Below are 56,347 nucleotides of genomic sequence, written 5' to 3'. Positions count from 1 at the left end.
ATGCCCGCCCGCGACTTCTTCCACTCCGTCATGCGGATCGGCCCCGTGCAGATCGGCACCCACCGAGACCGCCGGGGCCAGACCAAACACGCCGCCGTGTGCACCAACGACCGCTGCGGCTGGTCCGCCGACTACTCCAGCCAGTCCGCCGCCCAGCTCGCCGCCCGCACTCACCGCTGCCGCGTCAGCTAGGAGACCGACCGATGGACGTCCCGCTCTGGCTCGCGCTGCTCACCGTCGGCTACCTCGGCGTCAAGCTCATCCGCCCGCCCTGGTGGCTCATCGCCGTACTCCTCCTCGGCGGCTTCCTCATCGCCGACAGCGTGCTGGCCCCCGTCGTCAACGGCTTCGTCAAGTAACACGACCCGAAGGGAGAACACCGATGTTCCGTCCCAAGATCCCGGCCAACCCCACGCCCGCCGGCCACCTCATGCCGCCCGTGACCGTGGAGCCGACCACCGTCGTGCCGAGCGAGCAGGTTCCGCCCCCTGTTCCGGTCGCTCCCGCGCCGTCCCGGCCCACGGTGCAGCTCACCCCCGGCACCGCCCTCGCCCTCGTCGGCGGCGGAACGGCCGTCGTCCTGGTCGTCGGCGCCGTCCTGGTCTCGATGCTCCTGGCCGTCGCCATCACCGGCGCCTCGGTCGCCGTCTGCGCCCTGGTGATCCGCTCCCTCGTCCACGCCGACGCCAAACGACGCTGACCGGCCCCCGGGCGGCCTCGATACCGCCAAGCATCCGCCGCCCGGGCGCCGTCCCCAACCGATCTCACAACCGGAAGGAAGCACCCAGCATGGCGCATCGCGCCCTGTCCGCGCCTGAGCCTCTGCTCGACCCGATCACCCTCGGAGACCTCCTCCGCGTCGCCTCGTCCTCCGACTACACCCGATGGGAAGACCAGATCCGCCGCACCGGCGGCTGCTCCGACCCCATCCACCTCACCGGCTGGACCCTCCACAAGGACAAGACCACCGGCGAGACCCTGCACCACTACACCACCGCCGACGAGCCCGGCGGACGCCTCCGCGTCGCCTGCGGCAACCGCCGTGCCTCCCGCTGCCCGGCCTGCGCCTGGACCTACGCGGGCGACACCTATCACCTCATCCGCGCCGGCCTCGCCGGTGACGACCGCCGCGACATCCCCGCCACCGTCCGCGATCACCCGCGCGTCTTCGCCACCCTCACCGCGCCGTCGTTCGGCCCGGTCCACAACCGTCCCGACCATGGCGTCTGCCGCTGCGGCACCGGCCACGCTCTCGACGCGCCTGAACTGGGCACCGCCCTCGACCCGGCGACGTACGACTATGCGGGCGCAGTGCTGTTCAACAACCACGCTGGGCAACTCTGGCAGCGCTTCACCACCCGCCTGCGCCGCGAACTCGCCGCCCGCGCCGGCCTTCCCCGCCGGGAACTCGCCGACCACGTCCGCCTTTCGTACGGCAAGGTCGCTGAGTTCCAGAAGCGTGGTGCCCTGCACTTCCATGCGGTGATCCGGCTCGACGGACCGGAGGGTCCCGGAACGCCGCCGCCCGCGTGGGCCACGGTCGGTGTCCTCGCCGATGCGATCGGTGCGGCTGCGGCCCACTCCTACACCTCGGTCTCCGTACCGGCCGCCGGGGACCAGCCGGCCCGGTCGTTCCGCTGGGGCACACAGCTCGACGTCCGGCCGGTGAGGGCGTTCGGGGACGGCTCCGACATCACCGAACAGGCCGTCGCCTCGTACGTCGCCAAGTACTCCACGAAAGCCGCGGAGAACACCGGCACCCTTGACCGCCGCATCGGGGAACTCTCCGAACTCGACCGCCACCGGGTCCCGGACCACACCCGCCGACTGATCACCGCGTGCCGTGACCTGGACGGCCTGTACCCGGACCGGCGCCTCTGGGCCTGGGCGCACATGCTCGGCTTCCGTGGTCACTTCTCCTCCAAGTCCCGCCACTACTCCACCACCCTCGGCACCCTCCGCCAGGCGCGCGCCGACTACCGCGCCGCACAAGACGCCGGGGGTATCGGCCTGGACGACCGCGAGCCGGACACCGTCCTCGTCCTTACCGACTGGCAGTACGCCGGGCACGGCCACACTCCGGGTGAGTCCGCTCTCGCCGCCACCATCGCTCGGGACATCCGACTCAACCGGGAGACCGCCCGTGAGGCTCTGGCCGCGCTGTCTGCCGACGAGAAGGAGTGGTGACCGTGGACCGCCTCCTCACCGTGGACCAGGTCGCCGAGCGCCTCGGTACGGGCGTCCGCTTCCCCCGCCGCCTCATCGAGGAACGCCGCATCACCTTCGTGAAGGTCGGCCGGCACGTCCGCATCCCCGAGAGCGCCGTAGAGGCGTACGTGGACGCCCACACCGTGGAACCGGTGAGGCTCCGACGTGCCGGGCTGTGGAGGGCTGCCTGATGGCCAATAGGAAGGGAAGGCGTCGGCGCTTCGGTGCGGTGCGGCAGTACCGGTCCGGCCGGTGGACGGCTTCGTACCTCGGGCCCGACGGGGAGCGCAACCGTGCGGAAGAGACCTTCGAGACCAAGAAGGACGCCGAGATCTGGCTGTCCCAGGTAGAGGCAGACCTCAGCCGCGGGGACTGGCGCGCGCCCGACGCCGGTGCGGTCAACTTTGGTACCTACGCCGAGAAGTGGGTCGAGGAACGGGAGCTGGCGGTTCGTACCGAGGACCTGTACCGCCACCTCCTCCGCCTGCACATCCTCCCGACCTTCGGCCCGCTCGACCTGGACGGGATCACGGCACCCCGCGTGCGCGAGTGGCGCGCTGAGCGGCTCCGCACCACCGCCGCCAAGACGACCGTCGCCAAGTCGTACCGCCTCCTCAAGGGCATCCTTGAGACGGCCGTCGACGACGACCTGATCAGCCGCAACCCCTGCCGTATCAAGGGCGCGGGCAAGGAATCCGCCGCTGAACGACGTATCGCCACCGTCACCCAGGTCGACGCCCTCGCCGACGCGATCGGCATCCGCTGGCGCCTGATGGTCTACCTCGGCGCGTACGGCCCGATGCGCCCCGAGGAGCTGGCCGGCCTCCGCCGCCGGGATGTCGATCTCGACCACATGGTGATCCGCGTCCGTGTCGCGGAGCCGGAGCGGACCAACGGCAAACGCGCTCCCGGTGAGACCAAGTCCGATGCCGGTGTCCGGGCCGTCGTGCTCCCGGCCTTCCTGCACAAGGAGGTGAGGCAGCACCTCGCGTGGTTCGCCGAGAAGGAGCCGGACGGTCTGGTCTTCGTCGGTGAGAAGGGCGCACCCTTCCGGCGCACCTCGTTCGGGCGGAAGTGGCGACGGGCCCGCACGGTCGCCGGTCTCCCGGAGGGGTTCCGCTTCTACGATCTCCGGCACACCGGGCACACGCTCTCGACCCGTTCGGGAGCCACCCTCAAGGACACGATGGTCCGCGCCGGCCAGTCGTCCGAGAAGGCCGCGCTGATCTATCAGCACTCCGACGAGGAGCGGCAGCGCGACGTGGCTTCGGGGCTCGACGACATGGTGCGGGCCGAGCGTGCGAAGAACCACACCGGCGACGACGACGCGCACCACAAGGACCAGCCCGGGACCGGGTAGCGCGTCCTTATGGTGCGGTTGTGGTGCGCAGCCTGCCCACTGGTCCAGACAACAAAGAACCCCCGGGTCAATGACCTGGGGGTTTCTGCTGGAGCGGGTGACGAGAATCGAACTCGCACTCTCAGCTTGGGAAGCTGATGTTCTACCACTAAACTACACCCGCGTAGACGCCGACCACGGTCGGTGCCTCGACTCTCGCTCACTCTACCCCATCCCCGCCCCACGGTGTCCGCGCCGTGGGGCGGGTGGGCGTTTCGGGCGGGGTGATGCGGCTGCGGGAGGCCGGAGTTGGGGCGTACGGTGGGGGCCCGGCGGCAGGTCCGGGAGTGGGGCCGGGAGGGCCGGAGTGCCGCCTGGAGAGTCGTCTCTTTGATCCCGTACTGTGGCTTTTGTCGTCAGGGTAGTAAGCCAGACGCGGCTCTTGGGGAAGGGACTTGAAGGACTTGATGGATCGCACCGTCCTCCGCTGTGCCGATGGGCACGTGTTCACCGCCGCCTCGTTCCCGATGCAGCAGGCCGAGCGACTCGGCCCTGGTCGGCTCGTCCGATGTCCGCGGTGTGCGCGGCTGCGGAGTGCCGTGCCGGTGGGTTCGGAGAAGCGGTAGCGGGTCTCCCGCAAGGGAGACCCCCAGCGGAACCCAGTAGGACTCGTAAGGACCCAGTAGGACCGGGCGCGCGGTGCGGCGGCGATTGTCGCTGCTCCGCGCGCCTTGCGTATCCTCGGTGCGTGCTTCTCTCAGACAAGGACATCCGGGCCGAGATCGATTCCGGGCGGGTCCGCATCGATCCCTTCGACGACTCCATGGTGCAGCCGTCGAGTATCGACGTGCGCCTCGACCGCTACTTCCGGGTGTTCGAGAATCACCGGTACCCGCACATCGACCCCTCCGTCGAGCAGACGGACCTGACCCGGCTCGTGGAGCCGGAGGGGGACGAGCCGTTCATCCTGCACCCCGGTGAGTTCGTGCTGGCCAGTACGTACGAGGTCGTCTCACTGCCCGACGACCTCGCGTCGCGGCTGGAGGGGAAGAGCTCGCTCGGGCGCCTCGGACTCGTCACGCACTCCACCGCCGGGTTCATCGACCCCGGCTTCTCCGGACATGTGACGCTCGAGCTCAGCAATCTCGCGACCCTGCCCATCAAGCTGTGGCCGGGGATGAAGATCGGGCAGCTCTGCCTGTTCCGGCTCACGTCGCCGGCCGAGCACCCGTACGGGAGCGAGCGGTACGGGTCCCGTTACCAGGGACAGCGGGGGCCGACGGCCTCGCGGTCCTTCCTCAATTTCCATCGGACCCAGGTATGACCAGCGAGAACGCAGGCGGGACGCGCGCATGAGTGATGTTCGGGAGAATCTGACCTACGAGCAGTTCGGCGTCGCCGTGCGCGAGCTCGCGCAGGCCGTCGCCGACGACGGGTACGAGCCCGACATAGTGCTCTCCATCGCGCGTGGCGGGGTCTTCGTGGCGGGCGGGCTGGCCTACGCCCTCGACTGCAAGAACATCCACCTCGTGAACGTGGAGTTCTACACCGGCGTGGGCACCACGCTGGAGATGCCGGTCATGCTCGCCCCCGTGCCCAACGTCATCGACTTCTCGCGGAAGAAGGTCCTCATCACCGACGACGTCGCGGACACCGGCAAGACGCTCAAGCTGGTGCGGGACTTCTGCCTGGACACCGTCGCCGAGGTCCGCAGCGCCGTGATCTATGAGAAGTCCCACTCGCTCGTCCAGTGCGAGTACGTGTGGAAGCGGACCGACGACTGGATCAACTTCCCGTGGTCGGTTCAGGAGCCCGTCGTGCGGCGGGCCGGACAGGTGCTCGACGCCTGATCCCGGGGACACGGACATACGGAGGGCCCCCGGCATCGAGATGCCGGGGGCCCTCCGTATGTCCGTCAGGCGTCAGAACGTGCCCAGCTTCACGATCGACAGCAGTGCGATCAGCTGGATCGCGGACGCGCCGAGCGCCTTCGGCCAGGGCAGGTCGTGGGAGCGGCCGACCATCAGGGTCAGCAGGGCGCCGGCCGCGACCCAGGTGGCCCAGCCGAGGATCTGGACGAAGGGCGCGTCGCCGCCGGCGAACATCGCGACGACCAGACGCGGGGCGTCCGTGAGCGACATGATGAGCATGGAGAGGCCCACCGTGGGCTGCCAGGCGCCGTCACCGCCGAGCTGGCGGGCCAGGGTGTGGGTGACCACGCCCAGGATGAACGCGCTCAGCACCATCGCCACGGCCGTGGTCAGGACGATCGGGATCGCGTTCGAGAGGGTGGCGTTGATCGCCTCCTCGCGGGCGCCGTCGAAGCCGAAGACCGCCAGCAGGCCGTAGAGGAACGTCACGATGAGCGCCGGGACCCACATCGCGTAGTCCCGCATCTGAAGGAAGGTCTGGTTGGGGGCGAGGACGACACCCCTCAGCAAAGCCTTCCAGTGCAGGCGGGGACCGACCGGGCCGGGCGGCGGGGCGGAGCCGGCGCGGTAGGTCCCGCCCTGGTTGTAGGGGTCGTCGCCGACCGTGAACGCCTGGGTGTGGCCCGGGTTGTTCGCCGCGTACGGGTCGTACGGGGCCTGGCCCCCCTGCGGGTGGTGCGGGCCGCCCTGGGGGTGGCCGCCGTCGCCGAAGTACTCCGGCTCACCGTGTCCTGAGCCGTGCGGCTGCGGCCACGTCGGCCCGCCGGGGGCGGGGCCGCCACCCCCGTACGGCTGCTGCGGGTACGGCTGTTGAGGCGTCGCCGGACCGCCGTACGACGGTCCCTGGGGCGCCTGCTGTCCGTACGGAGGGTTTTGCGGTCGCGCGTGAGGAGCGCCGTTGTCCCGGCCGCGTCCGATCCTGAATCCAGCCACGCCTTCGAACGTACCTGGTCCCGGAGAGTGACGTGCCGGGACCGGCCCTTCGGGGCGCCCTTTGCGGCTGAGCTGTGACATCCCTTACGGGTGTTCCCCGAGGACTCCCCAAGGACTCCCCGGGGTCTCCCCGAGACTTCCCGGAGGGCTCTCCCGAGGTCCTCCCGGCGGATCCCCCCCAAGGTCTCCGGAGGGCTCCCTGAGGGGGGCGCCCGTCGGCAGCGGCGTATCGGTGTACGGCGACACCCCCAGGTCCGTACGGAACCTGGGGGCGTCGGGGCGAGGAGGACGGGCCGGTTACTTCACCGGCTCCGGCGTCGGCTCGCTCTCCGTCTCCGGCTCGCCCGCCGGGTCGGCCGGGGTCCTGACGGAGTCCAGCAGGAGCTGGGCGACGTCGACGACCTGGATGGACTCCTTGGCCTTGCCGTCGTTCTTCTTGCCGTTGACCGAGTCGGTCAGCATGACGAGGCAGAACGGGCAGGCCGTCGAGACGATGTCGGGGTTGACCGAGAGGGCCTCGTCGACGCGCTCGTTGTTGATGCGCTTGCCGATCCGCTCCTCCATCCACATCCGCGCGCCGCCGGCGCCGCAGCAGAAGCCGCGTTCCTTGTGGCGGTGCATCTCCTCGTTGCGGACGCCCGGGACGGCGGCGATGATCTCGCGCGGAGGCGTGTAGATCTTGTTGTGGCGGCCCAGGTAGCACGGGTCGTGGTACGTGATGATGCCCTCGACCGGGGTGACCGGGAGCAGCTTGCCCTCGTCCACCAGGTGCTGGAGCAGCTGGGTGTGGTGGATGACCTCGTAGTCGCCGCCGAGCTGCGGGTACTCGTTGCCGAGCGTGTTGAGGCAGTGCGGGCAGGTGGCGACGATCTTCTTCGCCGACTTGGGCTTCGCCGACTCGGGCAGCACCTTGCCGTCCTCGTCCATCTCCTCGCCGAAGGCGGCGTTGAGAGACATGACGTTCTCCATGCCGAGCTCCTGGAAGAGGGGCTCGTTGCCGAGGCGGCGGGCGGAGTCGCCGGTGCACTTCTCGTCGCCGCCCATGATCGCGAACTTGACGCCCGCGATGTGGAGCAGCTCGGCGAAGGCCTTGGTGGTCTTCTTGGCGCGGTCCTCCAGGGCGCCGGCGCAGCCGACCCAGTACAGGTACTCGACCTCGGTGAGGTCCTCGATGTCCTTGCCGACGACCGGGACCTCGAAGTCCAGCTCCTTGAGCCACTCCAGGCGCTGCTTCTTCGCCAGGCCCCAGGGGTTGCCCTTCTTCTCCAGGTTCTTGAGCATCGTGCCCGCCTCGGACGGGAACGCCGACTCGATCATGACCTGGTAGCGGCGCATGTCGACGATGTGGTCGACGTGCTCGATGTCGACGGGGCACTGCTCGACGCAGGCGCCGCAGGTGGTGCAGGACCACAGGACGTCCGGGTCGATGACGCCGTTCTCCTCGGCGGTGCCGACCAGCGGACGCTCGGCCTCGGCGAGGGCGGCCGCGGGCACGCCCGCAAGCTGCTCCTCGGACGCCTTCTCCTCGCCCTCCATCGTCTTGCCGCCGCCGGCCAGCAGGTAGGGGGCCTTGGCGTGCGCGTGGTCGCGCAGGGACATGATCAGGAGCTTGGGGGAGAGGGGCTTGCCCGTGTTCCAGGCGGGGCACTGCGACTGGCAGCGGCCGCACTCGGTGCAGGTGGAGAAGTCGAGCAGGCCCTTCCAGGAGAAGTGCTCGACCTGGGAGACACCGAAGACGTCGTCGTCGCCGGGGTCGGTGAAGTCGATCGCCTTGCCGCCGGACGTCATCGGGAGCAGCTCGCCGAGAGCGGTGCCGCCCTTCGCGTCGCGCTTGAACCAGATGTTGGGGAAGGCGAGGAAGCGGTGCCAGGCCACGCCCATGTCGGTCTTCAGGGCGACCGTGATCATCCAGATGAAGGAGGTCGCGATCTTCAGGCCGGCGAAGAGGTAGACGAGGTTCTGGAGCGTGGAGACGTCCAGGTCCTGGAGCGCGGAGACGACCGGGTACGAGATGAAGAACGACGCCTCGTAGCCGTCCACGTGGTGGAGGGCGCCCTCCAGCGCGTGCAGCATGAAGATGCAGACGCCGACGATGAGGATGACGGCCTCGACGAAGTACGCCTGGCCGAAGTTGGAGCCGGCGAAGCGGGACTTGCGGCCCGGCTTGTTCGGCTTGCTCAGCTGGCGGATCCCGATCAGGACCAGGATGCCGAGCACCGTCATCGTGCCGATGAACTCGACGAAGACGTTGTACGGGGCCCAGTCGCCGATGACCGGCAGGATCCAGTCGGCCTCGAACAGCTGGCCGATCGCGTTGACGATCGTCAGCAGCAGGGAGAAGAAGCCCACCGCCACGAACCAGTGCGCCACCCCGACGATGCCCCAGCGGTTCATCCGGGTGTGGCCGAGGAACTCCCTGACCACGGTGATGGTGCGCTGTGCGGGTTCGTTGGTCCGCGTGCCGGCCGGTACGGGCTGGCCGAGCCGCATGGAGTTGTAGATCTGCAGGACGGCGCGGCCGAACAGTGCGACGCCGACCACGATCAGGACCAGCGACACGATGATCGCGGCGAGTTGCATTTTGGGGCTCCTCGGGCCTGCGAGGTTACGAGGGGGCGGTATTACTAAGCGGTAACTTATTCAGTTCGTCTGAGAGTACCCCCATCCTCCGCCGCACTGTAGCCGGACGTGCGGTGATCTGCGTCGCTGAGGCAACCCTGACCGGCGGGCCTGGCGTCCGGTCCCGGGGTCTCGCTGAGTCGGACGCGCCATTCATCGCAAATCATGATATTCAGCCTGTTCCCGGCATAGGTTGTGGCCGTGCTCTACGGGATCGCTGCAGCCACCGCCTCCTTTCTCCTCGCCGCCCTGCTCGCCGCGCTGCTGAGGAGGCCCGCCCTGCGCCTCTCCCTCGTCGACCGGCGACGGCAGCGGCCCGTCCCCCTGCTCGGCGGTGTGGCCGTCGCCCTCGTGACCGGGCTGGTCGCGTGGGCGGGGGACCGGACCGGTGCCGTGCCCCTCGGTACGGGGGTCGGCCGGCTGCTCGTGGCCGCGGCGGCCGTCGGCGCCCTCGGCCTGGCCGCCGACGTCTGGCGGCTGCGGCGGCGGTGGCTGATCGCCGGTACGGCCGTCGCGGCGGCGTGCGTGGTGCCGTACGAGGTGACCGGGCCGGTGGCCGGGACGCTCGCCGTGGGCTGGATCGCGCTGGTCGCCGTCGCCTTCCGGGGGCTCGACCACGCGGACGGGGTGGCCGGGACAGTGGGTGTGGTGACCGCCTTCGGTGTCGGCGCGTGCGCCGCGGCGGAGCTGATGGACGGGCTGGCGGGGCTGCTGAGCGCGCTGGCCGCCGCGCTGGCCGGGTTCCTGCTGCACAACGGGCACCCCGCGCGGATCGCGCTCGGCGCGTGCGGGTCGCTCTTCGCGGGCTTCGTGCTCGCCGCGTCGGCCGTGTTCACCCGGGCGGGGCACGAGCCCGGGACCGGCGTGGGGGTGCTGTTCGCGCTGACCGCTCCGGCGGGCGTCGACGCCGTCCTCGTACTCCTCTCGCGCCGGCTGGCGGGCCGGCCCCTGCTGCGCGGCGGACCCGACCATCTCGCGCACCGCCTGCGGCGGCTCGGGCTCACTCCGCAGGGCGCGGTGGTGGTCCTCGGTGTGGCCTCGTTCTGCGGGGTACTCGTGGGCGTGCTCGTGCACACCGGCTGGGCGGGAAGGACGCCGCTGCTGTGGGTGGCGGGCGGAGCGGTCGCCGTGGTGGCGGCGTTGCTGCGGGTGCGGGTCTACGCGCCTCGGAAGCGGCGGACGGGGGTCCGGACCCGGATCGGCGGACCTCGTACGGAACGGACGGAACCGCCGGTGCGGACGGGGCGGACGGAACCGCCGGGGTGGGCGGCGCGGCGGGCGCGGTCCGGGCAGTCGGGGTCGCCCGAATCGCCGGGGCGGCCTCACGAGCGGCCTCATGAGGGGCCTCAGGAGTGGTCCCCGGAGTGGCCTCAGGAGCCCCCCGGGGCAACGGGCGCACCGGCTCGTGCGGCCTTCCGGGCGACGGTTTTCCCGGTTCGCCAGGCCGGGAGTGAGGAGAACGCGCAGGTCAGCGCGTCGTTGCGCGTAAGGAAAGGATAAGAGTTGAGTGACCTCGACTCACCTCTGTTGACCCAGCGACGGGCGTCGTGCACACTTGAGCCTGTTCCACTCAAGTCAGCTGGAGGTTATTCACCATGGCACGTGCGGTCGGCATCGACCTGGGCACGACTAACTCCGTCGTCAGCGTTCTGGAGGGCGGCGAGCCCACCGTCATCACCAACGCCGAGGGCGCCAGGACCACGCCGTCCGTCGTCGCCTTCGCCAAGAACGGCGAGGTGCTGGTCGGCGAGGTGGCCAAGCGCCAGGCGGTCACGAACGTCGACAGGACCATCCGCTCGGTCAAGCGCCACATGGGCACCGACTGGAAGGTCAACCTGGACGGCAAGGACTTCAACCCGCAGCAGATCAGCGCCTTCGTGCTGCAGAAGCTGAAGCGGGACGCCGAGTCCTACCTGGGCGAGAAGGTGACCGACGCGGTCATCACCGTCCCGGCGTACTTCAACGACGCCGAGCGCCAGGCCACCAAGGAGGCCGGTGAGATCGCGGGCCTCAACGTCCTGCGCATCGTCAACGAGCCGACCGCCGCCGCGCTGGCGTACGGCCTGGACAAGGACGAGCAGGTCATCCTGGTCTTCGACCTCGGTGGCGGCACGTTCGACGTCTCGCTGCTGGAGATCGGCGACGGCGTCGTCGAGGTGAAGGCCACCAACGGTGACAACAACCTCGGTGGTGACGACTGGGACCAGCGCGTCGTCGACTACCTGGTCAAGCAGTTCCAGTCCGGCCACGGCGTGGACCTGGGCAAGGACAAGATGGCCCTCCAGCGCCTGCGCGAGGCCGCCGAGAAGGCCAAGATCGAGCTGTCCTCGTCCACCGAGACCTCGATCAACCTGCCCTACATCACGGCGTCCGCCGAGGGCCCGCTGCACCTGGACGAGAAGCTCACCCGCGCCCAGTTCCAGCAGCTGACGTCCGACCTGCTGGAGCGCTGCAAGACGCCGTTCCACAACGTCATCAAGGACGCCGGCATCCAGCTGTCCGAGATCGACCACGTCGTCCTCGTCGGTGGCTCCACCCGGATGCCCGCCGTCGCCGAGCTCGTCAAGGAGCTGACCGGCGGCAAGGACGCCAACAAGGGCGTCAACCCGGACGAGGTCGTCGCCATCGGCGCCGCCCTGCAGGCCGGTGTCCTCAAGGGCGAGGTCAAGGACGTCCTGCTCCTCGACGTCACCCCGCTGTCCCTCGGTATCGAGACCAAGGGCGGCATCATGACCAAGCTGATCGAACGGAACACGACGATCCCGACGAAGCGTTCGGAGATCTTCACCACCGCCGAGGACAACCAGCCCTCCGTGCAGATCCAGGTCTACCAGGGCGAGCGCGAGATCGCGGCGTACAACAAGAAGCTCGGTATGTTCGAGCTGACCGGTCTGCCGCCGGCGCCCCGCGGCGTCCCGCAGATCGAGGTCGCCTTCGACATCGACGCCAACGGCATCATGCACGTCACGGCGAAGGACCTCGGCACCGGCAAGGAGCAGAAGATGACCGTCACCGGCGGCTCCTCGCTGCCGAAGGACGAGGTCGACCGGATGCGCCAGGAGGCCGAGAAGTACGCGGAGGAGGACCACGCCCGCCGCGAGGCCGCCGAGTCCCGCAACCAGGGCGAGCAGCTCGTCTACCAGACCGAGAAGTTCCTCAAGGACAACGAGGACAAGGTCCCCGGCGAGATCAAGACGGAGGTCGAGGAGTCCGTCGCCGAGCTGAAGGAGAAGCTCAAGGGCGAGGACAGCGCCGAGATCCGCACCGCCACGGAGAAGGTCGCCGCCGTCTCGCAGAAGCTGGGCCAGGCCATGTACGCCGACGCCCAGGGCGCGCAGGCCGCCGGCGGCGAGGCCCCGGGCGCCGGTGCCCCCGGTGACAAGGGTGGCGACGACGACGTCGTCGACGCCGAGATCGTGGACGACGAGCGCAAGGACGGTGCCGCGTGACGGAGGAGACCCCGGGTTTCGAGGAGAAGCCCGACGTCCCTTCCGGCGCCACCCCTGACGACGCCGAGCCGAAGGCCGCCTCCGAAGAGGGGGCGGCCCCGGCCGGGGACGCAAGCGAGAACGCGGGCCTGGTGGCCCAGCTGGACCAGGTACGCACGGCGCTGAACGAGCGTACGGCGGACCTCCAGCGACTCCAGGCCGAGTACCAGAACTACCGCCGCAGGGTCGAGCGGGACCGCGTCGCGGTCAAGGAGGTCGCCGTCGCGAACCTCCTGTCCGAGCTGCTTCCCGTACTCGACGACATCGGTCGGGCCCGGGAGCACGGCGAACTCGTCGGCGGCTTCAAGTCCGTCGCGGAGTCGCTGGAAGCGGTCATCGCCAAGATGGGCCTCCAGCAGTTCGGCAAGGAGGGCGAGCCCTTCGACCCGACGATCCACGAGGCCCTGATGCACTCCTACGCGCCGGACGTCACGGAGACGACCTGCGTGGCGATTCTGCAGCCCGGGTACCGGATCGGCGAGCGCACCATCCGCCCCGCGCGGGTGGCGGTCGCCGAGCCGCAGCCGGGCGCGCAGCCGGCCAAGCCGGCCGAGGAGAGCACCGAGGCACAGGCCGACTCCGCGGAGAACGCCGGCAGCGCCGGAAGTACTGGGAACGCCGGGAACGCCGGAAACACCGGGAACAAGGAGAGCGGTGGCCCGGAGGAGGGCTGAGCTCGAAGTGACCGGAGAGGAGGGACGTCGGGGATGAGCACCAAGGACTTCATCGAGAAGGACTACTACAAGGTCCTCGGCGTCCCCAAGGACGCCACCGAGGCCGAGATCAAGAAGGCGTACCGGAAGCTCGCCCGCGAGTACCACCCGGACGCCAACAAGGGGAACGCCAAGGCGGAGGAGCGCTTCAAGGAGATCTCCGAGGCCAACGACATCCTCGGTGACCCCAAGAAGCGCAAGGAGTACGACGAGGCCCGCAGCCTCTTCGGCAACGGCGGTTTCCGACCGGGGCCGGGCGCGGGCGGCGGCGGCACCTTCAACTTCGACCTGGGCGACCTCTTCGGAGGCGGCGCCCAGGGCGGAGGCGGGGGCCAGGGCGGAGCCGGCGGCTTCGGCGGCGGGCTCGGCGACGTCTTCGGGGGCCTGTTCAACCGCACCGGAGCCGGCGGCGCCGGCACCGGCACGCGGACCCAGCCGCGGCGCGGCCAGGACATCGAGTCCGAGGTCACCCTGAGCTTCATGGAGGCCATCGAGGGCGCGACGGTCCCGCTGCGGATGTCCTCGCAGTCACCCTGCAAGGCCTGTTCGGGCACCGGCGACAAGAACGGCACGCCGCGCGTGTGCCCGACCTGCGTCGGCACCGGTCAGGTCGCCCGGGGTTCGGGCGGTGGCTTCTCGCTCACCGACCCGTGCCCGGACTGCAAGGGCCGCGGTCTGATCGCGGAGGACCCCTGCGACGTCTGCAAGGGTTCCGGACGCGCCAAGTCCTCCCGGACGATGCAGGTCCGCATCCCGGCCGGGGTGTCGGACGGACAGCGCATCCGGCTGCGCGGCAAGGGCACGCCGGGCGAGCGGGGCGGCCCGGCGGGTGATCTGTACGTGGTCGTCCACGTCAAGGACCACCCCGTCTTCGGCCGCAAGGGCGACAACCTCACCGTCACGGTCCCGGTCACCTACGCCGAGGCCGCCCTCGGCGGCGAGGTCCGGGTCCCGACCCTGGGTGGCCCGCCCGTCACGCTGAAACTGCCGGCGGGCACACCGGGCGGGCGCACCATGCGCGCCCGGGGCAAGGGCGCGGTCCGTAAGGACGGCACCCGCGGTGACCTTCTGGTCACCGTGGAGGTGAGTGTTCCGAAGGACCTGACGGGGAAGGCTCGTGATGCGCTCGAGGCGTATCGCGAGGCGACCGCGGACGAGGATCCGCGGGCGGAGCTGTTCCAGGCCGCGAAGGGAGCATGACGGAGATGGACGGTCGTCGACGCAATCCGTATGAACTGACCGAGGACACCCCGGTCTACGTCATCTCGGTGGCGGCCCAGCTCTCCGGCCTGCACCCGCAGACCCTGCGCCAGTACGACCGCCTCGGCCTGGTCTCCCCGGACCGCACCGCCGGCCGCGGCCGGCGCTACTCGGCCCGCGACATCGACCTGCTCCGCACGGTGCAGCAGCTGTCGCAGGACGAGGGCATCAACCTGGCCGGAATCAAGCGCATCATCGAACTGGAGAACCAGGTCGCCGCCCTCCAGGCCCGCATGGCCGAGCTGCAGGACGCCCTCGACGGCGCGGCCACGGCGATGCGCCAGCGCGAGGCGGCGGTGCACGCCTCGTACCGCCGCGACCTGGTTCCGTACCAGGAGGTACAGCAGACCAGCGCCCTGGTGGTGTGGCGGCCCAAGCGGCACGGTCAGTCCCCCGACTGACCGGCCGCACAAGGCAGAACGGCGACGACAGGCCCGGAGATTCGACCGAACCTCCGGGCCTGTTCGCAACGGTGCTGTCTCATTGGTCTAGTACTTCTTGACGATTTAGTGAAGACAGCGTTGGCTTCCTTCACCTGGGTCACCACAACGCCCGTGTGTCGGAAGGTAAGTGCAGTGAACAGCCGTGCCCGTCGTATCGCCATATCCGTGGCCGCGTCCATGATGACCCTTTCGCTGGCCGCCTGTGGCGTGCTGGGCGCGTCGGAGAGCAGTGACGAGGCAAGCCCGACCAAGGGCAACGACATCACTGTGGGCCTGCTGCTCCCGGAGAAGGAGAACACGCGGTACGAGCACTTCGACTACCCGTTCTTCAAGGCGAAGGTCGCCGAGCTCACGCGTGAGCAGGGCGACGTCAAGTACGCCAACGCCGAGGGGAAGGCCTCGAAGCAGGCCGCCCAGATGCAGCAGATGATCGACGACAAGGTCGACGTGATCGTCCTGGACGCGGTCGACGCGAAGTCCATCAGTACCAGCGTGCAGAACGCCGACGACGCCGGCATCCCGGTCATCGCCTACGACCGGCTGGCCGAGGGTCCGGTCGACGCCTACATCTCCTTCGACAACGAGCTGGTCGGCGAGGTCCAGGGCCGCTCCCTCATCGAGGCGCTCGGCGAAGGCGCCGACAGCTCCGACAAGATCGTCATGATGAACGGCTCGTCCACCGACCCGAACGCCAAGCAGTTCAAGGCGGGTGCGCTGGCCGAGCTGAACGGCAAGGTGACGATCGCCCAGTCCTTCGACACCAAGGACTGGAAGGCGCAGAACGCCGAGGCGAACATGATCGAGGCGATCGAGAAGGTCGGCCTGAAGAACATCGCGGGCGTCTACTCCGCCAACGACAGCATGGCGGGCGGCATCATCAAGGCCCTGGAGGACGCGGGCGCCACCGACCTGCCGCCGATCACCGGCCAGGACGCGGAACTCACGGCGGTGCAGCGGATCGTCGCCGGCGAGCAGTACATGAGCGTGTACAAGTCCTACCCGCAGGAGGCCGAGAGCGCCGCGGAGATGGCCGTGGCGCGGATCCAGGGCCGGGACATCCAGTTCGACGCGCTCGCCCGCGAGAAGGTCGACAGCCCCACCCACAAGGGCATCCCCGCGCAGCTCGTCCCGGTCGTCGCCCTGACCCAGGACAACATCGAGCAGACCGTCGTCGCGGACGGCTTCTACAAGGTCTCCGACATCTGCACCGCCAAGTACGCGGAGGAGTGCGCGGAGATCGGGCTGAAGTAGTCCCGGACCGGGCCCGGCACACCATCCCGGGCATACCGGTGGCAACCAACATTTTTCAGCCGTTGCCCCGTGCGGAGCCGTGTTGCGGACCCGGTCCCGGCCGCGCATAGTTGCGCTGCGGAAAGAGCCGGAACCGGGGGTGGGATGGGCGATGGCCGGGCACGGGGCGGATGAGCATCCACACGGTGCCGACCGGCTGTGCGCGGCCGGGGACCGCGTGTACTCCCGGGCCGTACGGCGCGGCCGGTTGCCCCGCCGGGACGCGGACTCGGTGCCCTGCCTGCTGGAGCTGGCCCTGCTGCACCCCGACCCCGACGACATGGACTGGCTGGTGCCGACCTCCCCGCAGGAGGTCATGACCCGCCTGCTGCGCGGGGTCCACGACGAGGTCAGCGCCAGTCAGCGGCGGGTGGGTTCCGCGGTGGAGGCCTTCGAGTGGTACGCGGGCCTCGGCCGGCAGATCCAGACGGTGGCCGGTGCCGAGGGCACGGCGATCCGGGTCCTGGACGGCCTGGCCCGCATCCAGGCGGCGATGGACGAGGCGACGCAGGCGTGTACGACGGAGGTGCTGACCGTCCAGCCCGGCGGCATCCGGCGTGAGCACGAGCTGTCGGAGGGGCTGCACCGGGCGCTGGCGCTGCGCGGGCGCGGGGTGCGGATGCGGGACCTGTACACACACGTCGCCCGGCACGGACAGGGCCTGCTCAACTACCTGGAGCTGATGGGCGACACGGTGGAGGCCCGCACCCTCGACGAGGTCATCGACCGCCTCATCCTCTTCGACCGCACGGTGGCCTTCGTCCCCGCCAACACCGAGCGCACGATGGCCCTGGAGCTACGGCATCCCGCTCTGGTCGCCTACCTGGTCACGGTCTTCGAACGCCTTTGGCGCCTGGCGATCCCCCTGACCGTCCCGCTTCCCGACACCGGCATCGAGGGCATCTCCCACCGCGAGCAGTCCATCGCGGCGCTGCTGGCGGAGGGCCACCAGGACGCGGTGATCGCGGAACGGCTCGGCATAAGTGTCCGCACGGCCCGCGCCCACATCGCCCGCCTCTCGGAGACCCTGGGCGCGACCAGCCGCACGCAGTTGGGGGTGCGCATCGCCCAAGCGGGCCTGGACGGCTCCCCGCGCGGCACGGCGCCGGCCGCCCCCGTCAGGGTTCCTGGTCCAGAATCCCCGACTGCCCGATGAGGTAGCCGAGTTGTGCTCGGCTTTCGCTGCCTAGGGTGGCGGCGAGTTTGGCGATGTGGACGCGGGCGGTGCGGACGTTCATGCCGAGGCGGTCGGCGATGTCGGTGTCGGTGTGGCCTTCGATGAGGAGGGCGGCTATGGCGCGTTGGCGGGGGGTGATGCCGTTGAGGGTGGGCTGGCGGACGGCTTGGGGGTGCATGGGGGTGGCGAGGTGCCAGAGGCGGTCGAAGGTGTTGATGAAGTAGGCGACGAGGGCGGGGTGGCGGACTTCGAGGGCGAGGGTGCGGTCGGCGCTGGCGGGGATGAAGGCGACCGTGCGGTCGACGATGATGAGGCGCTCGGTCACTTCGTCGAGGGTGCGGGCCTCCACGTCGCCCGTCAGGCGCTCGTAGCGCCCGATGATCAGAGGGGCATGGCGCACGGTGTGCTGGTACAGAGCGCGAACACGACCACCGCCGTCGATGAACGCCTGGTCCCTTTGCATGGCTGCTTCGTGGTAGTGGAAAGGCCCGGTGATGAGACCGTCGTGCGGTTGGATGGTCAGGAGTTGCTCTGTGCCCTCGGCCATGGCCTCGGTGATGGCCAGGCCCGCTCGCTCCTTGCTGTTGAGGAGTCTGAGGGGCGGAGTTTCCTTGCTCGCAGTGGCTGGCCCTTCGAGCCGTATGAGGGGTTCGAAGGCGTCGGCGAGGCGCTCGCCGCGGCGACGTTCACCGACGATGCGCTCATCTGAGGAGCGAAGCAGGCGTTGCAGTGCGACAGTTGGCGGCACGGGTTCCAGTCTGCGTAGGTCCTCGATGGAGGGGTGGAGTATGCCGTTGTCGACCAGGCAGGGCGTGGATGTTGCCTCGGCACCGGACACATACCCTTCACGCAGTGCGCGGGCATAGAGGTCCAGGCCTGCCTGGCACAACTCCTCTGGTCCGTGGTGGTGTACCTCTGCTGTCACGCGGGCCCTCCTCCTCGGGGCTCAGTGGTCCTGCTTCAGGATTCCCGACTGCGCGATGAGGTAGCCGAGCTGGGCGCGGCTTCCACTGCCCAGGGCCTGGGCGAGTTTGGCTATGTGTGCCCGGCAGGTGCGCACGTTCATGCCGAGGCGGCGGGCTATGGCCTCGTCCACGTGGCCTTCCACCAGGAGCTTCGCGATTGAATGCTGGATCTCCGTGATACCACCCGAGTCTGCTTCGTAGGGAGCGCCGGCGCTCAGCGGCACGGCGCGGTTCCATATGAACTCGAAGACCCGCACCAGGTACTGAACGAGGCCGGGATGCCGGAGCTCCAGGGCGACCTGCCGGTCCTCGCGGACGGGAATGAAGGCCACGCTCTCGTCGCAGATGATGAGCCGCTCCACGAGTTCGTCGATGGTGCGGTACTCCACCTTCCCGTCCGTGAACTGATCCGCGTAGGCGAGTCTGTCCGGGCTGTGCCGGGCGGTGTGCTGGTAGAGGGTGCGGATCCGTACGCCCCGTTCGATCAGGGGTCTGTCTCGCTCCAGTCCCTCCAGCAGCCGGTTCTCGGGGCGCCGGTGGCTGCTTGGCTGAACCGTGAGTACCTCTGTGTGGCACTGTGCTGTTGCCAGGTCGAGTGCCGCGTTGATGCGATCGAGGCCTTCCAGGACCGTGATGGAGTGAGCAGGGCTCGTTTCCTGGGCGCTGATGTCCATGAACGGCTCGAACAGTTCGGCCAAGGCTACGGACTGTCGCCGCTGCGCGGTGATCTTACGTTCGATCGGATTGAGCCGTTGGGCCAGCGCTACCGACGGCGGCACCGGTCGCATCCACTCGTCGTCGTCGGGATCGAGGTGCAGCAGTGCCAGGTCCAGCAGGCAAGAAACGGGTTCGACGTCGCCCCTGAGTACCCGACCAGCCCTGAGAGCGTCTGCGTAGAGGCGGCGTCCCTCTGCGCACAACTCGGATGGCGAATGGGGATGCTCCGGATTAGTCCCTTTTGTCACTGAATATCCACCCCCCAGGGTCCTGAACATGCAGGAACATGATGCACCGATTGTGTGGCCATGACGTGCCTGAATGAGCCATCGTCTTATCGGACGGGGGAACGAGGGACCATCAAGTGAGGACGAAGCCGACTATGCGTATGAGAATGCTTCGCTCGGTGCTTGTTGCTGCCTTCTCCACCGTTGTGGCCTTCGGTGCGCTGGCCAGCCTCTCCGGTGGGACGAGCGGCGAGCACGAGCCGGGTGGTGCTTACTCGGCGGCGGTTGCGGTAACGGGTGGCGAGCCCGTGGCTCTACCGGCCGACACCGTGTGGGACTGATCGCGATGACCACACCACCCGACGACCGCTCCTTCCGGCGCGAGATGGCCACCGCCTACCGCTCCGGCTGGCACTTCATCGACCTGGTCACCGCGATCCCCCACTCCGGTGACTCCCTGATGGTGACCGTCTTCGGCGAGCCGGTCGTCGTCACGCTGGACGAGGACGGCGACGTACGCGCCTACCGGTGTCTGCGGCGGCCTCGGGGGGCGCCGCAGCCCGTGCGGTGTGCCATCCGGTACGGAATGATCTTTGTGAACCTGGACCAGAGGGACCACCGGCTCGCGCAGCCGGAGATCCCCGAAGTGAGGACCATCTCAGCCACCCCCCGCAGTGCCTGACGCGATTCCCCCGTCGCAACAGATCGCTCAGGTGCTTCCCCCCGGCAGCGGCGTCACCGTGACCTGAACACGGTGACGCCGCTGTCGTTTGCGGTGACATTTCGGAGTACCACCCTTTACTTCCCCGTCGCCGGCCTGGCTGGAAATCCTCTCGCGTCGCGTGGGCACCCACAGAGGGGAGCGCGGTGGTCGCGCGGTGGCAAGCCGTGCCCGCGTTTCTTCCTTGAGTGGAATAGACTCAACTTTGTGTACGTTGTCTGAGTCAGCACAGGGAGACACGGCCGACCGCCGACGGCCGACGCGAGGAGGGAAGCCAGAACGTGGACGCCGAGCTGACCAACCGGAGCCGGGACGCGATCAACGCGGCCAGCAACCGGGCCGTGACCGAGGGGAACGCCGACCTCACCCCCGCCCATCTGCTCCTGGCCCTGCTCCAGGGGCAGGACAACGAGAACATCACCGATCTGCTCGCCGCCGTGGAGGCCGACCTCGCCGCCGTGCGCTCCGGCGCCGAGCGCATCGTCGCAGGGCTGCCCAGCGTGACGGGGTCCACGGTCGCGCCGCCGCAGCCCAGTCGTGAGATGCTCGCCGTGGTCGCCGACGCCCAGGCCCGCGCCAAGGATCTCGGGGACGAGTACCTCTCCACCGAGCACCTGCTCCTCGGCATCGCCGCGAAGGGCGGCGCGGCCGGTGAGGTACTGGAGGGGCAGGGTGCCAGTGCGAAGAAGTTGCAAGAGGCCTTCCGCAAGGCCAGGGGAGGGCGTCGAGTGACCACCGCCGACCCCGAGGGGCAGTACAAGGCGCTGGAGAAGTTCGGCACCGACTTCACCGCCGCGGCCCGGGAGGGCAAGCTCGATCCCGTCATCGGGCGGGACCAGGAGATCCGGCGCGTCGTGCAGGTGCTGTCCCGCCGCACCAAGAACAACCCCGTCCTCATCGGCGAGCCCGGCGTCGGCAAGACCGCCGTGGTCGAGGGGCTCGCCCAGCGCATCGTCAAGGGGGACGTGCCCGAGTCCCTCAAGAACAAGCGGCTGGTCGCGCTGGACCTCGGGGCGATGGTCGCCGGGGCCAAGTACCGTGGCGAGTTCGAGGAGCGGCTGAAGACCGTCCTCGCCGAGATCAAGGACTCCGACGGGCAGATCATCACCTTCATCGACGAGCTGCACACCGTCGTGGGGGCCGGGGCCGGCGGCGACTCCGCCATGGACGCCGGGAACATGCTCAAGCCCATGCTCGCGCGCGGTGAGCTGCGCATGGTGGGTGCCACGACGCTGGACGAGTACCGGGAGCGGATCGAGAAGGATCCCGCCCTGGAGCGGCGCTTCCAGCAGGTACTGGTCGCCGAGCCGACCGTCGAGGATTCGATCGCGATCCTGCGCGGGCTCAAGGGACGGTACGAGGCGCACCACAAGGTGCAGATCGCGGACAGCGCGCTGGTGGCCGCCGCCACCCTGTCCGACCGGTACATCACCTCCCGCTTCCTGCCCGACAAGGCCATCGACCTCGTCGACGAGGCGGCCTCGCGGCTGCGCATGGAGATCGACTCGTCCCCCGTCGAGATCGACGAACTCCAGCGCGCCGTCGACCGGCTCAAGATGGAGGAGCTGGCGATCGGCAAGGAGACCGACGCCGCGTCGCTCGAACGCCTGGAGCGGCTGCGCCGCGACCTCGCCGACAAGGAGGAGGAGCTGCGCGGCCTCACCGCCCGCTGGGAGAAGGAGAAGCAGTCCCTCAACCGCGTCGGCGAGCTGAAGGAGAAGCTCGACGAACTGCGCGGGCAGGCCGAACGCGCCCAGCGCGACGGCGACTTCGACACCGCCTCCAAGCTCCTGTACGGCGAGATCCCGACCCTGGAACGTGACCTGGAGGCCGCTTCCGAGGCCGAGGAAGAGGTCGCGAAGGACACCATGGTCAAGGAGGAGGTCGGCGCCGACGACATCGCCGACGTCGTCGCCTCCTGGACCGGAATCCCCGCCGGGCGGCTGCTGGAGGGCGAGACGCAGAAGCTGCTGCGGATGGAGGACGAGCTGGGCAAACGGCTCATCGGGCAGAAGGAGGCCGTGGGGGCGGTCTCCGACGCCGTGCGCCGCAGCCGCGCCGGGATCGCCGATCCGGACCGGCCCACCGGGTCCTTCCTCTTCCTCGGCCCGACCGGCGTCGGCAAGACCGAGCTGGCCAAGGCGCTCGCCGACTTCCTCTTCGACGACGAGCGGGCCATGGTCCGCATCGACATGTCGGAGTACAGCGAGAAGCACAGCGTCGCCCGGCTGGTCGGTGCCCCGCCCGGATACGTCGGGTACGAGGAGGGCGGCCAGCTGACCGAGGCCGTGCGGCGGCGCCCGTACACCGTCGTGCTGCTCGACGAGGTCGAGAAGGCGCACCCCGAGGTCTTCGACATCCTGCTCCAGGTGCTGGACGACGGGCGCCTCACCGACGGCCAGGGCCGCACCGTCGACTTCCGCAACACCATCCTGGTCCTCACCTCCAACCTCGGCAGTCAGTACCTGGTCGACCCGACGACCGGCGAGGCGGAGAAGAAGCAGCGGGTCCTGGAGGTGGTCCGGGCGTCCTTCAAGCCGGAGTTCCTCAACCGGCTGGACGACCTGGTCGTCTTCTCGGCGCTGTCCGAGGAGGAGCTGAGCCGGATCGCGCGGCTCCAGATCGGCGCCCTGGCCCGGCGCCTCGCCGAGCGCCGGCTCACGCTGGAGGTCACCGACGAGGCCCTGGCCTGGCTGGCGGAGGAGGGCAACGACCCGGCGTACGGCGCCCGGCCGCTGCGCCGCCTCGTGCAGACCGCGATCGGCGACCGGCTCGCCCGGGAGATCCTCTCCGGCGAGATCAAGGACGGCGACACGGTCCGCGTGGACCGTGTCGGCGACGACCTGATCGTGGGACCGGCGAGCGGCAAGACGCTCTAGCCCCGACGTGACGCACGGCCCGCCGCCCGCCCTCCCCGGTGGGTGGCGGGCCGTCGTGCGTCACGTCGTGAACGCCGCGAACCGCACCAGTGCCGTCCGGGCGTCGTCCTCGTACACGACCCGCACCTCCACGGCATGGGCCCGCACACCGTCCGGCAGGCCCCGTGCGTAGCCCAGATCCAGACACAGGTCGACGGCGTCCCCCGCGCAGAACTCCGTCTCCGGTGCCGGGGCGTCCGGGTAGGTGTGCGCCAGCCAGGCCTGGACACCCGTGCGCGGCATGCGGAAGGACGCGCCGTAGTGAGTGTCCTGGAAACCCTGAAGCGTGCACTTTCCGACGGGCCGGGCGCCGTCCGGCAGGGCGGCGCCGCCGAACGCGAGCGCCTCGGAGCAGGGGACGTGGTCGGAATTCCGGCCACCGCCCGGGTCGTCCTCGTCAGCCAGGACGACGCCCACGAGAACGAGGAGCAAGGGGAGCAGAACGAGCACCGGCAGTGTCACGAGCGCCGCGAAAAGCCACCACCTGGTCCGTCCCCGCGGCACCACTTCGCCGCCTTCGGGCACCACCGCCGCGTTCCGGGTCCGCCTCACGTACCCGCCTCCGTCCGCCGTACGTCCACCCGACCGGCCGGATCATGTCAGCCCAGGGCTGACAGGGCCACGGCGGGCTTGCCACGCCCCTCCCCGCATGGGAGAGGATGGCCAGATCCGTACGAAGGGAAATTCACGGTGACCATCGACCCGTCCTCGATTCCGAACTTCGGGGGCAAGCAGCCCGAGCCGCAGTCCCAAGGACCGGCGGGCCCCGTCGTCCCGGATCAGGATCTTGTGAAGCAGCTCCTCGAACAGATGGAGCTGAAGTACGTCGTCGACGACGAGGGTGACCTCGCGGCGCCGTGGGAGCAGTTCCGTACGTACTTCATGTTCCGCGGCGAGGGGGACCAGCAGGTCTTCTCGGTGCGGACGTTCTACGACCGGCCCCACCAGATCGACGAGAAGCCCCAGCTGCTGGAGTCGATCGACGACTGGAACCGGCGCACCCTGTGGCCCAAGGTGTACTCCCACACCCACGACGACGGCACGGTCCGCCTGATCGGCGAAGCCCAGATGCTGATCGGCATGGGCGTCAGCCTGGAGCACTTCGTCTCCTCGACGGTCAGCTGGGTCCGGGCCGCCATCGAGTTCGACCGGTGGCTCGTGGAGCAGCTCGGCCTGGAGCAGGAGGTCAACGAGTCGGACAAGCCGACGGACGAGGACGGCGAATAGTCCGCCCTGCGTGAGGAGAGCCCGGCCGGGCGCCGACCCACCGAGGTCGTGTGCCGGGGCCGGGCTCTCGCCGTTCCGGCCCCCGGCCCATGCCCCCCTCCCTTTCCCCCTCTCGACCCCCCCGGCTCATCCGGTCAGGGTTTTCAGCCGCCGTACGGCCTCCTCGAGTACGGAGTTCCGCTTGCAGAACGCGAACCGGACGAAGGGGGCGCCCGCCTCCCGGTGGTCGTAGAAGACCGCGTTGGGGACGGCGACGACCCCGGCGCGTTCCGGCAGGGTGCGGCAGAAGGCGAAGCCGTCGCTCTCGCCGAGCGGGCGGATGTCGGTGGTGACGAAGTACGTTCCGGCGGGGCGGTAGACGCCGAAGCCCGCCTCTTCCAGGCCCGTCGCCAGCAGGTCCCGCTTGGCCCGCATGTCCTCGCGGTAGGCGGCGAAGTACGAGTCGGGCAGCGCGAGGGCCTCGGCGACCGCGTACTGGAAGGGCCCGGAGGCCACGTACGTCAGGTACTGCTTGGCCGAGCGGACCGCCGTGACCAGTGCGGGCGCGGCGGTGATCCAGCCGACCTTCCAGCCCGTGAAGGAGTACGTCTTGCCCGCTGACCCGATGGTCACCGTGCGCTCGCGCATCCCCGGGAAGGACGCGAGCGGGATGTGCTCGGCCGTGTCGAAGACCAGGTGCTCGTAGACCTCGTCGGTCACCACCAGCAGGTCCCGCTCGACGGCCAGCTCGGCGATCGCGGCCAGTTCGTCACGGGTCAGGACCGTGCCCGTCGGGTTGTGCGGGGTGTTCAGCAGCAGCAGTCGGGTGCGGTCGGTGATCGCGTCGCGCAGCTCGTCGAGGTCCAGCCGGAAGGCCGCCCGCCCGTCCGTGGTCCCCGGGCGCAGGGTCACCGGTACGCGGGTGCCGCCCGCCATCGCGACGCAGGCCGCGTACGAGTCGTAGTACGGCTCCAGCGCGACGACCTCGTCGCCGGGCTCCAGCAGGGCGAGCAGGGAGGCGGCGATGGCCTCCGTGGCTCCGGCGGTGACCAGGACCTCGGTGTCCGGGTCGTAGGACAGGCCGTACCGGCGGTGCTGGTGGGCGGCGACGGCGGTGCGCAGCTCCGGGACGCCGGGGCCCGGCGGGTACTGGTTGCCGCGTCCGTCGCGCAGTGCCCGTACGGCGGCCTCCCGGATCTCCTCGGGACCGTCGGTGTCGGGGAAGCCCTGGCCCAGGTTGATCGCCCCGGTCTTCACGGCCAGGGCGGACATCTCGGCGAAGATCGTCGTCCCGAACTCGGCGAGCCGGCGGTTGAGGAAGGGGCGGGCGCTGGAGCTCTTGGGGGTCATGCCGGTCATCCTGCGCCGAAGCTCTGGAGTTCCTCAACTCTGCTTTGGGGCGTGGCGGCGAGGGGCATCTCCCGTTCACGCGATGAGCTTCACCGAGCTTCGACAAGGTCACATCGAGCTCGGTGTCGAGCTTCGTACAGAGAGCGGGGCGCCCAACGGGGGGTTGCTTCGGGGGACTCCGGGTGCGAGCCCGGGAAGTGGAAGGAGGGTGACGCCATGGTCACCGGCATCATCCTGATCGTGTTCGCCGCCCTGGTGATCGGAGCGCTGCTGAACGGAGCGCGGAGGTCCGGCGCGCGGAGCGGTCCGTCCGCGGGCCGCAAGCGGGGCCGGCACTCGTGGTCGTCGGGCGGCGGTGACAGCTCGAACAGTTGGTGGGCCGGCGGGGGAGACGGTGGTTCGTCCTCCGACGGGCACCACTCGGGCCATTCCTGCGGAGGCGGCTCGTCCTGCGGGGGTGGAGGCGGCGGCGGATGCGGTGGAGGCAGCTGACACGGGGCAGCTGAGCTCCCGCGGGGGGAACCGCATCCCCGTCGCGGGGCCCGCTCCTGGGGCGGGCCCGCGTCCCACACGAGCGCCCGCCGGGAAGCACACCCGGTGGGCGCTCTCACGCACCGGCGCGCGCTGTTCGGGCGGGGTGTGCGCTCTGGTTGAACAGTTGAGCTGTGGAGCCCCCTGAGGGATGGAAACCCCACGAAGTTGGGTAAAAACACTGTGGCGGTGCCACAGTTCATGATTCCCTCTCCATCACCAACGCAGCTCCTCGGACGACCTGTTGACCCCCCTCCTGACCGGCCGACTGGGCTGAGCGGGCCGCATCCCCGGCAGTGGCCGGGATGCGCAGGCCCCACACCTTCCTCTCCTTGTGTGCTTGCGGAGCCGATCCATGCTCACGACCCTGAAAACCGCCTACACCGACACGCGCGCGGCCGACCTGGCCTGGGCCCTGGGGCGCGAGCCGCTGCCCGCGCTCGCCAGTCTCGATCTCGAACTGACTGGCGCCAAAATGCAGTTGAGACTCCTGGGGGCCTCACACCAAGTCCTGCTCGAGGAGGAGCAGGGCAGCTGTTCGGAGACAGTGGCGTGCATTCCCGGCAGCAGTACCCCCCTCCCGCTGGGCGTCGCCAAGCGGGTGGGCGACTGGGAGTACGAGTTCGCCGCCCGCGTCGAGGTGCTGACGCCGGGCTCCTTCGCCGGGCGCGCCCAGGAGCTGCTGGCTCTGGTCGCCGATCACCCGCAGGGGCTGGCCGGCGTTTTCCCCGGCAGCCCGCACGCCTTCACCGCGCTGCTGGCCCAGCGCTGCGAGGGGCAGGTGCAATGGCGGACCTGGCACGCCTACCCGCAGGACGGCCACCTGGTGGCGACCCGCACCCGGGTGGGTGTCCGGGTGCCGACGTCGCAGCTCAGCCCGTCCGGGGTGTGAGTGGGCGCGTCGCGGTCCCGGGCGGGATAAACCTGCGGTGTCCAACGGAACGCCAGTTTCACACGTGTGGGTGACGAAGCGCAGTGCGGGAGTGACGTAACGTCACCTCGTGATCGAACCGCACGCGCCTGCCCTGCCCGGCTCACCGCCGTCCTGGGGCGACTCCGGCGGCTCCGGTGGCCCCCCGGGCCCCTCCGGTGATCCTCCGGAAGGGCCGGGGGCGCCGGCGCGGCTTCCCGTCCGGCCGGCCACCGGGCGGTTCCTGGTCCTGGCGGGCGTGTTCGTCTGTGCGGCCTGCGGGCTCGTGTACGAACTCGAACTCGTCGCCCTCGCCTCTTACCTGATCGGTGACTCGGTCACCCAGGCGTCCGTCGTCCTGTCCGTCATGGTCTTCGCCATGGGTCTCGGCTCGCTCGCCGCCAAACGGCTGCGCCGGTTCGCGGCGGCCGGGTTCGGCGCGGTCGAGGCCGTCCTCGCCCTCGTCGGCGGCTCCAGCGCGATGGTGCTGTACGCCGTCTTCGCCTGGACCGGCGGCTGGGGCGGTCTGTGGGCCGACGGCCCGCGCTTCCTCCTGGTCGCCTTCTCACTCGCCATCGGCGTGCTGATCGGCGCCGAGGTGCCGCTGCTGATGGAGCTGATCCAGCGCGTTCGCCGCCAGGACGCCGGCGGTGCCGTCGCCGACCTGTTCGCCGCGGACTACGTCGGCGCGCTCGTCGGTGGCCTCGCCTTCCCGTTCGTGCTGCTGCCCTTCCTCGGTCAGCTGACCGGCGCGCTGCTCACCGGTACCGTCAACGCGGTCGTCGGCGCCGCCCTGGTCCTCGGACTGTTCCGGCGGGACATGACCCGCCGGGCCCGCTGGCTGCTGCTGGCCGCCAACGTCGTCGTGCTCGCGCTCCTCGCCACGGCGACCGTCCTCGCCGACGACTTCGAGCGCGCCGCCCGGCACGCGGTGTACGGCCAGGACGTCCGTGTGGCCGTCCAGACCGACGTGCAGGAAGTGGTCCTGACCGGCGACACCGACGGGCGGCCCCTCGACCTGTTCCTGGACGGCCGGCTGAGGGTCAGCGGCAGCGACGAGCGGCGCTACCACGAGGCCCTGGTGCACCCCGTGATGAGCGGCCCGCACGCGCGCGTACTGATCCTCGGCGGTGGCGACGGCCTCGCCGCGCGTGAGGTGCTGCGCCACCCGGACGTGCGCCGCGTCGACGTCGTCGAGATCGATCCCGGGCTGGCCCGGCTGGCCCGGCAGGACCCCGGGCTGTCCGCGCTGAACGAGCACGCCTACGGCGATCCGCGCACCCACGTCACCACGGCGGATGCCTTCCGCCGGCTGCGCTCGACACCCACCGCGGGGTACGACGTGGTGATCTCGGACCTGCCCGACCCGGGCATCACGGCCAGCACGAAGCTGTACTCGCAGGAGTTCTACGGCCTGCTCCGGCGGCTGCTCGCCCCCGGCGGGCGGCTGGTCGTGCACGCCGGCCCGGTGGTCGCACGCCCCCGGGCCTTCTGGACGGTGGACGCGACGCTCCGCGCGGCCGGTCTGCGGACCGCCCCCTACCGCGTCGACGCCCGGGACACCGGCTTCGCGCCGGGCCCCGACCGCACGGCCGCCACCTCGCACGCCCCCCGGGACTGGGGCTTCCTCCTGGCAGCCCGCAGGTCCCCCGTGCTGCGCCTCGACCCGACGGCCCCCCGCCCGCAGACCCTCACGTCCCCGACTCTGGCCCAGGACGCCCGCTCCGCGTCCCGCACCCGGATCACCGGCCTGCCGCCGTCGACGCTGGTGCATCCGCGGTACTGAGCGCGCCGGGGAGAGAGGCGAGAGGGGGGGTGAGAGGGCGAAGGGCGCCCCCGCGCCCCGCGCCCCCCGGCACGGGCCGCCGCCCCACCCCGTACGACCCCCGTGTGAGCCCCGACAACGGGCCCCGTGCGGCGGCCCGGCCCTCCCCCGGGTACGGGACGGGCCGCCACACCCCCCTGCGGATCGTTCGCACCGAGAACCTATGGCCGCCCCGGCCGCCCCGGAATCCCGCAGTGGGTGGATACGGGACCCAACCCAGCGCGGTAGGCGCCCGGTTCCTGCAACTTCCGCGGTACGGCGGAAGGATGACGCCGCCGCCGGGCGGACGGACTTACGCTGCCGCAATGCGCCCGCACCTCCTGGCGGCCGACGGCCTGATCGCCGCGGCGCTGACGACCGTGGCCGTCCTGCTCGGTACCGAGGCCGTCGCCCAGGGGTGGCCCGCGCTCGATCCGCTCGCCTGGACGCTCGTCGCCCTGCTGAACCTCCCGCTCGCTTTGCGCACCCGGGCCCCCGTCACCGTCTGCCTCGCCGTGCACGCCTGCTGGGCGGTCTACGTCACCCTCGACTACTGGCCCGTGGTCGGCTCGTTCGGTCCCATGCTCGCCGTCTACACCGTCGCCTCCCTGCGCCCCACCCGTACCGCCGCCGCGTGCGCCGCCCTGCTCGCCGGTGTCTGGGTCTACGCCGGGGTGATCAGCGACGCCGAGGCGATGGCGTCGGTCGTGGGGCAGGCCGTGGGCTTCCCACTGGTGCTGTGGCGCTTCGGGTACGTCGCCCGCCGGACCGGCGAACTCACCCGGCAGCTCCGTGCCGAACAGGCCGACCGGGCCCGCCGCGAGGTCGCCGGGGAACGCGTCCGGATCGCCCGTGAGCTGCACGACGTGGTCGCCCACCACATCGCCGTCATCAACGTCCAGGCCGGACTGGCCCGCTTCGTCTTCCACTCCGACGCCCCCACCGCACGCGGCGCCCTGGACACCATCGAGGGTGCCAGCGGCGAGGCCCTGGCCGAACTGCGCCGCATGCTCGGCCTGTTGCGTGCCGACGGTGTCCAGGGCGCGGTCGGTGCCCCCGCTCCCGGTCTCGACCAGCTGGACGAGATGGTCACCCGGGTGCGTTCCGGCGGCGTGGGGGTGGAGCTACGTGTCACCGGCGCACCGAGGCTCCTGCCGCCCGGCGTCCAGCTGTGCGTCTACCGGGTCGTGCAGGAGGCCCTCACCAACGTGCTCAAGCATGCGCCGGGGGCGTGCGCCACCGTCGAGCTCGCCTACCGTGCGGGCGAGGTGGCTGTGTCGGTGACCGACGACGGCTCGGGAGGAAGTGCCCGCGAGGGAGTTCGGGAGGGGGCGGATTCGGCCACAATTCCCGAGCGCGGTGGCCATGGCTTGATCGGAATGCGGGAGCGGGCCAAGCTCTACGGCGGGACGATCGCCGTCGGCCCGCGCAGCGAGGGGGGTTTCGGCGTGCGCCTGACCCTGCCGACGCCGGTACAGACCGCACGCCGGGGAGACGCCGTCAGGGAATGACCGACGCAGACCGCCCGACGGACCGGCCGGGGGAGCGCCCGCTGGACGGGCCGCACGACGACCCGATAAGGCTGCTCGTCGTCGACGACCAGTTCCTCGTCCGCAGCGGACTGGCCACGCTGCTGCGCGCGGCCCCGGGCATGGAGGTCGTCGGTGAGGCGGCCGACGGTGGTGAAGCGGTGGCGCTGGCCGCGCGGACCCGGCCGGACGTCGTCCTGATGGACATCCGTATGCCCGGCATGACCGGTATCGAGGCCACCGAGCGGATCCTCGCCGAGGCGGTGGACCCGGCGCCCCGCGTCCTGGTCCTGACCACTTTCGACCTGGACGAGTACGTGTACGGCGCCCTGCGCGCCGGGGCCTCCGGCTTCCTGCTCAAGGACGCCGGCCCCGAACGGCTGCTGGCCGCGGTCACCGCGGTGCACGGGGGTGACGCGCTGTTCGCTCCCGCGGTCACCCGGCGCCTGGTGGAGGCGTTCACGCAGATGTCGGACACGCGGCGGCCGGCGCCGTCGGACGCCGGCCCGCCGCCCGGGCTGACGACGCTGACCACCCGCGAAGCCGAGGTCCTGGAACTGGTGGCCCGCGGCCTGAGCAACGCCGATGCCGCCGACCGCCTGTTCATCAGTGAAGCCACGGTGAAGACCCACCTCAACCGCACGATGACCAAGCTGGGCCTGACCAGCAGGGCGCAGGCGGTGGTGGTGGCGTACGAGTCGGGACTGGTGACGCCGGGCGCAATGGGAGGGGCTGGCGATACGGGAGGGGCAGGAGACACAGGAGGCATGGGAGGCCGCGGGTGACTTTGCTCGGCCGGGGGGTGTAGCGGGCGCCCGCTGGGTAGGCTGCGCTGACATGGAGCATGAGGTGTTCGTTCCGGTTCCGGCCGAGCGGCTCAGGGACGTGCTGGCCGACCCCGTCCGGGTCGCCCGGGCGGTTCCGGGGCTCCAGCAGGACGCCGGGGCCGAGCCCGTCGCGGGACGGCTGAAGGTGCGTATCGGCAGTCACTCCATCACCTACCGGGGTGTTCTGCGCCTGTCCGCCCGGGAGGACGGGGCGTACGCCGTCGAAGGCGACGCCACCGAGTCGCGCGGCACCGGCACGGTCACGCTCGCTCTCACCCTGCGCGTGCGGGATGCCGACGGCGGCTCCACCCTCGCGTTCACCGGGACGGCCACCGGGGACGGGCGCGTCACGGAGCTGCCGGAGGAGTCGGTGACGTCGGCCACGGCCCGGCTGCTGACCCGGTTCGCTGAGAACCTGGGCACGGCGGCGGAGGAGCCGAAGGAACGGCCCGCCGCGGACACGGAACCGCAGCGCACCTCGATCTTCGACACCGAGGTCCCTCCGCCCTCCCTCACGGACACGGACACGGATATGGACGAGGGCGTCGGGGACGAGCCGGCTGTCCCGGCAGCCCCGGATGCCCCGGGTACTCCAGGAGCCCCAGGCGCCCCGGGACCGCCCGATGCCCCCGCCGCCCCCGCCGCCCCCGAAGCCCCCGAGCCCCCCGCCGAGGCCGCGCACGCGCGCCGCACGATGATCGGCCGCAGCGCCGAGGAGGTGGACCACGCTCCGCCGCGTGGCCGGTACGCGCCTGTCCCCGCGCCCCAGACGAGCGCGGTCGGTGCCCCCCTGCGCTGGGCCGCCCCCGCGGCGGCGCTGATCGTGGCGTCGGCGATCGTGTTGGGCCGCGCGCTGCGCAGACGCCACTGAACAGCCGTCGCAGTCGTCGGACCGAACCGCTTCCGAACCCGGCCGGGTGGGGCGCCCTTGATCACCCCAGTAGGGTCATGGGGTGAGTAACGAACCCATCACGCTGACCGCGGGTGACGCGGAGGCGACCGTGCTGCCGGGCAACGGCGGCCGGATCGGCGGGCTGCGCGTCGGCGGCACGGAACTGCTCCGTCAGGGCGAGCGGTACGGCTGCTTCCCGATGGTCCCCTGGTGCGGCCGGATCCGCGAGGGCCGCTTCCGGGACGGCGCCGCCGTCCGCCAGATGCCGCTCAACTCCCCGCCGCACGCCATCCACGGCACCGCCCGCGACGCCGCCTGGCACACCGCCCGTGTCACCGGGGACGAGGCCGTCATCACGTACGACCTGACCGACCCCTGGCCCTACACCGGCCGTGTCACCCAGGTGATCGCGCTCGCCGAGGACGCTCTGACGCTGACAATGGCCGTGGAGACGTACGACTCGTCCTTCCCGGCGCAGATCGGCTGGCACCCGTGGTTCAACCGGACCCTGGGCGGCGAGGACGGCGCGGGTGTGGCGATCGCCTTCGACCCCGCCTGGCAGGAGGAGCGCGGCGACGACCACCTGCCCACCGGCGACCGCGTCGAGCCGAAGCCGGGCCCCTGGGACGACTGCTTCGGCATGCCGGACGGTGTCGACGTCACCCTCACCTGGCCCCAGCGGCTGGAACTGAGGGTGACCAGCCCGGAGCAGTGGGCCGTCGTCTACGACGAGCAGGAGGCCGCCGTCTGTGTGGAGCCGCAGACCGGCCCGCCCAACGGCCTGAACACCCTCCCGCGCCTGGTCACGCCCCTGGAGCCGCTGGAGGCCACGACGACCTGGAGCTGGCGGCGCCTTTAAGCTGACGTACATGACGGATGTACGCGCGGCGCTGCTGCAGCAGATCAAGGACAAGGCCGTGGTGCACGGCAAGGTGACCCTCTCCTCGGGTCTCGAGGCCGACTACTACGTCGACCTGCGCCGCATCACCCTGGACGGCGAGGCCGCGCCGCTGGTCGGGCAGGTGCTGCTGGACCTGACCGCCGACCTGGACTTCGACGCGGTGGGCGGGCTGACCATGGGCGCCGACCCGGTCGCCGCGAGCATGCTGCACGCGGCCGCCGCGCGGGGCCGCAAGCTGGACGCCTTCGTCGTCCGCAAGGCCGCCAAGGCGCACGGTCTGCAGCGGCGCGTCGAGGGTCCGGACATCAGGGGCCGCCGCGTCCTGGTCGTCGAGGACACCTCCACCACCGGCGGCTCGCCGCTGACCGCCGTCGAGGCCGTGCGCGAGGCCGGTGCGGAGGTCGTGGCCGTGGCGACGATCGTCGACCGGGCGACGGGCGCCGCCGAGAAGATCCAGGAGGGCGCCGGGGTGCCGTACCGGTACGCGTACGACAAGGACGAGCTGGGCCTGGACTGAGGCGGCCCCGGGGCCGGGACGGACGTCCACTCGGAGTATCCCGCGTCGTCTGGAAGGATGGGGCCGACGATGACGTCGCCCCCCAGGTCTAGGTCAGGGCCGTAAGCACCAATCACGCCCCCCGCACATACAAGGAGCGGACATGCCCATCGCAACTCCCGAGGTCTACAACGAGATGCTGGACCGGGCGAAGGCAGGAAAGTTCGCCTACCCGGCCATCAACGTGACCTCTTCCCAGACGCTGCACGCGGCCCTGCGCGGTTTCGCGGAGGCGGAGAGCGACGGCATCGTCCAGATCTCCACCGGCGGTGCCGAGTTCCTGGGCGGCCAGCACAGCAAGGACATGGTGACCGGCGCCGTCGCCCTCGCCGAGTTCGCGCACATCGTGGCCGAGAAGTACGACGTCACCGTCGCCCTGCACACGGACCACTGCCCGAAGGACAAGCTCGACGGGTACGTGCGTCCCCTGCTGGCGGTCTCCGAGGAGCGCGTCAAGGCCGGCCGCAACCCGCTGTTCCAGTCCCACATGTGGGACGGCTCGGCCGAGACGCTGGCCGACAACCTCTCCATCGCCCAGGAGCTGCTGGAGCGCGCCCGCGCCGCCAGGATCATCCTCGAGGTCGAGATCACCCCGACCGGCGGTGAGGAGGACGGTGTCTCCCACGAGATCAACGACTCCCTCTACACGACGGTCGACGACGCGGTCCGCACCGTCGAGGCCCTGGGCCTGAGCGAGAAGGGCCGCTACCTGCTCGCCGCGTCCTTCGGCAACGTGCACGGCGTGTACAAGCCGGGCAACGTCGTGCTCCGCCCCGAGCTGCTCAAGGAGCTGAACGAGGGCATCGCCGCGAAGTACGGTCAGCCGGCCGGCAGCAAGCCGTTCGACTTCGTCTTCCACGGCGGCTCCGGCTCCTCCGCCGAGGAGATCGCGACCGCGCTGGAGAACGGCGTGGTCAAGATGAACATCGACACGGACACCCAGTACGCCTTCACGCGTCCGGTCGTCGACCACATGTTCAGCAACTACGACGGCGTCCTGAAGGTCGACGGCGAGGTCGGCAACAAGAAGACCTACGACCCGCGCACGTGGGGCAAGCTGGCCGAGGCCGGCATGGCCGCGCGCGTCGTCGAGGCCTGTGGCCACCTGCGCTCGGCGGGCCAGAAGATCAAGTAACGCTCCCCGCGGATCAAGCGACGGCCACCGCGCGCCGTCCGCGCCATGTCGTTCGCGCCGGGCCCGGCAGCTCAGGATTCTCCTGAGGTGCCGGGCCCGCGTACGTATGCCGACGGCATGACGCAGACTTGTGCCCATGGCCATTCACGAGAACCTTCTCGGGGGACCGCCCCCGACCCACCTCCCCGACGACCCGGGGCCGCGCGAGCTGCTGGCGGGCGGGACCTCGCCCGCCGACGTCGCCGCGAAGTACCCGACGTCCTCGCTGGCCTGGGCACAGCTGGCCGACGAGGCGTTCGAGCGGGGCGGCGTCGTGGAGTCGTACGCGTACGCCCGTACCGGCTACCACCGCGGCCTGGACTCCCTGCGCCGCAGCGGCTGGAAGGGCCACGGCCCGGTGCCCTGGGAGCACGAGCCGAACCGCGGTTTCCTGCGCGCCCTGCACGCCCTCGCCCGCGCGGCCCAGGCGATCGGCGAGAAGGAGGAGTACGAGCGCTGCAGCCAGTTCCTGAAGGACTCCTCGCCGACGGCGGCCGAGGTACTGGGCTGACCCGGGACCCGACACCTCACGTCCCCTGGCCCGTCTGCCGTGCGCAGGCGGGCCTTGCGGTTTCCTGCGACGATTGCGGAGGATGACGTTGGGGACCGGGGCCCCGTGTCGGTAACGGCAGGGCGGACCGCTACCCGAAGTGCACATCAGGAGACAGCGATGTCCCACGAAGCCCCGAATCTCGACTTCGAGGGCAGCACGCCGTACGAGGACTACGTCAAGGCGGACGTGCTCACCCACCTCCAGCACACCCTCTCCGACGATCCCGGAGAGATGGTCTTCCTGGTCACGACCCAGGTCATGGAGCTGTGGTTCACCGTCATCGTCCACGAGTGGGAGACGGCCGCCCGCGCCCTGCGCGAGGACCGGATCCAGGTGGCGACCGACGCGCTGAAGCGCTCGGTGCGGGAGCTGGAGGCGCTGAACGCCTCCTGGACGCCGCTCGCGGGCCTCACGCCCGCCCAGTTCAACTCGTACCGCAGCTCCCTCGGCGAGGGGTCCGGCTTCCAGTCGGCGATGTACCGCCGTCTGGAGTTCCTGCTCGGTGACAAGTCCGCGTCCATGCTCGTCCCGCACCGCGGCTCCCCACGTGTCCACGCGGAGCTGGAGAAGGCCCTGCATGAGCCGAGCCTGTACGACGAGGTGGTCCGGCTGCTCGCCCGGCACGGGTACGACATCCCGGACGCCGTGCTCCGGCGCGACGTCACCCGGAAGTACGAGGCGGCGCCCGAGGTGGAGGCCGCCTGGACGGCCGTCTACGCGGGTGACCAGAACGGCGAGCTGGCCCGCCTCGGCGAGGCGCTCACCGACGTCGCCGAACTGGTGTGGCGCTGGCGCAACGACCACCTGGTCGCCACCCGCCGCGCGATGGGCTCCAAGACCGGTACGGGTGGCTCCGCCGGGGTGGCCTGGCTGGAGAAGCGGGCCCGCGGCAATGTGTTCCCCGAGCTGTGGACGGCGCGGTCGTATGTCTGAGATTTCCGAACTCGCGGCTGAGGCCGAGAAGCTGGACGCCGCCGACGAGCTGGCGGCACTGCGTGAGCGGTTCGTCCTGGACGACGTCGTCTACCTGGACGGCAACTCGCTCGGTGCCCTCCCGGCCGGTGTCCCCGCGCGCGTGGAGGACGTCGTACGCCGCCAGTGGGGCGAGCTGCGCATCCGGTCGTGGGAGGAGAGCGGCTGGTGGACCGCGCCCGAGCGGATCGGCGACCGGATCGCTCCGCTCCTCGGGGCGGCGGCCGGGCAGATCGTGGTGGGCGACTCGACGAGCGTCAACGTGTTCAAGGCGCTCGTCGCGGCCGTACGGATGGCGGGAGAGGACGACGGTGCCGGCCGTGCGCATGGCGTCGGCCGGGAGAGCGGTGCGGGCCGGGGGAGCGGTGCGGACCGGGACGAGATCCTCGTCGACGCCACCACCTTCCCGACGGACGGATACATCGCCGAGTCGGCGGCCCGGATGACGGGCTGCGCCCTGCGCCCCGTGGTCCCGGCCGAGATGCCGGCGGCGCTCGGCGACCGGACCGCCGCCGTCCTGCTCAACCACGTCGACTACCGCACGGGCCGGCTGCACGACCTGCCCGCGCTCACGGCCGCGGCGCACCAGGCGGGGGCGTACGTCGTCTGGGACCTGTGCCACAGCGCGGGCGCGCTGCCGGTCGGCCTCGACGAGCACGGCGTCGACCTGGCGGTCGGCTGCACCTACAAGTACCTCAACGGCGGCCCCGGTTCGCCCGCGTTCCTGTATGTGCGCCACGGCCTTCAGGACCGCTTCGACTCCCCGCTGCCGGGCTGGAACTCGCACGCCGAGCCCTTCGGCATGCGGCCCGCGTACGCCCCGGCGTCCGGCGCGCCGCGCGGCCGGGTCGGCACGCCGGACATCCTCTCGCTGCTCGCTCTGGAGGCGGCGCTGGACGTGTGGGACGGGGTGTCGGTGGAAGCGGTGCGGGCCAAGTCCCTGGCGCTGACCGACTTCTTCCTGCGCTGCGTCGGGGAGTACGTCCCGGACGGCCGGGTGGAGTCCCTGACTCCGGCGGCGCACGCCGAGCGGGGCAGCCAGGTCGCCCTGCGCTGTGACGACGCCGGTGACGTCATGAAGCGGCTGATCGAACGCGGTGTGGTCGGGGACTTCCGTGCCCCGGACGTCCTGCGCTTCGGCTTCACGCCGTTGTACGTCGGCTTCGCGGACGTGGAGCGGGCGGCGCGGGTGCTGGGGGAGACGCTGGTGTGACGGGCGGGTGAGGACCGGGCGGGACGCTCGGCCCTCACCCAGCGTCACATCCCCATGTCGGCGCACGTCACCGGCCTGATACCGTCCCGCCAACGGCCGATTTCGTTCCCCGGTCAGCCAACACCGTTTCGCCGCTGAGAGGTTGAGCATGCCGGACGCCGCCGCAGGACCGGTCACCGCTGCCGCGAGGGGCGCCGCGGAGGAGGAATCGGCCTTTTCGCACCCGGCGGTCGATCCCGACAGCACCGCTGTGTACGGCGACCACCCCGACCAGGTGATCGACTTCTACGCCCCGCAGGGATCCGAGGGCCCGGGCGGTGCCGCTCCCATGGTGGTCGTTCTGCACGGAGGCTCCTGGCGAGCACCGTACGACCGCCGCCATGTCAGCCCGTTCGCCGGCTTCCTGGCCCGCCGGGGCCTTGCGGTGGCCAGTGTGGAGTACCGGCGTGGGGCGGAAGGCGTCGGGCGGGGCGGGGAGGGGGACGGCCCTGTCGCGGGGCGTTGGCCCGACACCTTCGACGACGTGGCGGCCGCACTGGACGCGCTGCCGGCGCTGTTGCGGCAGTACCTTCCCGGGGCCGACGCGCGCCGGGTCGTGCTCACCGGCCACTCGGCCGGCGGTCACCTCGCTCTGTGGGCGGCCGCCCGGCACCTGCTGCCCGTCGACGCGCCATGGCGCACCGACCGCCCGGCGCCCCTGCGTGGTGTCGTCGCCCTCGCGCCGATCGCCGACTTCGAGGTCGCCGACAAGCTCGACGTGTGCGGCGGTGCGGCGCGGCAGTTCCTGGGCGGGGCGGAACTGTTCGCCGAGCGCCGGCCCTACGCCGACCCGGCGCTGCTGCTGCCCACCGGGATCGCGACGACCCTGGTCCAGGGCCGTGCCGACGTGGATGTTCCGCAGGAGGTCGCCGAGTCGTATGCCGACGCGGCGGCGAAGGCCGGCGAGGTGGTGGGCGTGACGCTGCTGGAGGACGTCGGTCACTACCCGCTGATCGATCCGGCGGCGGACGCGTGCGCGGTGGTGGCGGAGGAGATCGCGCAGCTGGCTTGGTGAGCGTGGCGGAGGGGGTGGTGCGGAAAAGCGTGAACTTTTTCCTTGCGATGTCCTCGGCCCGCTCAGATGAGCTAGGTGCGGTTTCTCGGTCGTGTCAGGACCGTACCCGTAGTACTTGAGAGCTACCCCGCAGATGAGTCCCCTGGCGGGACGCGGGTTACCTCACGCGATTCATAACTTCCCTTACAGACAAGCCCGATGGTCGGGCGAGCTGGAGGGGAGAGGCCATGGGGCCCGGGACGACGGTACGTTGGCGGCGGCGCGCGAACAGATGGCGTCGCTCTGTCCTCGCCGCGCTCATCTGTGGTGCCGTGGTTCTCCCTCTCTCCGGCGCCGCGCGTCCCGAGATACCCGCACCGGCCCCCGCCGCGCTCGCGGCCCCGACGGCCGGCACGCTGGACGAGGCGTACGCCGCCAACCGGGCCAACGCCGCCGAGGCGTCCCGGATGGCCTCCGCCCATGGTGACCGGCACCGTGCGGCGGCGGACCGCTCGATGGCCGACCCGTCCCGGCGCCTTCTCGCCTTCGACGGCCGTGGCGCCGGACTGGCCACGGAGGTCTTCGGCGACTTGGCCCACGCGGACCGCGTCGCCGTCCTGGTCCCGGGCTCCGACACGAACCTCGACACGTACGGCCGGTTCCGTGCCGCCGCCCTCGCCCTGCACCGGCAGCTCGCCGCGGAGGCACCCGAGAGCACGAGTACCGCGGTCGTGGCCTGGTTGGGCTACGAGACACCGGGCACCGTCAGTACCACGGTCGCCACCACCGGCAGAGCCGACCGTGCCGCCCCGAAGCTGCGCTCCCTGGTCGACACCCTGCACGGGGTCGCCGGCCCCGGCACCCGCGTCGCCCTGTTCTGCCACTCCTACGGGTCGGTCGTGTGCGCCCGCGCCGCCGACGGACTGGACGTCACCGACATAGCCCTGGTCGGCAGCCCCGGCACCGGCGACGACTCCGCCGCGGGCCTGCACACGGCCGCCCGGATCTGGGCGGCGCGGGGCGCCGACGACTGGGTGGAACACGTGCCGCACCTCAGCGCCGACCTCTTCGGCATCACCGTCGGCTTCGGCACCGACCCTCTCTCGCCGGACTTCGGCGCCCGGGTCTTCGCGGCCGGCGACGGCGGCCACAGCGACTACTTCGACACCGGCTCCGTCTCCCTGACGAACCTGGCCCGGATCGCCCTGGGCGAGACCACGGAGGTGACCCATGACTGACACGACCCGAGCGACACGACCGAGTCCTCCACACGCCGCGCCGGGCCGGCGGCGCGGACCCGCCGACCGCAGGAGACTGAGCCGAGCCACACCCGGACGGGAGCTGCGCTGGACCGCCCCCGGACGGGAGCTGCGCCGGACCGCCTCCAGTCAGGCGCTGCGCCGGGCCGCCCCCGGGCGGGAGCTGCGCCGCGCCGCCGCCCGGATCGACGCCGCCACGCCCGCGTCGCGGGACCGGGCCGTCGATGCCCTGCGTGCCGTCGCCATCCTCGGCGTGGTCCTCGGCCACTGGCTGGTGACGGCCTTGGTCGCCGACGGCAACAGCCTGCACGCGGCCAGCCCGCTGCAGGACATGCCCTGGTTCTCCCCGGTCTCCTGGGTCTTCCAGACCCTCGCCGTGTTCTTCCTGGTCGGCGGTCATGTCGCCACCCACGGCTACGCGTCGGCCAGAGCCCGCGGCACGTCCTACGGCCGCTGGCTGTCCGCCCGGCTGTCCAGACTGTTCCGCCCGGTCGCGGCCGTCCTCACCCTGTGGACGGTGACGGCGGCGCTGCTGCTGCTGACGGGCGCGGAGTTCATGACCATCCACACCCTGGTGAAGCTGGCCCTGTCCCCGCTGTGGTTCCTCCTCGTCTTCGCCGCGCTGACCGCGGCGACTCCACTCCTGACCCGGCTGCACCCGCTGTGGCCGCTGGCCGTCGTCCTCCATGTGGACCTGCTGCGCTTCGGTTTCGGCGCTCCCTCCTGGCTCGGCTGGATCAACCTCGCCGCCGGCTGGCTGGTCCCCTACACCCTGGGCGCCGCCTGGACCCGCGGCGAACTGGACCACCGCCGCGCGGGCCGGCTCCTGCTCACCGGCGGTACGGCGGCGACCGCGGCCCTCGTCGCCTGGGCGGGCTATCCGGCGTCGATGGTCGGCGTTCCCGGCGCCGAGATATCGAACCTCAACCCGCCGACGCTGGCCGCCGTCACCTTCGGTCTGGCGCAGTGCGGTCTCGCGCTGCTGCTGCGCGAGCGGCTGGGCCGCGCGATGCGGCGGCCCATGGCGTGGGCGGCGGTCGCGCTGGTCAACCTCTCCGCGATGACGATCTTCCTGTGGCACCAGACCGCGTTGATGGCGACCACGGCCACCGGCCTCCTCATGGGCCGTCTGCCCGGCCTGCACACGCTCCCCGAGGGGCTGGACTGGGTCGTGGCCCGGCTCGCGTGGCTCCCGGTGTTCGCGCTGGCCCTGGCTGGTTGCTGGGCCGCCTTTCGCTCCTTCGAGCGCGGTGGCGGTCGGCGCCGCTCCCGGGTCGTCCGGGAGCATCGCACGCCGGGCCGGACGGGAGCGGCGGGTGCACGTCATGTCTAGGGTGGGCCGTGTGAAGCGACGGGGGAACCGGCAGATGAGAGCGGGAGGCCGGGTCCAGCACGTGCTGCGGGTGCTGCACGACGACTTGTGGACCTGGCGGGTGGACCCGCTGCCCCCGTCGGTGTGGCTGCTCTGGCTCCCGCACGGAGTCGTCTGTCTGGCCGCCCTCGGCGTGCTGCTCGGTGACGCGGCCCAGCTCAGTGACAACGGCGGGGTCGACTCCGGCTTCGCCTTCCTGATCGCCCTCGGCCAGGCCGGCGCGATGGTGCTGGCGCTGTGGCGGCCGGTCGCGGCCTGGTGGCTGTCGATGGCGGCCATACTGGTGGGAGCCTTCGCCGTACGGGCCGAAATGGTGGCGGGCGGCGACGAGTTCACCTGGCCCTGGCCGGTCGCCGGGATCATCGCGCACCTGTTTGTCCTGCTGCTGCTCGCCCTACGGGTCCGTACCCGGATCTCCGTGGAGGCGCTGGGCCTGACCGCGCTCACCACCTACCTCGTGCAGGGCGTGGTGGGCGGGCAGAACTACCAGCCGACCGGCCAACTCGCCGTCATCCTGTTCGCGGTCGCCGTGGTGCTCGGCACCGCCCTGCGCGGACGCCGCGAGGCCCGCACGGAACTCGCGGAGCAGACCTCCCTCACCGCCGAGGAGAGAGCCCGGCGCACCCTGCTGGAGGAGCGCGGCCGCATCGCGCGCGAGCTGCACGACGTGGTCGCCCACCACATGTCGGTGATCTCCATCCAGGCCCAGGTCGCCCCCCTCCTCGTGGAGAACCCGTCGGACGAGCTGAAGGAGAACCTCGCGGGCATCCGGCAGAACGCGCTGGAGGCCCTCACCGAGCTGCGCCGGGTGCTGGGCGTGCTGCGTTCCGAGCACCCCGGGCCACTGGAGACGTCCGACAGGGAAGATGTCGCCCCACACGCCCCGCAACCCACGCTGGACCGGCTCGACGCGCTGGTGGAGAACACCCGGGCCGCCGGGCTGACCGTCACCACCGAGACGAGCGGGACGCGCAGACCCCTGCCGCCCGGTGTGGAGCTGTCGGCGTACCGGATCGTGCAGGAGGCCCTGAGCAACGTGCTGCGGCACGCGCCCGGCGCGACCGCCCGGGTCCACCTCACGTACCTTCCGATCGGGCTGCGCGTGGATGTGACCAACACCCGTCCGACGCGGGCCCCGGCACCGTCGCACGGAGCGGGGCACGGGCTGCTCGGCATGCGGGAGCGGGTGGCAATGCTCGACGGCTCGCTGACGGTGCACTCGTTGCCGGACGGCGGCTACCAGGTGGCGGCGTTCCTGCCGACCGACGGCCCCGACCTTCCTGCCCACGACTCCGCCCCCGACCATCCTCCATCCGACCATCCCGCTCATGACTCCACCGATGACTCCACCCGCAACTCCACCGAGGACGACACCCGATGACGACCAGCAGCAACGGCCGCGTGATCCGCGTGCTGATCGCCGACGACCAGCAGATGGTCCGGCAGGGTTTCACCGTGCTGCTCAACACCCAGCCCGACATCGAGGTGATCGGGCAGGCGGTGGACGGCCTGGACGCCGTGGCCAAGGTCGCCGAGCTGGCCCCGGACGTCGTCCTGATGGACATCCGCATGCCCGAGCTGGGCGGTATCGAGGCCACCCGTCGCATCACCGGGGCGACCCCGGAGATCAGAGTGCTGGTGCTGACCACCTTCGACCTCGACGAGTACGTGTACGAGGCGCTGCGGGCCGGCGCGTCCGGGTTCATGCTGAAGGACGCCTCCGCCGACCAGCTCGCCGAGGCGGTCCGGGTGGTGGCGGCAGGGGACGCGTTGCTCGCGCCGGGCGTCACGCGGCGGCTGATCGCCGAGTTCTCCCGGCTGGACGACCGGCCGCGCGCGCCACTGAAGGACCGCGTCGGGGATCTGACCGAGCGGGAGACCGAGGTGCTCGCCCTGATCGCGCAGGGCCTGTCCAACGCGGAGATCGCCAAGCGACTGGTCGTCGCCGAGCAGACCGTGAAGACGCACGTCGGCCGGATTTTGGTGAAGCTGGGGCTCAGGGACCGGACGCAGGCGGCGGTGTTCGCGTACGAGTCGGGGTTGGTGCGGCCCTCGGGGTACTGAGGAGCGACGGTTAGTGGCCCACGTAGTACCTGAGACGGATGCCCGGGAACCCGTCTCGGCGGGGACGACCGCCCACGCCTGGTCGGCCTACCGTGTGAACGTGACCGAGACGACTCACCAGCAGCACGGGTACGCGACCCGAAGCCAGGAATACCGGTTGTTCCGGAACGCCCTGCGGGGACTGCGCCAAGACATGTTCCATGACCCCTTCGCCTACCGTTTGCTGCCGCCTCGGCATACGGACGGTCCGTTCGTCCGTCGGCTGCCCGGCCGGCTGAGGGCGGACGCGCGGTACCTCCCGCACGCGGTGGTGGGTGGGATCGCGCTGCTCGCCCTGGTCGTCGGCGCGGTGGGGGGCAGCCTGCCAGGCGGTGACCTACCGGCCCTGGTGACCGGCGTACTGTGCGCTCTCCCGGTGGCCGCCACGCTGGTCCGGCCGATCGGCGCGTTCTGGTTGTCGCTCGTCGTGACCCCGCTGATCGCGCTCATCAGCGGCAACGGATTGGAGTGGCCGTGGATGCCCGGCGCGTTCATCTCCCATCTCACGGTCGTGATCGTCGTGGCGCTGCGCACCCGGCCCCGCACCGCTGTCTGGATGTGGGTCCTGACGACCGTGTACGCCTTCCTCTCGGACGTCTTCTTCGGCGGGTCGTACTACTACACGAACAGCGGCCCCATGATGGTGACGTCCGCGTTCGCCCTGCTCCTGGTCTGCCTCTGGCACATTCGGCACATCGCCCAGCAGGAGGTGACCGCCCAGCAGACCGTCACGGCGCACGAACGCTCCCGCCGCACCGCGCTGGAGGAGCGCACCACCATCGCCCGCGAGCTGCACGACGTGGTGGCCCACCACATGTCGGTGGTCGCCATCCAGGCGGAGGCCGCGCCCTACCGGGTGGAGAATCCGCCGGAGGAGCTGGAGCGCGCCTTCGCCACCATCCGGGAGAACGCGGTGGCCGCTCTCACCGAGCTGCGCCGTGTCCTCGGAGTCGTCCGTGCCGAGGACTACGAGGCCCCGGACGCCCCCCAGCCGACGCTCACCGACCTGGACGCCCTGCTTGCCAACGTGCGCGAGGCGGGCCTGGCCGTGGACAAGGCGGTGACGGGCGCGGTGCGCGAGCTGCCGCCCGGTGTGGAGCTGTCGGCGTACCGGATCGTGCAGGAGGCACTGAGCAACTCCCTGCGGCACGCGCCCGGCGCGACCGCCCGCGTCGAGGTCTCCTACGTCCTGGGCGGCCTGGGCCTTCGGATCGTGAACGGTTCGATGCCCCAGCCCTCCCTGGTCAAGCCTTCGCCGGGCGCCGGGCACGGCATCACCGGCATGCGCGAGCGCGTGTCGATGCTGGACGGTGAGATGACGGCGGGCCCCACCGACGACGGGGGTTACGAGGTGGCGGTGTTCCTGCCGGTCACCGCGCGGACCGAAGGTGAAGCATGACTGACCACCCGATTCGGGTCCTGATCGCCGACGACCAGATGATGGTGCGCGAGGGCTTCTCGGTCCTGTTGAACGCGATGCCGGGCATCGAGGTCGCCGGTGAGGCGGTCAACGGCCGGGAGGCGGTCGACCGCGTCCGGGAGCTGGCCCCCGACGTCGTCCTGATGGACATCCGTATGCCGGAGTTGAACGGCATCGAGGCGACGCGGGAGATCGTCACGGCGGACGGCGCGGCGAAGGTCCTCGTCCTCACCACCTTCGACCTCGACGAGTACGTGTACCAGGCGCTGCGCGCGGGTGCCTCCGGCTTTCTCCTCAAGGACGCCTCGGCCCGTCAGCTCGCCGACGGTGTCCGGGTGGTGGCCGCCGGCGAGGCGCTCCTCGCTCCCTCGGTCACCAAGCGTCTGATCACCGAGTTCTCGAAGCTGTCCGACGGCCCGCGCCCGCTGTCCTCGGCGCAGGGGGCGTACGGCGAACTGACCGAGCGGGAGACGGAGGTCCTGGTCCTCATCGCGCAGGGCCTGTCCAACTCGGAGATCGCCGAGCGCCTGGTGGTCGCCGAGTCGACGATCAAGACACACGTCAGCCGGGTCCTGGTGAAGCTGGGCCTGCGGGACCGCACCCAGGCGGCGGTCTTCGCCTACGAGGCCCGGCTGGTGACGCCGGGCTGAGGGGCACCGAGCTCGCACCATACGTACTTGCCCCGGTTGCCGAACCGGGAGAGCGGTTGCCAGCCCCACAGGTCGGAGCAGGCCCTGACGAGGGCGAGCCCCCGGCCGCTCTCGTCCTCGGCCACGTCCGCAAACCGGGCGGGAGCGTCCGGGGGTTCAGGGTCGGCGTCCCACGCGCCGATCCGCAACACCCCGGCCGACCACCGCACACGCAGTGCCGCAGGACCCTTGGTGTGCAGCACGGCGTTCCCGACCAGCTCCGCCGCGAGCAGCTCGGCGACGTCGACGAGGCCGATCAGGCCGTGCATGGTCAGGATCAGGCGGAGGGTTCGGCGACTGATGGTGACGGCGCGGGGATCGTTGGGGATGTACAGGGAGTACTCCCAGGAAGTGTCTTCGGGCATGCGTCGACTCCGTTCGTGAGGGAGGGGTGTCGCTGCCGCCGGGCGGTGTCGATGCCGCAGCCGTCATGACAGGACGGAGCGGTGCGCTTCCGGTGCCCCGGTGTTTCGCAGCGTGTGCGTCGCGTCACTGACGGTATTTCCTATTCTTAGGAAGTTGCAACCCGCTGCCGTATTCTGACGCTCGAACGAGGGACGTCCCTGAGGAGTCGGAGCAAGGAGGCACAGCTTGCCGCCGAAGAGGCATCTCACCGCCCGAAGAGTGCGGTTGGGCGCTGAGCTGCGCAAACTGCGTGAGGCGACGGGTATGAGGGCCCGAGAGGCCGCAGACCTGCTTGAGGCTGACGCCGTGCAGATGAGCCAGATCGAATCCGGCACGGTAGGTGTGAGCGCCAAACGCGTGCGCCGCCTCGCGGCCAACTATGCGTGCACCGACGTGGCGTTGATCGGGTCACTCGTTGCCATGGCGACCGACCGAACGCGGGGGTGGTGGGAGGAGTATCGAGGCGTACTGCCGCAGGTGAACCTGGACGTCGCGGAGACGGAGCACCATGCGACGTACCTCCGGGACGTCGTCATCACCCGTGTCCCCGGACTCCTCCAGACATCGGACTACGCCCGAGCGGTATTCGCCTACATGAACCCTGGGCTGCCTCAGGACGCTGTAGACGTCAAGGTGGAGTACCGGATGAGACGTCGTACCGCCATCGAGGGCGACAAGCCCACCCCGTACGAGGCGGTTGTCCACGAGATGGCACTACGCCTCCGGGTCTCCAGTCGGGAGTCCTCTCGCGCCCAACTACGGCAGATCCTGGACCTCATCGAACAGGGTGCCGCCACTGTGCGTGTCATCCCCACCGACCAGGACGGTTTCGCAGGCTCGGGAGCCTCGATGATGTACGCGGGCGGGCCTGTGCCGCAGCTGGACACCGGACTGCGGGACTCACCCACCGGGGTCGCCTTCATCGATGACGCACCTCGACTGGACCAACTGCGGTCGCTGATCCGTAGGGTGGAGGGTGCGTCGCTGGACCCCGTGGCGTCCCGCGACTTCATCCACCGTCTGGCGAAGGAGCTGTGATGAACTGGCGTAAGTCCACGTACTCTGACGGCGGTGAAGGCGACACCTGCGTCGAGATCGCGGAGTCGGCCACCCACATAGCCATCCGCGACTCCAAGGCTCCCGCCCGCGCCGCGCTCTCCGTCTCCGCGCCCTCCTTCGCCGTCTTCATAGAGGGCGTCAAACAGCGCCCCTGGCAAGGGGCGTGAGCAAGGGGGTAGCCCCCGCCGCGGGGTGCGGGGCGACGGCCCCGCGGCGGATCCGGCGGACGGCAGGCGTCAGTGCTTGCGTGCCGCCGCCTTCAGGGTGTGCCGCAGGGCGTGGAAGGCGGGCTTGCGGTGGAAGTCGTCGGTCATGACCGTGGCGTAGCCCTCGCCCTCGAAGAACACCGGCACCCATGAGTACTTGTCGGTGAAGCCCCAGATCGTGAACGAGTTGCAGTCCTCGACCGCCAGGCAGGCCGAGAGGGCCCGCTGGTAGTAGTCGGCCTGCTGCTTCTGCTGCGCGGCGGTGGGTTCACCACCGGTCGGCACGTCCATCCGTACGTCCAGCTCGGTGACGGCGGTTTCCAGGCCCAGCGCGTCGAAGCGCTTCAGGTTCGTCTCCAGGTCGCCCGGGAAGCCGTACCGCGTGCTCAGGTGTGCCTGTACGGAGAAGCCGTCCACCGGCACGCCCTGCTGGAGCAGGTCCTGGGTGAGGGCGTAGTAGGCGTCGCTCTTGGCGTTGACGCTCTCGACGCCGAAGTCGTTGAAGAACAGCTTGGCCTTCGGGTCGGCCTCGTGCACCCAGCGGAAGGCGTCCGCGATGATGCCCGGGCCGAGCTCGCGGATCCAGATGTTGTCCTGAGTGCGAAGCTTGCCCTGGTCGTCGAAGATCTCGTTCGCGACGTCCCACTGCTGGATCCGGCCGGCGTACCGGCCGACGACGGTGGTGATGTGCTCGCGCAGGATCGCGCGCAGCTCCTCGTCGGAGAAGTCGCCCTGCTCCAGCCACTGCGGGTTCTGGCTGTGCCACAGCAGCGTGTGGCCGCGTACGACCTGGCGGTTGCGCTCGGCGAACTCGACGATGGCGTCCGCCGCCGCGAAGTCGTACCGGTCGCGCTCCGGGTGGATGAACTCCCACTTCATCTGGTTCTCGGGGGACACCGAACTGAACTGGCGCCCTAGGACCTTCCGGTACTTCTTGTCCGAGGTGAACGGGTCCGGGTAGTCCTGCTCCAGGTGGTGGCCGCCGCCCGCCACGGCGGTGCCGACGTAGAAGCCGTCGGGGGCGGCCTCGCGCAGTCGGTCGAACTTGGCGTGGGAGTGCGGTGCGGGGTGGTGCCGGCCGGAAGACGGGTCGGCCGTGGCGGTTCCCGCGACGAGCGGCAGCGTCAGGGCGGCGGTGGTGAGGGCCACGGTGGCGAAACGAATGGTTCTCATGCGGGGAGTCTCATTCCGTCGTACGTGCTCCGAAAGTTTCGAAATGCTTTCCGAAACATTGGTGAAGGAAGCTAAGGCTCCGGCGGCGCGAGGTCAAGACCCGTGCGCACGGGCGAACGGGACTCTGGGCAGAGGGCCGGTCGAGGTCTTACTGTCCGTCCATGACGGCCGCACCCGATCCCGCACCCGATCCCGCTTCCGGCCCCGCACCCGATCCCGCTTCCGGCCCCGCACCCGACCCCGCTTCCGGCCCCGCGTTCGACCCGTGGGACCCGGCGTTCGTCGCCGACCCGTACCCCGCCTTCGCCGAGCTGCGGGCCCGGGGGCGCGTGCTCTACTACGAGCCGAGCGACCAGTGGCTGATTCCGCACCACGCGGACGTGTCGGCGCTGCTGCGCGACCGCCGCCTAGGTCGGACGTACCAGCACCGCTTCACGCACGAGGACTTCGGCCGCACCGCGCCCCCGCCGGAGCAGGAGCCCTTCCACACGCTCAACGACCACGGGATGCTCGATCTGGAGCCGCCGGACCACACCCGTATCCGGCGTCTGGTGTCGAAGGCGTTCACGCCGCGCACGGTGGAGCGCCTGAAGCCGTACGTGCACGGGCTGGCCGACGACCTGGTGTCCCGGCTGGTGGCGGACGGCGGCGGCGACCTGCTGCGGGACGTGGCCGAGCCGCTCCCGGTCGCCGTGATCGCGGAGATGCTGGGTATCCCGGAGTCGGACCGGGCCCCGCTGCGCCCCTGGTCGGCGGACATCTGCGGGATGTACGAGCTGAACCCGTCCGAGGAGACGGCGGCGAGGGCGGTCCGCGCGTCGGTCGACTTCTCGGAGTACCTGCGCGGACTGATCGCGGCCCGCCGCAAGGAACCGGGCGACGACCTGATCTCGGGCCTGATCGCGGCCCACGACGAGGACGACGACCGGCTCACCGAGCAGGAGATGATCTCGACCTGCGTCCTGCTCCTGAACGCCGGTCACGAGGCCACGGTGAACGCCACGACCAACGGCTGGCTGGCCCTCTTCCGCAACCCCGGCCAGCTGGCGGCCCTGCGCGCCGACCACTCCCTCGTCCCGTCCGCCGTGGAGGAGCTGATGCGCTACGACACCCCGCTCCAGCTCTTCGAACGCTGGGTGCTGGACGAGATCGAGATCGACGGGACGACCATCCCGCGCGGCGCGGAGGTGGCGATGCTGTTCGGCTCCGCCAACCACGACCCGGCGGTCTTCACCGCCCCGGACCGCCTCGACCTCACCCGGCGCGACAATCCCCACATCTCCTTCAGCGCCGGCGTCCACTACTGCATCGGCGCCCCACTGGCCCGCATCGAACTGGCGGCGTCCATGACGTCCCTGCTGGAGCGGGCCCCGGCGCTGCGCCTGGCGTCGGAACCGGAGCGGAAGCCGAACTTCGTGATGCGAGGGCTGGCGGAGCTACGAGTGGAGGTCTGAGCGCCGGCGCCGTTCCAGCAGCCAGGCGCCCAGCGCCCAGAGCACGGCCGGCACGAGGACTCCGGCGAGCAGGACGAAGGGCAGTTCGGTGTAGAGCACGCTGAGGTCCATGCCGTTGTTCTCGAAGTCGTGGCCGAAGTGCCGCCGGGTGCGATCCGACATTCCCCAGGCGAGCACCGCCCCCGTGGCTCCCACCGCCGACACCAGGCACCCCCCGCACGTCACCGCGTCACGCCGTCCCATGGTCACCAGGACGCTCCCGACATCCTGCCCGGTTTCACGGCACCGCTGCCGGGCCCGGGCTCACGCGTGAGGCGGGCCGTCCAGGAGGGCTATGCCGTACTGGGCCAGCCTGTCCGCGTGGTCCGTGTCATGACGCGCGTCGGCGTGGCCGACCGACCGGAAGTAGCCCTCGACGGCTCCCGGGTTGTTGATGACCAGGACGTCCGCCGTCGTGGTGAGCGGCTGGAAGGTGTGGGGGACCGACCGGGGGCCGAAGACGTAGGCGCCCGGCTCGGCGTCATGCACCTCGCACGCGTCGAGTGAGGCCGAACCGACCCAGAACCGGACGTGGCCGGCCAGGACCACCCAGCTTTCGTCCTCCCGGCTGTGGACGTGCAGGGGCGGCGCGTCCGACCGGCGCATGCTCAGCCGTGCGACGGTGACCACTCCCTGCGTCTCGGTGTTCGACACGACCTGTTCCTGGACGCTGTCGTAGTAGCGGTAGACGGTGCCTTCGCCGGGGTTGCGCACGAGTGCGATGCTCATGTGCGGTCTCCTCTTGTCTGCGCATGAGGGATGACGGTGGCCGGGCCGTGGGGCGGCCACCGTCCGGGCACCGTTCCAGGTGTGTTGGTTGACGGTTCAACCATTGCTCGCGCTGAGACGCCCGCGCAAGAGACTGAGGCGGACTGAGGCCGATTGGCTTGTTCCGGGGGGTGCTCTCCCGGCTCGCTACGTCACATCCCGTCGCCGCAACCCCACCAGCCCCGCCACCACCAGCACCACCGCGATCGACGTGAGCACCAGCACCGGCGCCCAGCTCATCTCCTCAGCCGGCAACTTCGGCAGATGCCCGAACGGCGACACGTCCAGCACCGCCTGCGGCACGTCCAGCGCCGGCCCGACCCACCCGAGCAGCAGCACCGCGCCCGCGACTCCCCACGCGGCCACCGCACCGCGCGGCAGCACCCCGTGCAGCAGCACCGCCGCCCCGCCGATCACCCACACCGCCGGCAACTGCGCCAGACACGCGCCCAGGATCGCCCCGGCGTCCCGGCCGTACCCGAGCGCGAAACCCAGGCCCGCGAGCAGCATGATGAGCGCCGCGCCGCCGAAGGCGATCACCAGGTGCCCCGCGGCCCACCGCATTCGGCCCACCGCGCCCGCGAGCACCGGCTCCGCCCGCCCGGAGGTCTCCTCGCCGTTCAGCCGCAGCACCGACGCGACGACGTACAGCGCGGCGATCAGCCCGAGCATCCCGACCATCGCCGACACGAACGCGTCGGTCAGTCCGGCCTGCCCGCCCATCCGCTCGATGATCTGGCGGGCCTGCTCGTTGTCCCCGACCAGATCGGCCGCGCCCTCGGTCATCGAGCCGTAGACGACCCCGGCGAGGAGGAAGCCGACGCTCCAGCCGAGCACGCTGCCCCGCTGCAACCGCCAGGCCAGCGCACCGGCCGTGCGCAGGCGCCCGGCGGCCGGTCCCGGCCGGGTCGGCAGGAAGCTCATGCCGAGGTCCCGGCGGCCGGCCAGCCCGTAGGCCACCGCACCCTGCACCACCGCCGCGCCGGCGATCAGCGGCAGCACCCACCACCGCTCGGCCGCGAAGGCCCGCAGGTTCTCCAGCCAGCCCAGCGGAGACAGCCACGTCAGTACGGAGGAGCCGTCGGTCGTCGCCGAGTCGCCCGCCGCCCGCAGGACGAAGGCCCCGCCCAGCACGGCCGCCGTCAGCCCCCGGGCCAGCCGGGCGCTCTCGGTCAGCTGCGCGACGATCGCCGCCATTGTGGCGAAGAGCATCCCGACGCCCGCGATCGCGAGCCCGAGGGCCACCGCGCCGGCCACTCCCTGCGCGGCCAGCCCGGCGACCACCAGCAGCGCCAGGACGCCGTTGGCGACGGCCGCCGTGAGCAGGGCCGCCGTCAGTGCGGCGCGGCGGCCGACCATCCCGGAGGCGACCACTTCCTGACGGCCGCTCTCCTCCTCGTCGCGGGTGTGCCGTACGACGATCAGCAGGCTCATCACGGCGGCGAGCGCGGCGGCGTACACACCGACGCGCCAGGCCGTGAGCGCGCCGAGGGAGTCGTCGAAGACGGGGCCGACCATCGCCCGCAGCGAGGCGTTGGTCTCCATCTGCCGCACCAGGTCGGCGCGTTCGGCGGCGGTGCCGTACAGGCCCTTGAGGGTGCCGGGCATGGAGAGCACCATGAGCGCGTTCACCGCGACCCAGACCGGGAGCATCGTCCGGTCGCGGCGCAGGGCGAAGCGCAGCAGCGTGCCGGTGCCGGCCAGTTGGCGCGAGCCGCCGGTCCGTGCTCCGAGGGAGGCCACGGCGGTCATCGGACCGTCACCTCGCCCGCGGCCCCGGCGGCCCCGGCGGCCCCGGCGGCCCCCGCGGCGCCCGTGGAACCCGTGGAACCCGCGCCGCCCGTGGCCTCGGCCGCCTGGTAGTGCCGCATGAACAGTTCCTCCAGCGTCGGCGGCGTGCACGTCAGCGACCGCACGCCCGACTCGCTCAGGGAGCGGAGTACGGCGTCCAGCTTGTCCGTGTCGGCCTGGAACCGGACCCTGTGGCCTCGGACGTCCAGGTCGTGCACGCCGGGCAGCAGTCCCAGCCCGCCCGGGGCACCCGCGAGTTCGGCGGTCACGCTGGTCCGCGTCAGGTGGCGCAGATCGGCCAGTGAGCCGCTCTCGACGGTCCGCCCCTTGCGGATGATGCTGACCCGGTCGCACAGCTCCTCGACCTCGCTGAGGATGTGGGAGGAGAGCAGGATCGTCCGCCCGCGCTCGCGCTCCTGGGCCACACACCGCTGGAAGACCTCCTCCATCAGCGGGTCCAGTCCCGAGGTGGGCTCGTCGAGGATCAGCAGGTCGACGTCGGAGGCGAAGGCGGCGACGAGCGCGACCTTCTGCCGGTTGCCCTTGGAGTACGTGCGGCCCTTCTTGGTCGGGTCGAGTTCGAACCGCTCGATCAGCTCGGCCCGGCGCCCGGTGTCCAGCCCTCCGCGAAGTCGGCCGTAGAGGTCGATGACCTCGCCGCCGGAGAGGTTGCGCCACAGCGTCACGTCGCCGGGGACGTACGCGATCCGGCGGTGCGCCTCCACCGCGTCCGCCCACGGGTCACGGCCGAGTACCCGCGAGGCGCCCGAGTCGGCGCGCAGCAGGCCGAGCAGGACGCGGATGGTGGTGGACTTTCCGGCGCCGTTGGGGCCCAGGAAGCCGTGTACCTCGCCGGCCTCGACCTCCAGGTCGAGCCCGTCCAGCGCGCGTGTCCGGCCGAACGACTTGTGGAGGCCGGAGACGCTGATTGCCTTCGTCATGATTCTGAACGTACGCTTCCTTCAGAAACTTGTGAAGTTAAGAAACCGTCAGGATGGTGAGAGATGATCGAACGATGACGGAAGCAACGACATCAGGGCGCGATCCCGAGGCGGTGTCGAAGTTCGTGGAGGGCTTCGCGGCCCAGCTCGTCGAGGCCGGGATGCAGCGCATGCCGGCGCGGGTCTTCGCCGCGCTGCTGGCCTCGGACTCGGGTTCGCTGACCTCCGCGGAACTCGGCGAACAGCTCCGGGTCAGCCCTGCCGCCGTCTCCGGCGCCGTGCGCTACCTCTCGCAGCAGCACATGGTCTCGCGCGAGCGCGAACCCGGCTCACGCAAGGAGCGGTACCGGGTGCACAGCAATCAGTGGTACGAGGCACTCACCAACCGCGAGGCCGTCCTCAAGCGGTGGGAGAGCGCGCTGAGCGAGGGTGTCGCCAGCCTCGGCGCCGAGACCCCGGCGGGCCGCCGCATGGCCGAGACGCTCGCCTTCTTCGAGTTCGTCGACGAGGAGATCGCGGCCATGATGGAGCGCTGGCGGGTGCGGCGGGAGGAGCGGTTCGGGCGAGGTTGAGGGCCGGGCGGGGCTGAGGGCCGGGCGGGGCTGAGGGGCGAGCGCGGCTGAGGGACGGCCGGTGCTGAGGGCCGGCCGGTGCTGAGGGCCGGCCGGTGCTGAGGGCCGGCCGGTGCTGAGGGCCGGCTGGTGCTGAGGGACGGCCGGGGGCGGTCCTTCGACGCCGCGTCCGCCCGCTACCCCGCCGGCAGCGTCAGCCCCCAGGCCCCCTCCCGCACCGTCCACGTCCGCGTCCCCACCGGCCCCGACACCACCGCGTCGGCCCGGTACCGGAAGTGCGCCCCCGACACGGTCACCGTCCGTCCGCTCGCCGTGAGCGTCGACGCCTCCGTGCCCACCGACAGCGGCCGTACCTCCACCACGGCCACCCCGCCCGCGCCCGGCATCACCGACACCGCCTCGACCGGCTGTGACAGGTCCACCAGCGTCACCCCGTCCACTTCCACCCGCAGCCGGGCCGACCCGTGCGTCCCCGCACCCGCCGTGACCCGTGCCGGCCGCGAGGACGCCAGTGTCCGTACGAGCGACTGGCAGGTCCGCAGCCAGGAGTGCGCCGAACCGGAACCCGCCCCCGAACCCGGAGCCGACGGCCCCGCCCCCGCTCCCGCCCCCGAGCCCGACCCCACGCCGTCGTGCGCCGTGACCGGCGGAATCCCCACCGCCCCCAGCACCACCCCGTCACTGTCGTCGACGAGCAGGTCCAGGCGCCGTTCCGCCCCGTCCAGCACCGCCCGCGCCGCCGCCACCGCGCCCGACGGCAGTCCGAGCGACCGGGTGAGGGTCAGCACCGACCCCACGGGCACCACCGAAAGCGCGCAGCCCGCCAGCTCCCGCTGCCGGTGCAGCAGGCCGACGGCCCGCAGCAGCGCGCGGTCGTCACCGATCACGACCGGCCGCCGCGAGCCGCGCCGCCGCAGCGCCCGGGCGAACTCCTCCGGGGTGTCCGGCAGGCATACCTTCGTACTCGCGGCGCCCGCGCTGAGCACGTCTTTCGCGATCCGGACGGATTCTCCGTCCGCCCGCCGGGCGACCGGATCGATGACCACCAGAAGCTGATCGGGCGTCGCGGAAGAGCTCGCGGAAGTCGCCACCTCGGCCATGCCTCGCTTCCTCGGGTAGCATCTTTGTGCAAGAGCCCCTTGCGCTATTGCGCCAGGGGTTTCGTCTATTCCGGGGCATCCGGTCCGACGGTTGGCGGCCAACGACGGTCGCGGTGCACGTGGCGAAAAATCGCCGCGCACGCCCTCGACCATGGACATGCCCCGCCCGGAAGGGGTGTACGCGCGTGCCCGCACTTGTGCTGCTCGGTGCTCAGTGGGGTGACGAAGGCAAGGGAAAGGCGACGGACCTGCTCGGTGGCTCCGTCGACTATGTGGTGCGCTACCAGGGCGGCAACAACGCCGGCCACACGGTAGTCGTGGGCGACCAGAAGTACGCCCTTCACCTGCTCCCTTCCGGAATCCTTTCTCCCGGTTGTACGCCGGTCATCGGTAACGGCGTCGTTGTCGACCCGTCGGTCCTGTTCTCCGAGCTGAGCGGGCTGAACGAGCGCGGCGTCGACACGTCCAAGCTCCTGATCAGCGGAAACGCGCACATCATCACGCCGTACAACGTGACCGTCGACAAGGTGACGGAACGCTTCCTCGGCAAGCGCAAGATCGGCACCACCGGGCGCGGCATCGGCCCGACCTACGCCGACAAGATCAACCGCGTAGGCATCCGCGTCCAGGACCTCTACGACGAGTCGATCCTCACCCAGAAGGTCGAGGCCGCGCTCGACGCCAAGAACCAGATGCTCACCAAGCTCTACAACCGGCGCGCGATCGCCGTCGGCCAGGTGGTCGAGGAGCTGCTGGGCTACGCGGACAAGCTCCGCCCGTACGTCGCCGACACCGTCCTGGTCCTCAACCAGGCCCTCGACGACGACAAGGTGGTCCTCTTCGAGGGTGGCCAGGGGACGCTGCTGGACATCGACCACGGCACGTACCCCTTCGTCACCTCGTCGAACCCGACCGCGGGCGGCGCCTGCACCGGTGCCGGCGTGGGCCCGACGAAGATCAGCCGGGTCATCGGCATCCTCAAGGCGTACACGACCCGTGTCGGCGCGGGCCCGTTCCCGACCGAGCTCTTCGACGAGGACGGCGAGGCCCTGCGCCGCATCGGTGGCGAGCGTGGTGTGACGACCGGCCGTGACCGCCGCTGTGGCTGGTTCGACGCGGTGATCGCCCGTTACGCGACCCGGGTCAACGGCCTCACGGACTTCTTCCTCACCAAGCTCGACGTCCTGACCGGCTGGGAGCAGATCCCGGTCTGCGTGGCGTACGAGATCGACGGCAAGCGCGTCGACGAGCTGCCGTACTCGCAGTCCGACTTCCACCACGCGAAGCCGGTCTACGAGATGCTGCCGGGCTGGAGCGAGGACATCAGCAAGGCGAAGACCTTCGCCGAGCTGCCGAAGAACGCCCAGGCGTACGTCAAGGCGCTGGAGGAGATGTCCGGCGCACCGATCTCCGCGATCGGCGTGGGCCCGGGCCGGGACGAGACGATCGAGATCAACTCGTTCCTGTAGAGAACCACGGCTGCGAAGCCACGGGCTGCGGAACCACGAGCTGCGGAACCACGAGCTGCGAAGCCACGGGCTGTGGACCCACGGGCTGTGGAACCACGGGCCGACACCGGCGGCCGGGACCCCGAGC

54 protein-coding genes and 1 tRNA gene are annotated in these 56,347 nt (G+C 70.9%); 41 read left to right on the top strand and 14 right to left on the bottom strand.

Annotated features, from left to right (window positions below; genetic code table 11):
* The 6 genes from QC283_RS36475 to QC283_RS36450 all read left to right on the top strand — a co-directional run bounded on the left by QC283_RS36475 (position 1) and on the right by QC283_RS36450 (position 3,568).
* Entirely contained in the window at positions 1-192 is a 192-nt protein-coding gene (locus tag QC283_RS36475) for a mobile element transfer protein (protein ID WP_007388789.1), read from the top strand.
* Between the two features lie 11 nt (positions 193-203).
* A complete protein-coding gene (locus QC283_RS36470) occupies positions 204-359 on the top strand; it encodes a hypothetical protein (RefSeq protein WP_279566080.1) in 156 nt (51 codons plus the stop codon).
* Positions 360-382: 23 nt separating this feature from the next.
* On the top strand, positions 383-700 hold the full coding sequence (locus QC283_RS36465; protein WP_279566079.1) for a SpdD-like protein: 318 nt from the start codon (positions 383-385) through the stop codon (positions 698-700).
* Positions 701-789: 89 nt separating this feature from the next.
* Positions 790-2,187 (top strand): replication initiator protein RepSA, encoded by a 1,398-nt coding sequence (gene repSA, locus QC283_RS36460; protein ID WP_279566078.1) that lies wholly within the window; start codon positions 790-792, stop codon positions 2,185-2,187.
* Positions 2,181-2,399 carry a helix-turn-helix domain-containing protein gene (locus QC283_RS36455; protein WP_279566077.1) on the top strand — a complete coding sequence of 73 codons (219 nt, stop codon included), beginning with the start codon at positions 2,181-2,183 and terminating at the stop codon, positions 2,397-2,399. Before repSA ends, QC283_RS36455 begins: the two co-directional genes overlap by 7 nt.
* Positions 2,399-3,568: a tyrosine-type recombinase/integrase gene (locus QC283_RS36450; RefSeq protein WP_279566076.1), complete on the top strand. Its 1,170-nt coding sequence runs from the start codon at positions 2,399-2,401 to the stop codon at positions 3,566-3,568. Before QC283_RS36455 ends, QC283_RS36450 begins: the two co-directional genes overlap by 1 nt.
* An 89-nt stretch (positions 3,569-3,657) precedes the next feature.
* On the opposite strand, the gene QC283_RS36445 is transcribed toward QC283_RS36450, so the two are convergent.
* Positions 3,658-3,731, bottom strand: a tRNA-Gly gene (locus tag QC283_RS36445).
* A gap of 564 nt (positions 3,732-4,295) precedes the next feature.
* Here QC283_RS36445 and dcd point away from each other — a divergent pair.
* Positions 4,296-4,871, top strand: a complete 576-nt coding sequence (dcd, locus tag QC283_RS36440) for a dCTP deaminase (RefSeq protein ID WP_279566075.1) — start codon at positions 4,296-4,298, stop codon at positions 4,869-4,871.
* 28 nt (positions 4,872-4,899) lie between these two features.
* Positions 4,900-5,397, top strand: a complete 498-nt coding sequence (locus tag QC283_RS36435) for a phosphoribosyltransferase (RefSeq protein ID WP_279566074.1) — start codon at positions 4,900-4,902, stop codon at positions 5,395-5,397.
* A 72-nt stretch (positions 5,398-5,469) separates the two neighbouring features.
* On the opposite strand, the gene QC283_RS36430 is transcribed toward QC283_RS36435, so the two are convergent.
* Together QC283_RS36430 and QC283_RS36425 are read right to left on the bottom strand one after the other, a co-directional pair.
* Positions 5,470-6,492: a YIP1 family protein gene (locus QC283_RS36430; protein ID WP_279566073.1), complete on the bottom strand. Its 1,023-nt coding sequence runs from the start codon at positions 6,490-6,492 to the stop codon at positions 5,470-5,472.
* 216 nt (positions 6,493-6,708) lie between these two features.
* The gene (locus QC283_RS36425) at positions 6,709-8,991 is read right to left on the bottom strand and encodes a (Fe-S)-binding protein (protein WP_279566072.1); all 2,283 of its coding nucleotides are present in this window, start codon (positions 8,989-8,991) and stop codon (positions 6,709-6,711) included.
* A 240-nt stretch (positions 8,992-9,231) separates the two neighbouring features.
* Between QC283_RS36425 and QC283_RS36420 the strand changes: the two genes are divergently transcribed.
* The 7 genes from QC283_RS36420 to QC283_RS36390 all read left to right on the top strand — a co-directional run bounded on the left by QC283_RS36420 (position 9,232) and on the right by QC283_RS36390 (position 17,380).
* Positions 9,232-10,530 carry an MraY family glycosyltransferase gene (locus QC283_RS36420; protein WP_336620685.1) on the top strand — a complete coding sequence of 433 codons (1,299 nt, stop codon included), beginning with the start codon at positions 9,232-9,234 and terminating at the stop codon, positions 10,528-10,530.
* Between the two features lie 95 nt (positions 10,531-10,625).
* Positions 10,626-12,479 carry a molecular chaperone DnaK gene (dnaK, locus tag QC283_RS36415; protein WP_279566071.1) on the top strand — a complete coding sequence of 618 codons (1,854 nt, stop codon included), beginning with the start codon at positions 10,626-10,628 and terminating at the stop codon, positions 12,477-12,479.
* Positions 12,476-13,192, top strand: coding sequence for a nucleotide exchange factor GrpE (gene grpE / locus QC283_RS36410; protein WP_279566070.1), 717 nt, complete (start codon positions 12,476-12,478; stop codon positions 13,190-13,192). The genes dnaK and grpE overlap by 4 nt, the downstream gene beginning before the upstream one ends.
* 33 nt (positions 13,193-13,225) lie before the next feature.
* Positions 13,226-14,431 (top strand): molecular chaperone DnaJ, encoded by a 1,206-nt coding sequence (gene dnaJ / locus QC283_RS36405; protein WP_279566069.1) that lies wholly within the window; start codon positions 13,226-13,228, stop codon positions 14,429-14,431.
* A gap of 5 nt (positions 14,432-14,436) precedes the next feature.
* Entirely contained in the window at positions 14,437-14,892 is a 456-nt protein-coding gene (locus QC283_RS36400) for a heat shock protein transcriptional repressor HspR (protein ID WP_279566068.1), read from the top strand.
* A gap of 174 nt (positions 14,893-15,066) precedes the next feature.
* A complete protein-coding gene (locus QC283_RS36395) occupies positions 15,067-16,185 on the top strand; it encodes a sugar ABC transporter substrate-binding protein (protein ID WP_279566067.1) in 1,119 nt (372 codons plus the stop codon).
* Positions 16,186-16,336: 151 nt separating this feature from the next.
* Entirely contained in the window at positions 16,337-17,380 is a 1,044-nt protein-coding gene (locus tag QC283_RS36390; protein ID WP_279566066.1) for a helix-turn-helix transcriptional regulator, read from the top strand.
* Here the strand turns inward: QC283_RS36390 and QC283_RS36385 are convergent.
* Positions 17,343-18,326 (bottom strand): helix-turn-helix transcriptional regulator, encoded by a 984-nt coding sequence (locus QC283_RS36385; RefSeq protein ID WP_279566065.1) that lies wholly within the window; start codon positions 18,324-18,326, stop codon positions 17,343-17,345. The genes QC283_RS36390 and QC283_RS36385 overlap by 38 nt on opposite strands.
* A gap of 21 nt (positions 18,327-18,347) precedes the next feature.
* Positions 18,348-19,361, bottom strand: a complete 1,014-nt coding sequence (locus QC283_RS36380; protein ID WP_279566064.1) for a helix-turn-helix transcriptional regulator — start codon at positions 19,359-19,361, stop codon at positions 18,348-18,350.
* Positions 19,362-19,656: 295 nt separating this feature from the next.
* On the opposite strand from QC283_RS36380, the gene QC283_RS36375 reads away from it, so the two are divergent.
* On the top strand, positions 19,657-19,992 hold the full coding sequence (locus QC283_RS36375; protein ID WP_279566063.1) for a hypothetical protein: 336 nt from the start codon (positions 19,657-19,659) through the stop codon (positions 19,990-19,992).
* Positions 19,993-20,312: 320 nt separating this feature from the next.
* A complete protein-coding gene (clpB, locus tag QC283_RS36370; RefSeq protein WP_279566062.1) occupies positions 20,313-22,910 on the top strand; it encodes an ATP-dependent chaperone ClpB in 2,598 nt (865 codons plus the stop codon).
* Positions 22,911-22,970: 60 nt separating this feature from the next.
* On the opposite strand, the gene QC283_RS36365 is transcribed toward clpB, so the two are convergent.
* Positions 22,971-23,501, bottom strand: coding sequence for a hypothetical protein (locus QC283_RS36365; RefSeq protein ID WP_279566061.1), 531 nt, complete (start codon positions 23,499-23,501; stop codon positions 22,971-22,973).
* Between the two features lie 138 nt (positions 23,502-23,639).
* Here QC283_RS36365 and QC283_RS36360 point away from each other — a divergent pair, with 138 nt between their 5' ends.
* A complete protein-coding gene (locus QC283_RS36360; protein ID WP_279566060.1) occupies positions 23,640-24,176 on the top strand; it encodes a YbjN domain-containing protein in 537 nt (178 codons plus the stop codon).
* Positions 24,177-24,302: 126 nt separating this feature from the next.
* Here QC283_RS36360 and QC283_RS36355 read toward each other — a convergent pair whose 3' ends face one another.
* On the bottom strand, positions 24,303-25,505 hold the full coding sequence (locus QC283_RS36355; RefSeq protein WP_279566059.1) for a pyridoxal phosphate-dependent aminotransferase: 1,203 nt from the start codon (positions 25,503-25,505) through the stop codon (positions 24,303-24,305).
* A gap of 886 nt (positions 25,506-26,391) precedes the next feature.
* Between QC283_RS36355 and QC283_RS36350 the strand changes: the two genes are divergently transcribed.
* From QC283_RS36350 to QC283_RS36265, 18 genes are all read left to right on the top strand, one after another.
* Positions 26,392-26,928, top strand: coding sequence for a DUF2617 family protein (locus tag QC283_RS36350; protein ID WP_279566058.1), 537 nt, complete (start codon positions 26,392-26,394; stop codon positions 26,926-26,928).
* Between the two features lie 109 nt (positions 26,929-27,037).
* Entirely contained in the window at positions 27,038-28,732 is a 1,695-nt protein-coding gene (locus tag QC283_RS36345) for a polyamine aminopropyltransferase (RefSeq protein ID WP_279566057.1), read from the top strand.
* Positions 28,733-29,076: 344 nt separating this feature from the next.
* A complete protein-coding gene (locus QC283_RS36340) occupies positions 29,077-30,261 on the top strand; it encodes a sensor histidine kinase (RefSeq protein WP_279566056.1) in 1,185 nt (394 codons plus the stop codon).
* Complete coding sequence (locus QC283_RS36335; protein WP_279566055.1) at positions 30,258-31,064, top strand: response regulator transcription factor; 807 nt, start codon at positions 30,258-30,260, stop codon at positions 31,062-31,064. Before QC283_RS36340 ends, QC283_RS36335 begins: the two co-directional genes overlap by 4 nt.
* Positions 31,065-31,116: 52 nt before the next feature.
* On the top strand, positions 31,117-31,977 hold the full coding sequence (locus QC283_RS36330; protein WP_279566054.1) for an SRPBCC domain-containing protein: 861 nt from the start codon (positions 31,117-31,119) through the stop codon (positions 31,975-31,977).
* A gap of 82 nt (positions 31,978-32,059) precedes the next feature.
* Complete coding sequence (locus QC283_RS36325; protein ID WP_279566053.1) at positions 32,060-32,857, top strand: aldose epimerase family protein; 798 nt, start codon at positions 32,060-32,062, stop codon at positions 32,855-32,857.
* A gap of 10 nt (positions 32,858-32,867) precedes the next feature.
* Positions 32,868-33,416, top strand: coding sequence for an orotate phosphoribosyltransferase (gene pyrE / locus QC283_RS36320; RefSeq protein ID WP_279566052.1), 549 nt, complete (start codon positions 32,868-32,870; stop codon positions 33,414-33,416).
* Positions 33,417-33,558: 142 nt separating this feature from the next.
* A complete protein-coding gene (gene fbaA, locus QC283_RS36315) occupies positions 33,559-34,590 on the top strand; it encodes a class II fructose-bisphosphate aldolase (RefSeq protein ID WP_279566051.1) in 1,032 nt (343 codons plus the stop codon).
* A 136-nt stretch (positions 34,591-34,726) separates the two neighbouring features.
* Positions 34,727-35,140, top strand: coding sequence for a DUF3151 domain-containing protein (locus tag QC283_RS36310; protein WP_279566050.1), 414 nt, complete (start codon positions 34,727-34,729; stop codon positions 35,138-35,140).
* 159 nt (positions 35,141-35,299) lie between these two features.
* Entirely contained in the window at positions 35,300-36,115 is an 816-nt protein-coding gene (locus QC283_RS36305) for a tryptophan 2,3-dioxygenase family protein (RefSeq protein ID WP_279566049.1), read from the top strand.
* On the top strand, positions 36,108-37,367 hold the full coding sequence (gene kynU, locus QC283_RS36300) for a kynureninase (protein WP_279566048.1): 1,260 nt from the start codon (positions 36,108-36,110) through the stop codon (positions 37,365-37,367). Before QC283_RS36305 ends, kynU begins: the two co-directional genes overlap by 8 nt.
* A gap of 148 nt (positions 37,368-37,515) precedes the next feature.
* Positions 37,516-38,421: an alpha/beta hydrolase gene (locus QC283_RS36295; protein ID WP_279566047.1), complete on the top strand. Its 906-nt coding sequence runs from the start codon at positions 37,516-37,518 to the stop codon at positions 38,419-38,421.
* 227 nt (positions 38,422-38,648) lie between these two features.
* A complete protein-coding gene (locus QC283_RS36290; RefSeq protein ID WP_279566046.1) occupies positions 38,649-39,638 on the top strand; it encodes an alpha/beta hydrolase in 990 nt (329 codons plus the stop codon).
* Between the two features lie 184 nt (positions 39,639-39,822).
* Positions 39,823-40,992 carry an acyltransferase family protein gene (locus tag QC283_RS36285; protein ID WP_279566088.1) on the top strand — a complete coding sequence of 390 codons (1,170 nt, stop codon included), beginning with the start codon at positions 39,823-39,825 and terminating at the stop codon, positions 40,990-40,992.
* Entirely contained in the window at positions 40,985-42,412 is a 1,428-nt protein-coding gene (locus QC283_RS36280) for a sensor histidine kinase (RefSeq protein ID WP_279566045.1), read from the top strand. The genes QC283_RS36285 and QC283_RS36280 overlap by 8 nt, the downstream gene beginning before the upstream one ends.
* Complete coding sequence (locus tag QC283_RS36275) at positions 42,409-43,095, top strand: response regulator transcription factor (protein WP_279566044.1); 687 nt, start codon at positions 42,409-42,411, stop codon at positions 43,093-43,095. Before QC283_RS36280 ends, QC283_RS36275 begins: the two co-directional genes overlap by 4 nt.
* Positions 43,096-43,108: 13 nt before the next feature.
* Complete coding sequence (locus QC283_RS36270) at positions 43,109-44,533, top strand: sensor histidine kinase (protein ID WP_279566043.1); 1,425 nt, start codon at positions 43,109-43,111, stop codon at positions 44,531-44,533.
* Positions 44,530-45,204 (top strand): response regulator transcription factor, encoded by a 675-nt coding sequence (locus QC283_RS36265; RefSeq protein WP_279566042.1) that lies wholly within the window; start codon positions 44,530-44,532, stop codon positions 45,202-45,204. Before QC283_RS36270 ends, QC283_RS36265 begins: the two co-directional genes overlap by 4 nt.
* On the opposite strand, the gene QC283_RS36260 is transcribed toward QC283_RS36265, so the two are convergent.
* Positions 45,174-45,608, bottom strand: a complete 435-nt coding sequence (locus tag QC283_RS36260; protein WP_279566041.1) for an ATP-binding protein — start codon at positions 45,606-45,608, stop codon at positions 45,174-45,176. The genes QC283_RS36265 and QC283_RS36260 overlap by 31 nt on opposite strands.
* A 226-nt stretch (positions 45,609-45,834) precedes the next feature.
* Here QC283_RS36260 and QC283_RS36255 point away from each other — a divergent pair, with 226 nt between their 5' ends.
* Together QC283_RS36255 and QC283_RS36250 are read left to right on the top strand one after the other, a co-directional pair.
* On the top strand, positions 45,835-46,686 hold the full coding sequence (locus QC283_RS36255) for a helix-turn-helix domain-containing protein (RefSeq protein WP_279566040.1): 852 nt from the start codon (positions 45,835-45,837) through the stop codon (positions 46,684-46,686).
* Positions 46,686-46,874, top strand: coding sequence for a DUF397 domain-containing protein (locus QC283_RS36250; RefSeq protein WP_279566039.1), 189 nt, complete (start codon positions 46,686-46,688; stop codon positions 46,872-46,874). Before QC283_RS36255 ends, QC283_RS36250 begins: the two co-directional genes overlap by 1 nt.
* Before the next feature lie 69 nt (positions 46,875-46,943).
* Here QC283_RS36250 and QC283_RS36245 read toward each other — a convergent pair whose 3' ends face one another.
* On the bottom strand, positions 46,944-48,086 hold the full coding sequence (locus tag QC283_RS36245; RefSeq protein ID WP_279566038.1) for an endo-1,4-beta-xylanase: 1,143 nt from the start codon (positions 48,084-48,086) through the stop codon (positions 46,944-46,946).
* A gap of 161 nt (positions 48,087-48,247) precedes the next feature.
* On the opposite strand from QC283_RS36245, the gene QC283_RS36240 reads away from it, so the two are divergent.
* Positions 48,248-49,540, top strand: coding sequence for a cytochrome P450 (locus tag QC283_RS36240; protein WP_279566037.1), 1,293 nt, complete (start codon positions 48,248-48,250; stop codon positions 49,538-49,540).
* Here the strand turns inward: QC283_RS36240 and QC283_RS36235 are convergent.
* The 4 genes from QC283_RS36235 to QC283_RS36220 form a co-directional block, all read right to left on the bottom strand.
* Entirely contained in the window at positions 49,523-49,783 is a 261-nt protein-coding gene (locus tag QC283_RS36235) for a hypothetical protein (RefSeq protein WP_279566087.1), read from the bottom strand. The two genes, QC283_RS36240 and QC283_RS36235, sit on opposite strands and share 18 nt — an antisense overlap.
* A gap of 60 nt (positions 49,784-49,843) precedes the next feature.
* Positions 49,844-50,308 (bottom strand): cupin domain-containing protein, encoded by a 465-nt coding sequence (locus tag QC283_RS36230; protein WP_279566036.1) that lies wholly within the window; start codon positions 50,306-50,308, stop codon positions 49,844-49,846.
* Between the two features lie 186 nt (positions 50,309-50,494).
* On the bottom strand, positions 50,495-52,099 hold the full coding sequence (locus tag QC283_RS36225) for an ABC transporter permease (RefSeq protein WP_279566035.1): 1,605 nt from the start codon (positions 52,097-52,099) through the stop codon (positions 50,495-50,497).
* On the bottom strand, positions 52,096-53,079 hold the full coding sequence (locus QC283_RS36220) for an ABC transporter ATP-binding protein (RefSeq protein WP_279566034.1): 984 nt from the start codon (positions 53,077-53,079) through the stop codon (positions 52,096-52,098). Before QC283_RS36220 ends, QC283_RS36225 begins: the two co-directional genes overlap by 4 nt.
* Before the next feature lie 74 nt (positions 53,080-53,153).
* Here QC283_RS36220 and QC283_RS36215 point away from each other — a divergent pair, with 74 nt between their 5' ends.
* Entirely contained in the window at positions 53,154-53,651 is a 498-nt protein-coding gene (locus tag QC283_RS36215) for a GbsR/MarR family transcriptional regulator (protein ID WP_279566033.1), read from the top strand.
* A gap of 176 nt (positions 53,652-53,827) precedes the next feature.
* On the opposite strand, the gene QC283_RS36210 is transcribed toward QC283_RS36215, so the two are convergent.
* Entirely contained in the window at positions 53,828-54,751 is a 924-nt protein-coding gene (locus QC283_RS36210) for a diacylglycerol kinase family protein (RefSeq protein ID WP_279566032.1), read from the bottom strand.
* Positions 54,752-54,936: 185 nt separating this feature from the next.
* Between QC283_RS36210 and QC283_RS36205 the strand changes: the two genes are divergently transcribed.
* Positions 54,937-56,220, top strand: a complete 1,284-nt coding sequence (locus QC283_RS36205) for an adenylosuccinate synthase (protein ID WP_279566031.1) — start codon at positions 54,937-54,939, stop codon at positions 56,218-56,220.
* Positions 56,221-56,347: the final 127 nt, after the last annotated feature.

The sequence above is a fragment of the Streptomyces sp. DH41 genome (assembly GCF_029813785.1).
Taxonomy (GTDB): domain Bacteria; phylum Actinomycetota; class Actinomycetes; order Streptomycetales; family Streptomycetaceae; genus Streptomyces.
This window is presented reverse-complemented; position numbering and strand designations above follow the sequence as displayed.

Excerpts from the sequence above, each read along its gene's own strand:
- QC283_RS36380 (WP_279566064.1), bottom strand. The coding sequence starts at position 19,361 with ATGTTCAGGACCCTGGGGGGTGGATATTCAGTGACAAAAGGGACTAAT.
- QC283_RS36245 (WP_279566038.1), bottom strand. The coding sequence starts at position 48,086 with ATGAGAACCATTCGTTTCGCCACCGTGGCCCTCACCACCGCCGCCCTG.
- pyrE (WP_279566052.1), top strand. The coding sequence starts at position 32,868 with ATGACGGATGTACGCGCGGCGCTGCTGCAGCAGATCAAGGACAAGGCC.
- QC283_RS36260 (WP_279566041.1), bottom strand. The coding sequence starts at position 45,608 with ATGCCCGAAGACACTTCCTGGGAGTACTCCCTGTACATCCCCAACGAT.
- QC283_RS36265 (WP_279566042.1), top strand. The coding sequence starts at position 44,530 with ATGACTGACCACCCGATTCGGGTCCTGATCGCCGACGACCAGATGATG.
- QC283_RS36350 (WP_279566058.1), top strand. The coding sequence starts at position 26,392 with ATGCTCACGACCCTGAAAACCGCCTACACCGACACGCGCGCGGCCGAC.
- QC283_RS36310 (WP_279566050.1), top strand. The coding sequence starts at position 34,727 with ATGGCCATTCACGAGAACCTTCTCGGGGGACCGCCCCCGACCCACCTC.
- QC283_RS36225 (WP_279566035.1), bottom strand. The coding sequence starts at position 52,099 with ATGACCGCCGTGGCCTCCCTCGGAGCACGGACCGGCGGCTCGCGCCAA.
- QC283_RS36340 (WP_279566056.1), top strand. The coding sequence starts at position 29,077 with ATGCGCCCGCACCTCCTGGCGGCCGACGGCCTGATCGCCGCGGCGCTG.
- QC283_RS36390 (WP_279566066.1), top strand. The coding sequence starts at position 16,337 with ATGGCCGGGCACGGGGCGGATGAGCATCCACACGGTGCCGACCGGCTG.
- QC283_RS36275 (WP_279566044.1), top strand. The coding sequence starts at position 42,409 with ATGACGACCAGCAGCAACGGCCGCGTGATCCGCGTGCTGATCGCCGAC.
- repSA (WP_279566078.1), top strand. The coding sequence starts at position 790 with ATGGCGCATCGCGCCCTGTCCGCGCCTGAGCCTCTGCTCGACCCGATC.
- QC283_RS36240 (WP_279566037.1), top strand. The coding sequence starts at position 48,248 with ATGACGGCCGCACCCGATCCCGCACCCGATCCCGCTTCCGGCCCCGCA.
- QC283_RS36305 (WP_279566049.1), top strand. The coding sequence starts at position 35,300 with ATGTCCCACGAAGCCCCGAATCTCGACTTCGAGGGCAGCACGCCGTAC.
- QC283_RS36235 (WP_279566087.1), bottom strand. The coding sequence starts at position 49,783 with ATGGGACGGCGTGACGCGGTGACGTGCGGGGGGTGCCTGGTGTCGGCG.
- QC283_RS36375 (WP_279566063.1), top strand. The coding sequence starts at position 19,657 with ATGACCACACCACCCGACGACCGCTCCTTCCGGCGCGAGATGGCCACC.
- QC283_RS36295 (WP_279566047.1), top strand. The coding sequence starts at position 37,516 with ATGCCGGACGCCGCCGCAGGACCGGTCACCGCTGCCGCGAGGGGCGCC.
- kynU (WP_279566048.1), top strand. The coding sequence starts at position 36,108 with ATGTCTGAGATTTCCGAACTCGCGGCTGAGGCCGAGAAGCTGGACGCC.
- dnaK (WP_279566071.1), top strand. The coding sequence starts at position 10,626 with ATGGCACGTGCGGTCGGCATCGACCTGGGCACGACTAACTCCGTCGTC.
- QC283_RS36450 (WP_279566076.1), top strand. The coding sequence starts at position 2,399 with ATGGCCAATAGGAAGGGAAGGCGTCGGCGCTTCGGTGCGGTGCGGCAG.
- QC283_RS36220 (WP_279566034.1), bottom strand. The coding sequence starts at position 53,079 with ATGACGAAGGCAATCAGCGTCTCCGGCCTCCACAAGTCGTTCGGCCGG.
- fbaA (WP_279566051.1), top strand. The coding sequence starts at position 33,559 with ATGCCCATCGCAACTCCCGAGGTCTACAACGAGATGCTGGACCGGGCG.
- QC283_RS36215 (WP_279566033.1), top strand. The coding sequence starts at position 53,154 with ATGACGGAAGCAACGACATCAGGGCGCGATCCCGAGGCGGTGTCGAAG.
- QC283_RS36290 (WP_279566046.1), top strand. The coding sequence starts at position 38,649 with ATGGGGCCCGGGACGACGGTACGTTGGCGGCGGCGCGCGAACAGATGG.
- QC283_RS36475 (WP_007388789.1), top strand. The coding sequence starts at position 1 with ATGCCCGCCCGCGACTTCTTCCACTCCGTCATGCGGATCGGCCCCGTG.
- QC283_RS36430 (WP_279566073.1), bottom strand. The coding sequence starts at position 6,492 with ATGTCACAGCTCAGCCGCAAAGGGCGCCCCGAAGGGCCGGTCCCGGCA.
- QC283_RS36425 (WP_279566072.1), bottom strand. The coding sequence starts at position 8,991 with ATGCAACTCGCCGCGATCATCGTGTCGCTGGTCCTGATCGTGGTCGGC.
- QC283_RS36435 (WP_279566074.1), top strand. The coding sequence starts at position 4,900 with ATGAGTGATGTTCGGGAGAATCTGACCTACGAGCAGTTCGGCGTCGCC.
- QC283_RS36335 (WP_279566055.1), top strand. The coding sequence starts at position 30,258 with ATGACCGACGCAGACCGCCCGACGGACCGGCCGGGGGAGCGCCCGCTG.
- QC283_RS36210 (WP_279566032.1), bottom strand. The coding sequence starts at position 54,751 with ATGGCCGAGGTGGCGACTTCCGCGAGCTCTTCCGCGACGCCCGATCAG.
- QC283_RS36400 (WP_279566068.1), top strand. The coding sequence starts at position 14,437 with ATGGACGGTCGTCGACGCAATCCGTATGAACTGACCGAGGACACCCCG.
- QC283_RS36470 (WP_279566080.1), top strand. The coding sequence starts at position 204 with ATGGACGTCCCGCTCTGGCTCGCGCTGCTCACCGTCGGCTACCTCGGC.
- QC283_RS36250 (WP_279566039.1), top strand. The coding sequence starts at position 46,686 with ATGAACTGGCGTAAGTCCACGTACTCTGACGGCGGTGAAGGCGACACC.
- QC283_RS36330 (WP_279566054.1), top strand. The coding sequence starts at position 31,117 with ATGGAGCATGAGGTGTTCGTTCCGGTTCCGGCCGAGCGGCTCAGGGAC.
- QC283_RS36465 (WP_279566079.1), top strand. The coding sequence starts at position 383 with ATGTTCCGTCCCAAGATCCCGGCCAACCCCACGCCCGCCGGCCACCTC.
- QC283_RS36280 (WP_279566045.1), top strand. The coding sequence starts at position 40,985 with ATGTCTAGGGTGGGCCGTGTGAAGCGACGGGGGAACCGGCAGATGAGA.
- QC283_RS36355 (WP_279566059.1), bottom strand. The coding sequence starts at position 25,505 with ATGACCCCCAAGAGCTCCAGCGCCCGCCCCTTCCTCAACCGCCGGCTC.
- QC283_RS36230 (WP_279566036.1), bottom strand. The coding sequence starts at position 50,308 with ATGAGCATCGCACTCGTGCGCAACCCCGGCGAAGGCACCGTCTACCGC.
- dnaJ (WP_279566069.1), top strand. The coding sequence starts at position 13,226 with ATGAGCACCAAGGACTTCATCGAGAAGGACTACTACAAGGTCCTCGGC.